The organism is Oxalobacteraceae bacterium OTU3CINTB1 (assembly GCA_024123955.1).
Lineage (GTDB): Bacteria > Pseudomonadota > Gammaproteobacteria > Burkholderiales > Burkholderiaceae_D > Rugamonas.
The window spans coordinates 346,029-403,699 of sequence record CP099652.1; the positions used below are offsets into that span (position 1 = coordinate 346,029).

A 57,671-nucleotide genomic window follows, 5' to 3' on the forward strand; every position below is an offset into this window, starting at 1 on the left:
GATGCATGCTGCAGTTGGCGCAACTTGCCTTCAGGATGTCGATGGTGGCGCCGGGCAGCACCAGTGCGGGGAGGTCTCTTATCATGCCCCCAGTGTAGACCATTAGTCGCCGCTTTTGGCCGATGCCGCACTGTGCCGATCAGGTATTCGCCTTGCTGACAGCCTTGCTTGCTGCAAGCGTTTTCGCACCGGCGGCCATGGGAACGGCAAAATATTTTCGACATTCGGTCAAATTTATCTTGCACGCTATTAGATTGTTCGCTATAGTTCAACTCAAGCAAGTAGTACACTACTTAATCGTAAACGACCAACCTCGAAAGGAATCACCATGAAACGCTCGATCATCGCCTCCGCCCTGCTGGCCTCCACCGTCCTGACCGCCCAAGCCGCCGCGCCGGCCGCCGACACCACCGTGGTACTGGTGCACGGCGCCTTCGCCGACGGTTCCAGCTGGGAGAAAATCATCCCGCTGCTGCAAGCGAAGGGCTTGAAGGTGGTGGCCGTGCAAAACCCGCTGACCTCGCTGGCCGACGACGTCGCCGCCGCGCAGCGCGTGATCGACGCGCAAACCGGTAAGGTGGTGCTGGTCGGCCACTCGTGGGGCGGCACCGTGATCACCGAGGCGGGCACCAGCGACAAGGTCAAGGCGCTGGTCTACGTGGCCGCGTTCGCGCCGTCGGCTGGCCAGGCCACCGCCGACCTGGGCAAGGATTACGCCGTGCCGCCAGGTATCGCCACCCTGCAGGCCGACGCCGGCGGTTTCCTGTGGCTGCCGACCGCGTCGGTCTCCGCCAACTTCGCCCAGGATGTCGCGCCGGCCACCGCCGCGCTGATCGCCGCCACCCAGGGTCCGATTGCCGCCAAGGCCTTCGCCGACAAGACCACCGTAGAGGCCTGGAAAAACAAGGCGAACTATTACATCGCCGCGTCCGACGATCGCATGATCGATCCGGCCCTGCAGCAAGCGTTCGCCAAGAAAATCAACGCCACCACTATCACGCTGAAATCGAGCCACGTGCCGATGGTGTCGCAGCCGCAAAAAGTCGCCGACGTGATCATCGCCGCTGCCCAGCGTTAATACTGTTGCCAAGGTCGGGCATTGATAGGAGAATTCCTGAGCACTTCCGTAGTTCTCCGATTTCATGTCCGACCCGCCCGACAAGGATGAAATGAAGCCACTTGGCATCAAGGCTAAAGTTGCGCTGGCGACCAGCATCACATCGATCCTGATGATCGCGCTGGTGACCGTGGTTCAGATGCAACGCATGAAGGCGGACTTCACCAAGGTGCTTTTGACCCAGCAAACGGCGCTGATCGGCCGCACCGCCGAGGAACTCGACGACAAGCTGACCATGCTGCTCGACATCATCGCGCTGTCGGCGCGCCATCAGCCGGTCGAGCTCGCCAACTCCACCGAGCGGCTGCGCGCCTACTACCAGGACCGCGCCGTGCTGGCGCTGTTCGACGATCTGCTCGTGCTCAGCCCGCAAGGCGTGGTGATCGCCGACGTCCCGGTCCGGCCCGGCCGGGTCGGCATCGACGCCTCCGACCGCGCCTACTTCCAGACCGTGATGCGCACCCGCAAACCGCTGGTCGCCGAGCCGGTGATCGGCAAGTCCCACAAGCAGCCGATCGTGCAGATGGTGGCGCCGGTGCTCAACGCCAAGGGCGAGGTGGTGTGCGTGCTCAACGGCGTGCTGCGCCTGTACAAGGACAATGTGCTGGGCCACCTGCGCACCGCCAAGGTCGGCAAGAGCGGCTACTTTTTCGCCCTCACGCGCGGCGAGCATTCGGTCTACGTGCTGCATCCGGACGCCAGCCGCCTGCTGCAGCCGCGCCAGGCCGGCGCCAACGCCGCCACCACGCGCGCGCTGCGCGACGGCTTCGAGGGCACGGTCGAGAGCATCAACGGCAACGGCGAGCGCGCCCTCAACAGCTACAAGGCGCTCAAGTCGGTCGACTGGATCCTGGCCGCCTCGTTGCCGGCCGAAGAGGCGTTCGAGCCGTTCGACGGCGTGCTCTCGCGCGTGCTGCTGTGGAGCGTGGTGGCCTCGATCCTGGCGGCGGCGCTGATCGGCTGGCTCACCCTGCGGCTGCTGGCGCCGCTCATCCGGCTGCGCGACGCCATCGTCGCGCTGCGCGGCGACGCCACCCATTTCGCGCCGCTGCCGGTGCGCACCGACGACGAGGTCGGCCAGCTGACGGCCGCCTTCAACAATCTGATGCGCGACCGGCTGGCGGCCGACGCGCGCCTGCAAAGCCTGGTCGAGTTCGCGCCCAACGCGATCGTCGTGGTCGGCGTCGACGGCCGCATCGAAACCTTCAACCGCGAGGCCGAGCGCCGCTTCGGCTACGGCCGCGACGAAATCCTCGGCCAGCCGCTCGAGACGCTGGTGCCGGTGGCGCTGCGCGAACAACACGCCGCGCACCGCGTCAAGTTCTTCGCCGACCGCCTCAGCGCCGAGCCGGTGCGCATGGGCGGCGGCGCCACCTTGCTGGGCCTGCGCCGCGACGGCAGCGAGTTCCCGATCGAAATCAACCTGAGCGCGGTGCGCACCGACCAGGGCACCAAGGTGCTGGCGGTGATCTCCGACATCACCGAACGACGCCGCCTGCAGCTGGAGGTCGAGGCCCGCGCCCAGGAGCTGGAGCAGGAGCGCGACCGCGCCGAGGCCGCCAACCGCGCCAAGAGCGAGTTCGTGGCCAACATGAGCCACGAGATCCGCACGCCGATGAACGCGGTGCTGGGCATGGCCTACCTGCTGGGCAACACCACGCTGACCACCCAGCAGCGCAAGTACCTGAACATGGTCAAGGTGTCCGGGCAATCGCTGCTGGGCATCCTCAACGACGTGCTCGATTTCTCCAAGATCGAGGCGCGCCACATGGAGTTGTCGCCGGTCGAGTTCAGCCTGGACGACACCATGAACTCGCTGGCGACGATGATGACGATGAACGCCGGCGACAAGGAACTGGAGCTGGCCATCAGCGTCGAGCCGTCGGTGCCCAAGCGGCTGCGCGGCGATTCGATGCGGCTGCAGCAAATCCTGGTCAACCTGGCCGGCAACGCCATCAAGTTCACCGAGCAGGGCGAGGTGGTCGTCAGCGTCGAGCTCGACGCGCGCACAGCGCCCAACCCGCAAAGCGCGCTGCTGCGCTTCGAGGTGCGCGACACGGGCATGGGCATGACCGAGCAGCAGCTGGCGCAGTTGTTCCACGCCTTCTCGCAGGGCGACCAGAGCATCACGCGGCGCTTCGGCGGCACCGGCCTGGGCCTGGCCATCACCAAGCGCCTGATCGAACTGATGGGCGGCCAGATCGCCGTCCACAGCACGCCTGGGCAGGGCTCGACCTTCTTCTTCAGCCTGCCCTTCGAGGTGTTGCCGGAGCGGCCCGAGGAACGCCGCAAGCCGGTGCTGGGCGACCTGCGCCTGCTGGTGGCCGACGACAGCCGCACCAGCCGCGAACTGATCGCCAAGCTGATCCGGGCCTGGGGCTGGCAGGCCGACGAGGTCGATTCCGGCGCGGCCGCGCTCGCGCAGTTCCGGCTCGGGCTGGAAACGGAGCGCGCCTACGACGTGGTGCTGGCCGACTGGCACATGCCAGGCATGGACGGGCTGGCCACGGCCAAGGGCATCCGCGCGGCCGCGCCCGACAAGAAGCAGCCGATCGTGGTGATGGTCAACGCCTTTGCGCGCGACCGCATGGAGGAGATCTCCAACGCGCCCGAGGCCGACGTGGTGCTGGTCAAGCCGATCACCAGCTCCAACCTGTTCGACGCGCTGCACCAGGCGCTGGTGACCAAGGCCGACGCCAGCGTGCAGGCGGCGGCCGACCAGGGCATCGCCGGTTGCCTGGCCGGCATGCATTGCCTGCTGGTGGAAGACAATCTGCTCAACCAGGCGGTGGCGCGCGGGATCCTCGAGCTGGCCGGCGCCACGCTCGATGTCGTCGACAACGGCCAGCAGGCGGTCGACCGCATGAGCGCCAGCCCCGGCGTCTACGACCTGGTGCTGATGGACATGCAGATGCCGGTGATGGACGGCTTCACCGCCACCCGCCTGTTGCGCCAGGAGTTGAAGCTGGACTTGCCGATCATCGCCATGACGGCCGGCGTGCTCGAATCGGAGCGCGAGCGCAGCCTCGAAGCCGGCATCACCGATTTCATTCCGAAGCCGATCGAGGTCGAGGAAATGCTGGCCGTGCTGCACAAGCATTTGCCCAAAAAAGCGGCCAAGCCGGTGCCGGCGCAGGCCGACGCCGCCCCGCCGCCGGCGCCCGCCAATGCGCCGGTCAAGCTGGTCAGCTCGCCGGTGCCGGCCGGCGAGGCCGGCGCCTTCAACATCGATAGCCTGGTGCGCGTGATGGGCCGCGACGCCAAGGGCCGCGCAGTGATGGTCAAGATGGTGCGCGGCGCCATCGACAGCGGCATGGAACCGGTCGAGCAGGCCGCCGCGGCGCTGCGCGAAGGGCGCCCGCGCGACGCCGCCCGCCTGTTCCACGGCCTGCGCGGCGCCGTCGGCGTGCTCGGCGCGCGGCGCCTGATCCAGGCCACCATCGACGCCGAGACGGCCATCAGCGAAGGACGCGGCGAGGAGCTGGCGCAGCGTGTCGACGCCGTGCGCGCCGAGCTCGAAGAAACGCTGGCCGAGGCCCGCGCCTGGCTCGAGCGTCAAGCGTCGTAACCGGCACTTCAACAGCCCGCCCGGATTCCCGCCCCCGCCAAATCCGTTGCCTTTTGCCACCACGTGAATAGTATTGATAACAATTCGCATTTACGTTTAGGTGTTTTATTGTTACACTCTCACTAATCAGTAAAGATTTCCCGGCTGTCAGACCCAGGTTGGCAACACTTCAGCAACACTTCCCGCCGCCGGCCTCCCTTCGATTAGATGAAAGAATGGCAATGATCAAGAGTCGCAAACACACGCAAGCGCGCTTCAACCAACACATGAGTGCGGCGCTTGCCGTGATGCTGCTGCCGGTCGCGGCAGCCGCCCAGCAGCAGCAAACCATGCCCGAAGTAACGGTGCAGGGCACCGCCGAGGGCATCAAGGCCGACAAGGCCTCGTCCGTCAAGTACACCGAGAAGCTGGTCGACACCGCCCAGACCATCACCGTCATCAAAAAAGAATTGATCGAACAGCAAGGCGCCGTCACCCTGACCGAAGCGCTGCGCAACACCCCGGGCGTGGGCGCCTTCTTCCTGGGCGAGAACGGCAACACCAACACCGGCGACGCCATCTTCATGCGCGGCTTCGACGCCTCCGGCAGCATCTACGTCGACGGCGTGCGCGACGTCGGCTCGATCTCGCGCGATACCTTCAACATCGAACAGATCGACGTGCTCAAGGGTCCGGCCGGCACCGACAACGGCCGCAGCTCGCCAACCGGTTCGATCAACCTGGTCAGCAAGCAGCCGCAGCAGGAAAACGCCTACCTCGGTTCCGTCACCTTCGGCAGCGGCAAGCAAAAACGCGCCACCGCCGACCTCAACCAGGTGCTCGACGCCGACAGCGGCACCGCCTTCCGTGTCAACGTGCTGGGCCAGGACTCCGGCAACGCCGCGCGCGACGTCGTCGAGAACAAGCGCTGGGCCGTGGCGCCGTCGGTCGCGTTCGGCCTGAACGGTCCGACCCGCGTCTACCTGAACTACCTGCACGTCAAACAGAACAACATCCCCGACGGCGGCGTGCTGACCATCGGCCTGCCCGGCTACAGCGCGCCGGTGCCGACCACCGGCGGCACGCCAGCGTCCCGGGCGGCCGAGGCCGTGCGCCTGGCGCCGCTCAACAGCGCGCCGCGCGTCGATCCGCGCAACTTCTACGGCTCCTCGTACGACCACGACGACGTCACCGCCGACATGGCCACGGTGCGCATCGAGCACGACTTCGCCGGCGGCGTCAAACTGCAGAACACCACCCGCTTCGGCAAGACCGAGCAGGATTACCTGCTGACGTCGTTCATGGCCACCGCCGCCAACCTGGTGCTGCCAAGCGCCGATCCGCGCAGCTGGCAGATGCTGCGCACCAACACGACCTTCCGCGACGCCACCAACAAGGTGTTCACCAACCAGACCACCGCCACCGCCGAATTCGCCACGGGCGCGCTCAAGCACACCATGGTCGGCGGCATCGAGCTCACCAGCGAGAAGCAAACCCTGTACACATGGGCGCCGACCGGCGGCACCGGCCTGCCGATCACCAGCATCTACTATCCGGATCCGGCCACGTCGTTCAAGCTGACCTACGCCCGCAACGGCGCGCAAAGCCGCGGCACCACCGACACCCAGAGCGCCTACGTGTTCGACACCATCAAGATCGGCGACAAGTGGATCCTGAACGGCGGCGTGCGCCTCGACCACTACACCACCGAGTACGACGCCGTAGCGCTGCAGGCGGCGGTGACCCCGCCGGCAGTGCAGCCGCTGCCGGTCGGCACCCGCATCCCGACCTCGCTCAAGAAGAGCGACAACCTGGTCAACGGTAAATTGTCGGCGCTCTACAAGCTCACGCCTGAAAGCAGCGTCTACGGTCTGGTGGCGACGTCGAAAGCGCCGCCGGGCGGCACCAACTTCACCCTGAGCACGGCGGCCAACAATTCGGCCAACGTCAACTACGATCCGCAGGAAACCACCAACTACGAGCTGGGCGGCAAGTGGGACCTGCTCAAGCAGAAGCTGTCGCTGTCGGCCGCGCTGTACCGCACCGACGTCAAGAACGAGATCGAAGTCGATCCGACCAACGCGGCCGTGTTCTTCCAGAACGGCAAGAAGCGCGTCCAGGGCGTCGAGCTCGGCGTGACGGGCGAGATCACCCGCGGCTGGATCGTCAGCGCCGGCTACACCCGCATGTCGACCAAAGTGGAAAAGGGCCGCTCGGTGCTGGCCAACGGCGAAGAGCAACTGGCCTATACGCCCAAGCAGGCGTTCACGTCGTGGACTTCGTACACCTTGCCGATGGGCCTGACGGTCGGCGGCGGCGTGCGCTTCTCCGACAAGCTGCTGCGCGGCACCGACGGCGCCGTCGGCACCCCGGCCTACATCGATTCGTACTGGGTCGCCGACGCCATGGCGTCGTATCCGATCAACAAGAACATCGATGTGCGCCTGAACGTGTACAACCTGACCGACAAGGAATACGCCGCGGCGATCAACAAGTCGGGCTACCGTTACACGCCGGGCACGCCGCGTTCGGCCAGCCTGACGGCCAACATCAAGTTCTAAGGTAAGCTTGTAAGGTTTAAGCAAAAGGGCCCTTCAGCCGTGTTGCTTGCCCCGCCCTCACCGGCGGGGCTTTTGTTTTTCCGGACCCACTGTTTCGAGGAGTTTCACCATGATGCTGCACATCCCGGGCGTGTTGCGCCGCGAACAGGTCGCCGCCATGCGCGCCCGCCTGGACGCATCGGACTGGATCGACGGCCGCGCCACCGTCGGCGCCCAGGGCGCCCAGGTCAAGCAGAACCGGCAACTGCCGGAGACGTCGCCGCTTTCGCTCGAGCTGGGCCGCATCGTGCTGGCGGCGCTGGCCGACTGTCCGCTGTTCTTCTCGGCCGCGCTGCCGCTGCGCACCATCCCGCCGCTGTTCAACAGCTACGCCGGCGGCGAGCACTACGGCGCGCACGTGGACGGCTCGATGCGCCGCATCCCCAACAGTGGCGAGTGGGTGCGCACCGACGTTTCGTCGACCCTGTTCCTGAGCGATCCGGACGACTACGACGGCGGCGAGCTGATCGTCACCGACGCCTACGGCGAGCACGAGGTCAAGCTGCCGGCGGGCGACCTGATCCTGTATCCGTCGACCAGCATCCACCGGGTCGAGCCGGTCACCCGCGGCGCCCGCGTGTGCGCGTTTTTCTGGACCCAGAGCATGGTGCGCGACGACATGCGGCGCGGCATGCTCCTCGAGCTGGACCAGAACATCCAAAGCCTGCGCGCGCGCCTGGGCGACTGCGCCGAACTGGTCGGCCTGACCGGGCATTACCACAATTTGTTGCGCCAATGGAGCGAGGTGTAGGCCCGGCCGGCACATAGCTGGTGCCGGGTGGCTACGCTTTCGCAACTCCGCAACAGTTCCCGTTAAAAGAATATAAAAAAGTCTAGCAATTTTGAGCACGCTGGCTAAACTGCCAATTCACGGGTGGCTGGGGTCGCGCGACCGCGCGCCAACGCGGCTTTCCGTCCATTCACGGAGGACTCCATGGTCAGCGTACAAGGCACCCGCCCCCAGCCCCAACCCCAACCCCGTTCCCATTTCCGTTCCCGTTCCAGTCGCCTGCGCACCGCGCTGCGCCTGATACCGCTGCTGTGCGCGGCGTGGGCCGGCAACGCGGCGGCCATCGACGTGATCTACCAGGGGCCGCCGGGCGGCAGCGGCCTGACCGGCGCCGCGCCGGGCGCGGCCGGCGGCAACGGCATGACGGCGCCCTCGGCCGTTCGGGCGGAGTTCAGCCTCGACCTGGCCAACACGATGGCTGTCACCGGCGGCAAGGGCGGCGACGGCGGCAACGGCGCGACCGGCAACGCCAGCGTGCTGGGCGGCAACGCCGGCACCGGCGGCGATGGCGCCTTCACCATCGGCTCGCTGACCGCGACCCTGATCACGGGCCCGGCCTCGGTGGCGGTCTCCAGCACCGGCGGACTGGGCGGCAACGCCGGCCAGCCCGGCGCCCGCAACGGCGGACCGGGGCCGGGCCAGGGTGCCATCGGCGGCAAGGGCGGCAACGCCAACGCCAGCGCGGCCCTGATCACCTCCGCCAACACGCCAGGCCAGGTGGCGGCCAGCGCCACCGGCGGCCAGGGCGGCGTGGGCAGCGCCGGCTTTGCCAGCGGCAACGGCGGCGCTGCCACCAGCAACGCCCGCGCCATCAGCATCGGCAGCGCGCCGTTGCAACTGACGTCGAGCGCCACGGGCGGGGTCGGCGGCGCGGCCCTCTTTGAAAGCGCCCAGGCGGGCGCCGGCGGCGCGGCCAGCGCCACCAACGGACTCGGTCTTCCGGGTTCCGGCGTGCTTGACCTGACCATGCTGACCACCGCCACCGGCGGGCGCGGCGGCGAGGCCAACTTCGACTTCGAGCTGGCGCCGCACGCCAACGGCGGCAACGGCGGCACGGCAACGGTCAGCAATACCGCCGCCTACGCCGGCAACACATTGACCCTGGCGCAGACGGCCACCGGCGGCGCCGGCGGCGCCGCCCTGTTCGGCCAGGCCGGCCACGGCGGCAACGCCACGTCGACGATCGCGCTGTCGTCGGGCGCCGCATCGACGGTCAACGTGGCCGGCACGGCCGTCGGCGGCCAGGGCGGCGCCGCCGTGGGCGGCCCGTTCGGACCCGGGCCCGACTATGGCGCGCCCGGCGGCGGCGGCTCGGCCAACAGCCAGCTGTCGCTGACCTCGTCGGCGACCGGCTGGAACGCCCAGATCACCGGCACCAGCACGGCCATCGCGGGCCTGAAGGGCGAGGGCTCGTTCCTCGCCCGCGACGGCGGCGCGGCCGACGCCGTGTCGGTCGTCAATGGCGGCGGGCGCGTGACCAGCCTGGCCGACGCCACCGGCGAATATGGCTCCGGCGCCGGCGGCCAGGGCAATGCCCAGGCCACGGCCAACGCCAACTACATCGCCATCGCCCGCGCCAACGCGACCGGCGGGGGCGCCTACTTCAACGGCGGCGCCGGCGCCTACGCCACCGCGACGGCCCGCGCCGGCTACTTCGCCAGCGCCGAAGCCACCGCCAACCCCGGCTCCGGACACTTCGGATGGACCGACGGCGGCTCGGCCTCGGCCCAGGCGGTCGTGACCCGCGCCGCCGGCGATACCGCGCCGGTGTCGCCGACCCAGCCTTCCGAGGCGCGCGCTCGGGCAGTGGCCACCCGCATGGGCAGCATCGTCGAGGCACGCAGCACTTACAACGACCTCGGCCGGGGCGCGGCGGTCACCACGCGCGCCGTCGGCGATCAGCCGGCGCTGTACACCCCCGAGGCGGCCAGCGCCGCCAATGTCGGCGGCGCGGCCTACGGCCCATGGACGCCCGAGCAGGGTCCCGGGCCGACGATCGCTTCTTACGCCAGCGCGCTGCCCACCGCCGCCTCGGTGGCGCCCATGATCGCGTCGTCGGCCGAGGTGGCCACGGCGTTCGCCGACGCCACCACGCTGGCCGCCGGCACCATGGCCGGCGTGTTCGCGCCCCGGCCCATTACGGCCAGCGCGCAATTGAACCTGCCGTTCGGCGCGGGCAACCACTTGCTGCTGGCGCTGGTGCAGCCGTTCCTCTCGCCCTTCACCGACAGCAGCTTCAGCTTCTCCGTCGCCAACGGCGGCGTCTCGCTGTATTCGGGCAGCTTCACCACCCTGGCCCAGGCCGACGCGGTGTTCAACGGCCATGTGCTGGACCTGGGCGCCGTCAACGCCAACAGCCTCGACCTGCTGATCACCTTCACCCTTGAGAGCGGCCTCTACGGCTTCAGCTATCTGGTCGGCCAGGGCCCCGCGCTGGCGCCGGTGCCGGAGCCGGGCACCTGGCTGTTGCTGATGCTGGGCCTGGCCCTGCTGGCCTGGCGCGCCGGCGCGTTCAAGACCGCGCGCACTAGCCCGATGTCCAGGACAGCCTAAACCGACCGCGGCTTACCAAACGCAAGCCACACACCGCGGCGCTCCTCCTCGCAGACGCCCTTATGCCACAAGGGCGTCTGCGAACACCCCCGGCCGCCGACTGAAAGCAACGCTCGGACTAATCCTGCCTGAAAATACTTGCCACACGTAACGCTAACGTGACATGATCAAGATCAGACTTTGGTTTCTTGGTAGCGCATTTCGAAAGGGAATGTGGTCGCGATGGTGGTGGATTTCTCCTCATGCCCGCAATGGGCACGGCACGTAGCAGCTTGCACAGCCTCATCGCACCACGACCCGAAACGCCGCTTGTATATCGCTAGCCTCCGCGCCGCTTGTCCGGCATCCGTTTTTGCTTTTCCACGAACTATCGCCAGCGCTAAGCGCGCATCGGCGATGCATCCGCTTTAGGGAGAAATTATGTTTTCAAACATGAAGGTGGCCGTCCGGCTGTCGCTGGGCTTCGGCGCGGTGGTGCTGTTGTTGCTCGTGTTATCGACGGTCAGCATCATCCGCATGGCCGGCATGGACCAGGATATGGACCTGATTATGGAGGACCGCTATCCCAAGGTGGTGCTGGCCAACGAGGCGGCCAAGCGCACGCTGGACAACGCCCGCCAGGTGCGCAGCATGCTGCTGGCCACCAGCGACGAGGAACGCGACAAATACAAGGCGGCGGCGGAGGCCAACCGCGCCAAGGTGAGCGAAACGCTATCCAAGCTCGACAAGCTGCTCACGCTGCCCAAGGCGCGCGAAATCTTCAAGGACATCACCGACAAGAACGCGGCGCTCAACCTGGCCTACAACGAATTGTACGACCTGATCAAGAGCGATCCCAAGAAGGCGGTGACCTTCCTCAAGGAGCAGTTCGTCACCGTCAACAGCGGCTACTTGGGGTCGCTCGAGTCGCTGGTCAAATTCCAGAATGAACTGATGGACCAGGAGCGCATCACCGCCAACGCCAACTACGAAAGCACGCGCACGGTGATCATCACCTTGTCGGTGGCGGCGGTGCTGATCGCGGTCGCGCTGGCGTGGTTGATCACCGCCAGCCTGGTCAAGAGCCTCGGCGGCGAGCCGAACTACGCGGCCGATGTGATGCGGCGCATTTCCGAAGGCGACCTCAGCGGAGAGGTGCGGGTCAAGCCCGGCGACCGCGGCAGCCTGCTGCTCACCATCAAGGAGATGGTGGCGAAATTGACGCAGGTGATCGATGGCCAGCGCACGGTGGTGGAGGCGGCCAACCGCGGCAACTTCGGCGCGCGCGTCGACCTCAAGGGCCTGCAGGGCTTCCAGCGCGAGATGGGCGAGGGCTTGAACCAGCTTGCCACCACCACCGGCGCCAGCATCGACGATGTGGTGCGCGTGATGGGCGCGATGTCGGAGGGCGACCTGACGCAGACCATCGACAAGCCGTACGAGGGCGCTTACGGCGAGCTGAAGAAATACGCCAACAATACCGTCGCCAAGCTGGCGCAGGTGGTGTCGGAAGTGAACGCCAACGCCGAAGGCCTGGCGGCCGCCTCCGAAGAGGTCAGCGCGACGGCCAATTCGCTGGCGCAGGCGGCCAGCGAGCAGGCCGCCGGGGTCGAGGAAACCTCGGCCTCGGTCGAACAGATGACGGCGTCGGTGGCGCAAAACACCGACAACGCCAAGGTCACCGACGCCATGGCCAGCCGCGCCGCGTCCGAGGCCACCGAGGGCGGCGAGGCGGTGCGCTCGACGGTGTCGGCGATGAAACAGATCGCCGCCAAGGTGCTGATCATCGACGACATCGCCTACCAGACCAACCTGCTGGCGCTGAACGCGGCCATCGAGGCGGCCCGCGCGGGCGAGCACGGCAAGGGCTTCGCGGTGGTCGCGGCCGAGGTGCGCAAGCTGGCCGAGCGCAGCCAGATCGCCGCGCAGGAAATCGGCGAGGTCGCCACCAGCAGCGTCAGCCTGGCCGAGCAGGCCGGGCAAATGCTGGGGGCGATGGTGCCGAACATCAAAAAGACGTCCGAGCTGGTGCAGGAGATCACGGCCGCGTCGGAAGAGCAGTCGTCGGGGCTGGCGCAGATCAACGGCGCCATCGCGCAGCTGAGTCAGACCACGCAGCAGAACGCCGCCGGCTCGGAGCAGCTGGCGTCGACGGCCGAGCAGATGAGCAGCCAGGCCGAAGAGCTTCAGCAGGCGATGAGCTTCTTCAAGATCGGCCACACGTCCGGCGCCGCCAGGAGTGGCGCGCCGCGTGCGCAGCCGCGCGGCGGCGCGCGTCCGGTGCCGATCCGCCAGGTCGAGCTGGCGGGCATCGGACCGGACGAGTCGAAGTTCGTGAAGTATTGAGCCCGGACCGGGTATCCGCACAATCCGGAGATACGTAGGGCGGATTAGCGCAGCGTAATCCGCCATGAGCCGTCGGCGGCGCATGCATGGCGGATTACGGCTTCGCCTAATCCGCCCTACGTGTCTCCATGGAATTCCACCGCCGGTTGCCTAGCTCCGCTTCGGTATTTCCAGGCCCTTGGCCACGGCGGGCCTGGCGACAAACGCCTCCAGCACCCGCGTCACATGCGGGAAGTCGGCGATGCCCACCAGATCGCCGGCACCATAGAAACCGACCAGGTTGCGCACCCACGGGAAGGTGGCGATGTCGGCGATCGTGTACTGATCGCCGGCCAGCCACCGGTGCGTCGCCAGATGCCCGTTCAACACGCCCAGCAAGCGCTTGGACTCGGCCACGTAACGGTCGCGCGGGCGCTTGTCCTCGTAGTCCTTGCCGGCGAACTTGTGGAAAAAGCCCAGCTGGCCGAACATCGGCCCGATGCCGCCCATCTGGAACATCAGCCACTGCAGGGTTGCATAGCGTCCGGCGGCGTCGGCCGGCAGGAATTGCCCGCTCTTTTCCGCCAGGTAAATCAGGATAGCGCCCGATTCGAACAGCGCCAGCGGCTTGCCGTCCGGACCGTTCGGATCGAGGATGGCCGGGATCTTGTTGTTCGGATTGAGCGACAGGAATGCCGGCGACGTCTGGTCGCTGGTTTCGAAGTTCACCAGGTGCGGCTCGTACGCCAGCCCGGTTTCCTCCAGCATGATCGAGACCTTGACGCCGTTGGGCGTGGGCAGCGAATACAGCTGGATGCGGTCGGCGTGTTCGGCCGGCCATTTTTGCGTGATGGGGAAATGGGAGAGATCGGTCATGGGCTGCCTTTCAAATGTACGTCCCACAAAATAGCAGAAATCGCGATTCCGGGTCCGGCCCCGCCCGAAATGGCGCCGGCAAGCCCGACACCGCATGCAAATGAGATTGATTATCATTTATAATGTGAAACTTATTTCATTTCCAACGGGTTTCCATGTCTTTTCGTCCCACCGCGCGCTTCCTTGCGCTGAGCCTGCTCGCCTCCGCGCCTTTTGCCCCTTTCGCCTCCGTGGCCCACGCCCAGGCCACCACCGATGACGCCGCCGCCGACACTGCGCTGCCGCAAGTCAACGTCGTCGCCGAGCGCGCCACCGGCCAGTACAACCCGCAGCACAGCAGCGGCGCCACGCGCACCGACACGCCGCTGCGCGAAGTGCCGCAATCGGTCCGGGTGATGGGCCCGCAGCAGATCGAGGACCTCGGCGCGCTGCGCCTGGCCGACACCGTCGACTTCGTCAGCGGCATCTCCCGCCTCAACGATTTCGGCGGCACCTGGGACAACTTCGCCGTTCGCGGCTTCAGCAGCACCGACATGGGCTTCCTGGTCAACGGCTTTCCCGGCTCGCGCGGCTACAACCAGCCGCGCGACACCGCCAACGTCGAGCGCTTCGAATTCCTCAAGGGACCGGCGTCGGCCCTCTACGGCAGCAGCGAGCCGGGCGGCACCATCAACATCGTCACCAAGAAGCCGAAGTTTACGCCACACAACGCCGCCGAGGTCAGCCTGGGCAGCCGGGGCTTGCGCCGCGCCACCGTCGACAGCACCGGCGCGCTCGGCGCCAGCGTGGCCTACCGCCTCAACCTGATGACCGAGGAGGGCGACAGCCGCTCCACCCTGCTGCACAATAAGCGCACCCTGGTGGCGCCGGCGCTGACCTGGGTCATCGATCCGCAAACGATGCTGAACTACGAAGCGGAGTTCCTGCGCGCCGACACCCCGCTCGACCGTGGCGTGATCAATGTGCGCGGCGCGCTCGGCGCCGTGCCGCGCGACCGCATCCTGAACGAACCGTCCGACGGCAATATGACCTTGACCAGCGACACCCACCAGCTGACCCTGGACCGGGCGCTGTCGGACCACTGGCGCGCGCGCTTCGGCGCCAGCTACAAGGAAAGCACGTTCGACGGCAACTACACCGAGGCGACCTCGCTGGCGGCCGACAACCGCACGCTCAACCGCCAGGCGACGTGGCGCCAGCTGCCGTCGCGCGACGTCGCGGTGCAGGCCGAGGTGGAAGGCAAGTTCGACACCGCCGGCATCGGCCACACGGTGCTGGTGGGCGCCGAGGCGTCGCGCCTGTGGATGAACACCGAGATCCTGCGCTCGGCCAACACGCCGATTGACATCTACAATCCGGTGTACGGGACGCCGGCGACGGCGCCGACCAACCGCACCTCCAGCTCGGACGAACGCCAGCGCGTCAAGGCGGTGTTCGCACAAGACCAGCTCAGCCTGTCGGCGCAATGGAAATTGCTCGGCGGCCTGCGCTGGGACGAAGTCAGCCAGGACATCGACAACCGCGTCGCCCGGACGGCCACCTCGAAACAGCAAAGCGCCGTGTCGCCGCGCGCCGGACTGACCTTCCTGCCGAACGAGTGGAGCTCGCTGTACGTGTCGGCCGGCAAATCGTTCCGTGGCAACAGCGGCACCGACGTCAACGGCAGCCCGTTCGACCCGCAGCGCTCGACGTCGTACGAGGCCGGCTGGAAACTGCAAACGCTGGACCAGCGCCTGGGCGCCAACTTCGCCGTCTACGACATCGCCAAAACCAATGTGCTGACCGCCAGCGACGTGCCCGGCTATTCGGTCGCGGCCGGCAAGATCAAGAGCAGCGGCGTCGAGGCCGACGTCTACGGCCAGATCGACGCCAACTGGCGCGTCAGCGGCAATTTCGCGTGGGATGACGCCCGCGTGGACAAAGACCGTACCCTGGCGCCGGGCACGCGCATCATGAACGTGCCGAAAGTGGCCGCCGGCCTGCTGGCCATCCGCGAAGCGGTTCTCGACAACGGCGGCCGCTACGGCATCGGCGGCGGCGTCAACTACGTCGGCGACCGCTCCGGCAATACCGCCGACAGCTACACCTTGCCGGCCTACACCACGGCCAAGCTGGTGGGCTACTGGCAGATCAGCAAGAAGGTGCGGCTGTCGCTGGACGTGCACAACCTGTTCAACCGCAACTACTACACGGCCTCGTGGGCCAATCTGTATGTCATCCCCGGCGCCGAGCGCAGCGTCGTCACGCGCCTGAAGGTTGACCTGTAAAGCGTGGGCCTGTAACGGTGCGTCGCCGCCGCGCCGCTTCTGCTAAGGTTTCGGTCTGGGCGCGGCGTCGATTCCACATCGCCGCCGCGCGCTTTCCCATCAGTGCGGAGGTGGCAACATGGAACGATTCCTGATCGTCTATCGAGGCGCGCCCGGCGGTACGTCGGAGGCTTCGGAACATCATCCAGACCGCTGGGCGGCCTGGTTCACTGCGCTGGGTCCGGCGCTGATCGACCGTGGCAGCCTGACCCATAACAGCGTCGAAGTGGTCAACCGGCTGCTCGGCCCCAAACTGTCCGGCAGTACGTTGGCCGGCTATTCCGTGGTGGCGGCGGCCGACTTCAACGAGGCTGTCCGGCTGGCCGAGGAATGCCCCATCTTCGACGAGCACGGGTGGGTGGAAATCGCTCGCCTGACGAGCGCGCCTGCTTGAACGAGGGCTTGCACACGACCAAGCCCGTCGTCATGCGCTACGTCACCGGCGTGCTGCTCGCGCTCACTGTCGTGTTGATCGTCTGGCATCACTACGGCATGGAACGGGTGATCGAATTGTCCGCCGCCCGCAAATCCGGCGTCGAGGTGCTGGGCGACCAGACCAACGGCGGCACCAGCGTCGCCACCCTGGAACGCAAGGACGGCGCCTTGCGCATGCGCTGCCGACTGACCCACCAGATCGATTGGCCCGCCTGCCGCTACTTGTTCCTGACCACGCGCGACGCCGCCGGCATCGACCTGTCGGAATTCGAATCGGTCAGCATCGACATCGGCTACAACGGTCCCGGCCCCCACGAACTGCGGCTGATGCTGACCAACTTCGAGCCGGGCATCTCGACCGTGGGCGACTGGATGTCGCAAAAAATCAACGAGGTCGATTTCAAGGTCCCGCAACGCGCCACCATCCGCGTGCCGCTGAACGTGTTCCACGTCGCCGGCTGGTGGATCGACTTCAAGCAAATACCGCTGGAAAAATCGGGGGTGCGCCTCGACAAGGTCACGCGCGTGGAACTGATGACCGGCGCCGCCAACGCGGTCGGCGAACACGTCATCGATCTGCATGCGATCCGCTTCCACGGAAAATGGATCGGCCAAGACCGGCTTTACCTGATGCTGATGGGCGCATGGATACTGTGCGCGGTCGGCTGGCCGCTGATGGCGTGGCTGCAACTGCGGCGCCAGCTGCGCCACAGCAGCAAGCGCCTGAGCCTGCTTAGCGAGGTCAACCGCGCGCTGCAGCTCGAGGCGCGCGAGCTCGTCGAACAAGCCAACACCGACCCGCTGACCGGCGCCCTGAACCGCCAGGGACTGCGCGCAGCGCTCATGTCCACGCCCGCGATCCTGGCCGCGCCGATGTCGGTGGTGTTCGCCGACATCGACCACTTCAAGCAGATCAACGACCAGCACGGCCATGACGCCGGCGACGCCGTATTGCGTCAGTTTGCCGATGAGATCACGGCCGGCATCCGCTCCAGCGACAAGCTGGTGCGATGGGGCGGCGAGGAATTCCTGATCATCTGCCCGGGCACCGGCGCCGAGCAGGCGCGCCTGCTGGCCGAGAAATTGCGCGCGGGCCTCAAGACCGCGTCCTGGGCGCACGGGATCGCCATCACCGCCTCGTTCGGCGTCGCCGAGCTCACGCCGCACGACGACATCGGCGACGCCATCAAGCGCGCCGACGAAGCCCTGTACGCGGCCAAGAACACGGGCCGCGACCGGGTGGTGGTCGACAAGACTTTCAACGATGTCGCGTCCGCAGAGCAAGCCCGCCGGTTGACCAGCCAGCGTTAGGCGCGGCGTCAGGCGACGCCCCCGCCCCTTATTGCAACACAGTTGCGTTTACAGCCGTAAGTCCCTAGAATGCCTGCAACACATTCGTGCACACCTTGCAATGGAGGACTATGGAAGCCGCCCTGCTGCCGATTCCAGGCTTATCGCTCATGTTCATGCTGGGGTTGCGGCATGGTTTCGATCCCGACCATATCGCCATCATCGACAGCATGGCCTACCGGGCGCTGGGCGAGCGGCCGCGCCTTGCGCCGTGGACCGGCACCTTGTTCGCGCTGGGGCACGGCCTGGCGGTCACCGCCATCGCCGTGGCGCTGGGCGCCTTCTCCAGCGGCATCGCGTTGCCGGCCTTGCTGCGCATCATCCTGGACTGGCTGCCGACCGTGCTGCTGATCCTGGTCGGCACGCTCAACCTGCGCGACTTGCTGCGACAGCAGGCGTACCGGCCCCGGGGCTGGAAAACCTTCTTCCTGCCGCGCCGGCTGCAAAATAGCGCGCATCCCCTGACCATCTTCGGCACCGGCGTGGTTTTCGCGCTGGTGTTCGACACCGCCACGCAGGCGGCCGCGTGGGGTTACGCCGCGACCGCCGACGCCGGGAGTGCCGCCGCCCTGGTTGCCGGCCTGGCCTTCACGGCCGGCATGGTCGTCACCGACAGCGCCGATGGCCGCCTGATGGTGCGATTGCTGCGCAGCAGCTCGGGCCAGGCCGCCGCCACCGCCGCCGCGTACCGGCGCCGGATAGGCTGGACCGTGGTGCTGATGTCGTACGGTATGGCGCTGTACCAGATCGCCACCGCGCTGCGTCCCGATATCGAACTCGACGAGCTCGCCTTCACCATCGTGGGAGGCGCCCTGTTCGCGTCCCTGCTGATCGCTTGCGGCGTCCTTGTCCGCAAGCGCGCGGCGGCCGCCTGCGTACCGGCCCGGAAATAGCCCTTCGGCCCGCCGCCCCTCCCTGATGTACACTTCGGCCGCGCGGCCATCCATCGCCGACCGGATTCGAACAATAATTAACCACCAAAGTACAACGCATGAAATCAAATGAAGTATGGCTGGCGCGGCTGGCACTGACCTCGATCGCGGCGCTGTCGGCGACCATCTCGGCGGCCTTGCCGGCGCAGGCCGCCGATGACGGCGCCAACGCGCAGGCCGATTCCCAGGCCGGCGCCGGCCGTGAAATCACCCGCGTGGTGGTCGGCGGCGCCACCGCCTCCGATACGCTCGACAAGGCCGCGCCCACCGCCAGCCGGCTCGGCCTGACCGCGCGCGAAACGCCGGCCACCATCGACACCGTCGGCGCCGAGACCATGGAGCTGCGCGGCTACCAAAATGTCGAGCAAGCCGTCGACAGCATGCCCGGCGTCAGCTCGGGCGGCGCCCCCGGCAGCCCGTCGCAGTTTTCCATGCGTGGCTTCACCGGCGGCCAGGTGACGATCCTGCGCGATGGCATCTATCTGGGGCCGTCGGACATGACGTACCGCTCGCAGAACGCCTTCAACCTGTCCAGTGTCGACGTGCTCAAGGGGCCTGGCTCGGTGCTGTACGGGCAGGGCGCCATCGCCGGCACCGTCAACGTCGTCTCCAAAAAGCCCACCCTGCGCGGCGACACGCTCGACGTCGCCGCCTCGTACGGCCGCTTCGACCGCAACCAGGCCGGCGTCGGCGGAAACCTGGTGCTGGGCGACGGCCTGGCCCTGCGCGCGGACCTGAGCCGCACCGCCTCCAGCGGCTACGTCCACGGCGACGGCTCGGACTCGGTCAACGGCACCGTCGCGCTGCTGTGGAAGCCGAACCCGCGCTTCGACCTTACGCTGAGCCTGGACTACCTGACCGACCATCCCTCCAGCTACTACGGCACGCCGCTGGTGCCGGCCGCCTTCGCCACAGCGCCGCTGAATGGCGTGGTCGGCACGCCCACTGGCGCGACACTCGATAGCCGCATGCGCTACGTGAACTACAACGTCGGCGACGCCCGCATCACATCGACCCAATACCTGCCGCGCGCCAGCCTGCACTGGAAGGCCGGCGGCGATGTCACCCTGAGCAACGACACCTATTATTTTTACGCCGACCGCAAATGGGAAAACGCCGAGGCCTACGCCTTCAATCCGGCGACCGCGCGCGTCGACCGCGACCGCTTTTTCGTCTTCCATGATCAACACCTGTTCGGCAACCAGTTCAGCGCCAGCGTGACCACGCCGCTGGCGGGGCTGGCCAACCGCTTCGTCGTCGGCGTCGATTACAGCAAGCTCGATTTCGTGCGCGTGCGGGGCTTTCCCGACGGCGACAGCGTCGATCCGTTCGCACCGGCCGCCGGCACGTTCGGACCGCTGGTGGGCCGCCGCAGTCCGACCCGCTGGACCAACGTCGCGCTGTTCGTCGAGGACGCGCTCGACCTCACGCCCAAGCTGAAGCTGGTGGGCGGCGCGCGCCTCGAGCGCTTCGATCTGGAGCGTGAAAACTACGGTCCGGACGGCGCCTTCCAGGCGTCCAGCAGCTTCGCGCGCAAGTTCAAGCCGAAGAACTGGCGCCTCGGCATGGTGTACCAAGGCTCGAATGGCCTGACGCCTTACCTCCAGTACAGCACCGGCCAGGATCCGGTCGGCGCCAATATCCTGCTGGTGAACGCGGCACAGAATTTCGACCTGAGCACATCGCGCCAGGTGGAAGTGGGCGTGAAAAGCGATCTGGGCCGCAATGGCGAGTTGACCCTGGCGTACTACGACATCCAGCGCAAGAACCTGCTGACGCAAACCTCGGCCGACGTGGTCGACGCGGCCGGCATGCAAAAGTCGCGCGGGCTGGAGGCAGCGCTCGATATCCGGCCGCTGCCGACGTGGAAGGTGAACGCCAACCTGGCCTACACCGACGCCGGCTACCGCAATTTCATCGACACCAGCAATGGCGTCGACGCCAGCGGCAACCGTCCGGCCAACGTGCCGAAGTGGACCGCCAACCTGTGGAACAGCTACAGCGGCTTCGGCGGCGTGCCGCTGGAAGTGGGCGCCGGCATGCGTTATGTGGGCGACCGCTTCGGCAACACGGCCAATACCCTGCTGCTGAAAAGCTATACCCTGGTGGACCTGTTCGCGACCTACAAGATCAACCGCCATGTCAGCCTGACCGGGCGCCTCAACAACGTCACCAAACAGGTGTACGCGCAGTGGGCCGACGTCAACTATCCAACGCAGGTTCAGCTCGGCGCGCCGCTCGGCTATGAGATCGGTCTTGTCGGCCACTTCTAGCAAGGCGCCGCTGCTGCGGCGGCCGGCGCGTCAGCTGTCGCGCCTGCACCGCTGGCTGGGCACCGGCTTTTGCCTGCTGTTCGCGCTGTGGTTCGGTACCGGCTTCGTCATGATGTATCTGCCGTTTCCCTCGCTCGGCGAAGGCGAGCGCGTGGCCGCGTCCGCGCCGGTGGCGCTGGCCGCCGTGGACATCGCGCCGGCAAAGGCGGCGCAGGGCCTGCCGGGTTTGTCGGTATTGCGCCTGCGCCTGGTGGACGTGCTGGGGCGGCCGCGCTATCTGGCCACCCTGGACGACGGCCGCGTGCTCGCTATCGCCGCCGACGATGGCGCCACACCGCGACCGCTGAGTGCCGCAGAGGCAAAACTGCTGGCCGAGCGCTTCGCCGGTCATCCCGCGCAGGCGGTCGGCGGCCCGTTCGCTTACGACCAGTGGGTCGTGCACCATCGCTTCGACGCCGCCCGGCCGTTCTACAAAATCGCACTGGGCGACACCGCCGGCACCGAGCTGTACGTTTCGGCGGGCCTGGGACAAGTGCTGCAACGGACCACGCGCTTCGAGCGCGGCTGGAACTGGGTCGGCGCCGTGGTGCACTGGATGTATCCGACGGTGCTGCGCAAGAACTCCTGGGCGTGGGATCAAACGGTGTGGTGGCTGGCGCTGGGCGGCATCGTCGTGGCCGCCGCCGGCTACGGCGTCGGCGTCGTGCGCCTGCTCAACCAGCGGCGCGCGGGCCGGCCCGGCATCTCGGCCTTTCGCGGCTGGCTGCGCTGGCATCATGTGCTCGGCCTGACCGGCGGCCTGTTCGCGCTGACGTGGGTGTTCAGCGGCTGGCTGTCGATGGATCACGGACGCCTGTTTTCGCTCGACCAGGCCAATGCCGGCCACGCGGCGCGGTTTCGCGGCGCCCCTCTGGCCCCGGCGATGGCGGATTTGACGCCGGAGACGCTGCGTACGATGGGCACGGCGCGCGAGATCGAGTTCCTGGCCGTCGGCGGGAAGCCCTTTGTCGTGCAACGCGGCGCGCCCGATGCCGCCTACCGCCTGATTCCGCTTGCAGGCGGCAAGCCACAGACGCCGTTGGCACAGCTGCCGGACGCGCTGCTGATGCAGGCGGTGGCGGCGGCATGGGCGCCGACGCCGGTGCGGGATATCGCCGCCATCGGCGCCGACGACGCCTACGGCCACACCCGCTCCGACGCGCTGCCCGCCAGCGCGCGGCGCGTGCGCCTGGACGACGCCGGGTCGACCTGGGTGCATGTCGACGCCCGCTCCGGCCAGATCATTTCGCAGATGGACGACAGCCGGCGGCTCTACCGCTGGCTGTTCAACGGCTTGCACAGCTTCGACTTTCCCTTCCTGCGCGGCAGCGGGCCGCTGCGGCAGGCGCTGATGCTGGCCGCGCTGGCGGCCGGTCTGGCACTGAGCGTGAGCGCGCTGGTACTGGCGGCGCGGCGGCTCGCCAGATCGCGTCGATGAGAATTTATTGGTGCTGACCATGGACGGCCCGCACGCCGCACTGCACGCGGCCGTCTAGGCCGGCAGGACCCTCGCCAGCGTCGGCAGGCGCCGGTCCTGGGTGGGCAGGCGCCGGTCCTGCGCCAGCAGTTGCTGGAACGCTTCGCTGCCGAGCGGACGGCTGTAGTGATAACCCTGCATCATGTCGCAGCCCTCGTCGCGCAGGAAATCGAGTTGCGCCGTGTTTTCGACGCCCTCGGCGATCACCTCCAGCCGCAGGCTGTGCGCCAGCGTGACGATGGCGCGCACGATGGCCTCGTCGTCGGCGTCGATGCTCAATTCGCGCACGAAGGACTGGTCGATCTTGAGCACGTCGATCGGGAAGCGCCGCAGATACGACAGGCTCGAATACCCGGTGCCGAAATCGTCGATCGAGATCTGCACGCCGAGCGCCTTCAAATTGCGCAGCACCTCGATCGCGTACTCGACGTCGTGCATGACCGTGCCCTCGGTCAGCTCCAGCTCCAGCAATGACGGGATCATGCCGGTCTCCTGCAGCAGGTCGGCGATCGATTGCACCATGGTCTTCTGCGTGAACTGGCGCGGCGACAGGTTGACCGCCACCCTCAGCCCGGTCCAGCCGGCCTTGTGCCACGCCATCGTCTGCAGGCAGGCGGTGCGCAGCACCCAGGCGCCGATCGGCACGATCAATCCCATGTCCTCGGCCAGGCCGATGAAGCGGGCCGGCGCGATCATGCCCTGGGTCGGATGGTTCCAGCGCAGCAGCGCCTCCATGCCGATGATCTTGCCGCTCTTTAAACAAAGCTGCGGCTGGTAGTGCAGCACGAACTCGTCGCGTTCGAGCGCGCGCCGCAGGTCGGTTTCGATCTTGAGCCGGTCCAGGGTACGCTCGTTCATCTCCGCCGTGTAGAACTGGAAGCCATTGCGCCCCAGTTCCTTGGCGCGGTACATCGCGATGTCGGCGAAGCGGGACAGGGCGTCGGCGCTGTCGGCGTCGGTCGGATAGGTGGCCACGCCGACGCTGCACGTGACGAAGAACTCGTGCCCCTCGATCATGATGGGCTGGCCGACCGCTTCCATGATGCGCGTGAGGACGGCGACGCCGGTGCCGTCCTCGGGATTTTCGGGCAGCACCAGCATGAATTCGTCGCCGCCGACGCGCGCCACCGTGTCGGTTTCGCGCACGCAGGCCGACAGCCGCTCGGCCACGATCTTCAGCAACGTGTCGCCGGCCTCGTGGCCCAAGGTGTCGTTGACGAACTTGAAGCGGTCCAGGTCGAGGAAGGCAACCCAGAACGCGCCGCTTCTGCGGCGGGCGCCGGCGATGGCGTCGTTCAGGCGGTCGCGCAGCAAATTGCGGTTGGCCAGTCCGGTCAGGCTGTCGTGGGTGGCCTGGTATTCGATCTCGGCCTCGTAACCCATCGCCGCCGAGATGTCGTACTGGGCGACGACGAAGTGGCTGACGGCGCCATGCTGGTCCTGCACCGGCGCGACGAACAAATCGCTCCAGTAGCCGCTGCCGTCCTTGCGATGGTTGCGCACCAGCGCGTGGCCCTCGGTTTGCTCGCGCAGCGCGGTCTGGATCTGCTCGATGTTGCCCTGGTATTGGCCGCCGCCGTGCAGGCAATCGAGCCGCTGGCCCAGCACCTCGTGCGCGCTGAAGCCGGTGAGGCGTTCGAACGCCGGATTGACGTATTCGATCGGATGCTCCGGCGCCTGCGCGCCGCACAGGATGATGGCGTTGGCCGACACCTCGATCACCCGCTCGCGCAGGCGCAAGCCTTGCTCGGTCTGCACGCGCTGGGCCAGGTCCTCGGCCAGCCGCAGGTTGGCGAACTCCAGTGTGGAGGTGCGCTCGCGCGTGGCCCGCTCGACCATGGCCAGGCGCGTCACCAGCGCGTAGATATACGCGGTCGCCAGCAGGCTCGACAGCAGCCCGCCCAGCAGCGCGTACAGCGAGCCGTTGTGGCCGTCGGCGAAGAAGGTGCCGGTCTGGCTCACCTCCACCCGCAAGGTCTGGCCGGCCAGCGCGAACGACGACACCACCGGCGCCGGGCGGTCGTAGAACAGCCATGACGACAGCCAGTGCGGGCCGTTGGGCGACGCCGCCAGCGCGCCGCCGACGTCGCCGTGGCTGGCGATCAGCCGCGACGGGATCCCAGGGGAGGCGGAGAACAGGCGGATGCCGATGCCGTCGAGCGCCGGGAAGCCGCGCGACTCCAGCACCGGGTCGAACAGGCGGTCGACGCGCAGCTCGGCGACCAGCTCGCCGACCACCGCGCGCTGGCGCTCGGCGGCGGTATCGAGCGGGGCGCCGCGCCAGAACACCGGCGCCAGCACGCGGAAGCCCTCGAAGCGGCCGTTGGCGAACAGCAGCGGCAGCACGGCGGTGCCGGCGCTGCCGCCGCGCTGGCGCGACACCTGACGGGCGTCGGCCAGCTCGGCCATCGGCGCGGTGTCCAGTCCCACGTGATCTTCGTTGCCGAACAGCGGCTCCAGGTAGTCGACCAGCAGGTAGCTGTCGCGGATGCCGGCGCGGCGCACGCGGCCGTCGACCAGTTCGGTCAGCGTGAAGCCGGGGAAGCGTTCGCGCATGGCGGCCTCGTAGGCGGCGCGCTCGCGGTGCTGGATCAGGCGCTGGAAGCCAAGCGCCTGGATTTGCGGCGAGTGCTCGCGCAGCGGCAGGCTCAATTGGTGGAATTGCTCGCGGGTGAGCAGGCCGAACGTGGCGTACAGTTGCCGCAGCGCGTCGATCTGGTCGACCGCGTCGCGCACGCCGCCGGACACGGCGTTGATGCGCAGCTTGGCGTTTTGCTCGAATTGCACGGTTTGCCGGGCGGCCTCGACCCGGCGCACGCTGACGAACAGCAGCGAGGTCAAGGTCAGGCCGACGGCCAGGGTGATCAGGGCGGACAGCGACACGGATATGCGGACGCGTGTGATGAGCTTTTGCATTGCAACTCCTCGAGACGGCTCACCGGGTTCAGCGGATCTGGCCGGCGGGGGGATTGCAGCGACCCCAAATGCAGTGTTGTTTATTACCGTGCGGAAATCCGTGCGGTAGCGTACATAGGCTGCGGCGACCGATGGCGCAGGCTGTGGCCGGGCGGCCTGAGCGGTGATCTATACTCTTGGTTTTCCGGGGGAGGACCGCCCTCGCCGAGACAGTTAGCGACAACCGTAAAGCGCCTTCCGCAATGATCAACATCTCCGGTAACGACACCCCCGCCCGCATCCGCCGCAGCCAAACCTTGTCGCTGGTGCTGTTGGTGGTGTGCGGCGTCATCAACTACCTCGACCGCGCCACCCTGGCCGTGGCCAACGAATACATTCGCGCCGACCTCGGCCTCTCGCTCGGCCAGATGGGCTTGCTGCTGTCGGCGTTCTCGTGGAGCTACGCGCTGTGCCAGCTGCCGGTGGGCGCGCTGGTCGACAAGATCGGGCCGCGCTGGCTGCTCGGCATCGGCCTGGTGGTGTGGTCGCTGGCGCAGGCCGCCGGCGGGCTGGCCTCGACCTTCGGCTGGTTCGTGATTGCCCGCATCGCGCTGGGCATCGGCGAGGCGCCGCAGTTCCCGGCGGCGGCGCGGGTGGTGAGCAACTGGTTCCCGGCACGCTCGCGCGGCACGCCGACCGGCGTCTACAACTCAGCCTCGCCGCTGGGCGTCGCGCTCGCGCCGCTGTTGCTCGCGCCGCTGATCGCGGCCACCAGCTGGCACTGGGCTTTCTTTGTCACCGGCGCCATGGGCCTGGCGGCGGCGGTGGTCTGGGTAGCGCTGTACCGCGATCCGGTGCCGGCGCAGCTGAACGCCGACGAGCGCACCTATCTGGAGGACGGCGTCACAGGAGAAGCGGTCACCAAGACCAGCTTCGCCGCCTGGTGCGCACTGTTCCGCCACCGGACGACGTGGGGCATGATGTTCGGCTTCTTCGGCTCGGTGTACCTGAACTGGGTGTACCTGACCTGGCTGCCGGGCTACCTGCGCACCGAGCGGCATATGGACCTGGCGGGCGCCGGGCTGGCGTCGTCGATTCCGTTCATCTGCGGCTTCGCCGGCGCGTTGATCGCCGGCTGGGCCTCCGACAAGGTCGCCAGCAGGGCCAAGTCCCAGATGTCCGGGCGCCGCAACGCGGTGGTGGTCGCCACCTTGGGCATGGTGGTGTTCACCGTGCCGGCCGCGCTGGTCGACAGCAACGCCTTAGCCGTCGCCTGCATCTCGATGGTCATCTTCCTGGCCAACGCCTCGTCGGCGTCCGCCTGGTCGCTTGCCACCGTGGCGGCGCCGCCCAGCCGCATCGCCTCGCTCGGCGCGCTGCAGAACTTCGGCGGCTTCCTCGGCGGCGCGCTGGCGCCCATCCTGACCGGCTACATTGCGCAGACCTGGTCCTTCGTTCCGGCGCTGCTGACCGGCGCCGGCATCGCCTTTGTCGGGGCCATGTCGTATCTCTTTTTGGTGGTGCGGCCGATCCCCGAGGACGACAAAGGCTAAAAACGCCGCTTGCGCAGAACAATACGATACATTTACAATCCATATACACTTCGTATATAGGACTACTTATGGGCATCGTAAACATCGACGACAATCTGCACGACCAGATCCGCAAGGCCAGCGGCGTGGGCTGCCGCTCGATCAACGCGCAGGCGGCGTTCTGGATCAAGATCGGCATGTTGTGCGAAATGAATCCTACGCTCAGTTTCAACGAGATCGTCGCCGGGGAGTTGCGGGCGGCGGGCGTCGGGGTCGATGTCGATACCCAGTTCCGGAGCGCGCTCGGATGACCAAGCGACCGGAAGAAATCGCGCTGATGGCGGAATCGGGCAAGCTGCTGGCCAGCGTGTTCGGCCACCTGGACCAGTTCAGCCTGATCGGCATGTCCACCATGCAGGTCAACGACATGGTCGACAGCTTCATCGTCAATGAACTGCGCGCCCGTCCGGCCAGCAAGGGGCAGTACGGGTTCGCCTACTCGCTCAACTCGTCGCGCAACAATGTGGTGTGCCACGGCGTGCCGTCCACCACCGATATCCTGCGCGACGGCGATATCGTCAATTTCGACATCACGTTGGAAAAGAACGGCTTCATCGCCGATTCGAGCAAAACCTATCTCGTCGGCGAAGTCTCGCCGCTGGCCAAGCGGCTGGTGGAAGTGACCTATGAGGCGATGTGGAAGGGTATCAAGGCGGTGCGACCGGGCGCCAGGCTGGGCGACGTCGGCCATGCCATTGAACGCCACGCGCGGCGCAACGGCTACACGGTCGTCCGGGAATATTGCGGGCACGGCATCGGCCGCGAGATGCACGAAGCGCCGCAGGTGCTGCACTGGGGGAAGCCGAAGACGGGACGGGTGCTACAGGAAGGCATGGTCTTCACCATCGAGCCGATGCTCAACGAGGGCCGCCGCACCGTGCACACCGAGGAGGACGGCTGGACCGTCGTGACCACGGACGGCAAGCTGTCCGCGCAGTTCGAGCATACGGTGGCGGTGACGCGCAACGGCGTGCAGGTGCTCACACTGCGCTCCGAGGAAAGAGTGCTGAACTGAATACAGACATCGACATCGTGCGCGCAGACGAACTGGCGGAGCGCTTGTGTCGTCTCGCGCAGTCCTCAGCATGGTTCATGACGGCGCTGAAGGCAGTGCGGGATTTGGAGCTGTCGTCATGGTGCATCGGCGCCGGCGCTGTCCGCAATCTGGTGTGGGACGCCTTGCACGACTATGCGACGCCGTCCCGGCTGGCCGACATCGACGTCGCTTATTTTGACGCATCCGATCTGGCGCCTGAAAGCGAAGCGGACCTGCAGCGACGCCTTCACGCAGCGATGCAGGGAGTTCCCTGGGAAGTCACCAACCAGGCGGCGGTGCATCGATGGTTCGAAGAATATTTCGGCCATGCCGTCGCGCCGCTTGCCTCGCTCCAGGACGCGATTGCGTCGTGGCCCGAGTACGCTACCTGCGTCGGCCTGTTCCTGAACCGCGATGACTCCATCGTAGTGATTGCGCCGCATGGTTTGGACGACCTATTCGATTGCGTGGTGCGGCGCAATCCGGCGCGGGTGAGCATGGAAACCTATCGTCTACGCGTCGAGCAGAAAAACTATGCGTCGCGCTGGCCGCGTGTGACAGTGGTCCACGGTTAGCGTTATTTCTTATTGTCCGGCGAGCGCTTTATCGCGTGATGGCGGCAGCACCTGCCGAATCGCCGCCGTGACGATATCCGGCGATGTCAGCGCCATCTGGTGCGGATCTGCTGCAAGCAGAGGTAGTTGCGCGCCATGTCGAGTTCGGCCGCAAGGGTGCTGTCGGTCTGGCGCAGCTGCGACAGGCTGCCGCGCAGATAGCTGGAGAAGGTTTCGATCATCCGTTTCGCGCGCGGCGTGTCGTAGTCCATCAGGCTTTGGATGTTGGCCAGCGTGTTGAACAGCAAGTGCGGCTCGATCTGCCCTTGCAACAGGCGCAGGCGGGCCTCCGTGACCTCGCTTTGCAGCTGCTGCTGGCGCAGGCGCGAGCGCCACCATACCCAGTTGATACCCAGGACGAACAGAATGAACACGGCGAATTTGGTCAGCGCGGCAGGCAGGGAAATGAACATGCCCCAGACGGCCGAAGATGGAGACAAACGACATCAGCGCGAGGGCCAGGGCGACGGCGATCAGCGACGCGATCAGCAGGCGGGTGACGGTGGGGACCTCATGCCGGGGGCGTAGTTCCCACAATGAACGCCAGCTTTGGATCAACGTCGTTTTAATCTTCATAAACGTAGTGTACCCAAAGCCCCGGTTTACGACGGCAGCAGGCCGGCGCCCTGGTAACTGTCGATCAGCGCGTCGAACAAGGTGATATCGGCGCGGCCGCGCGCCATCAGCTGGGCGCCGGCGATCGCCGCGAAGATGGCCTGCGCCCGGCGGGGCGCCTCGTCGGCGCCGGCCACCCGCGCCGCCACCAAGGTTTTCGCCAGCCACGCGACATTGACGTCGGCGAAGGCTTGCACCTCCTTCTGCACCACGGCCGGCAAATCGTCGTATTCGGCGGCCATGAAGCTGCCCAGGCACATGCGATTGTCGTTTTCCAGCGAGCGGCGGAACGTCTCGGGATAGCGGCGCAAGGCGGCAAGCGGGTCTTGCGTCTCCGCCGACAGGGCCTCCAGCGTCACGGTGGAATCTTCCCAGTAGCGCTTGGCGACAGCCGCGGCGAGGTCGGCCTTGCTGGGAAAGTGATGGTAGAGGCTGGCCGCCTTGATGCCGACCTGTTCCGCCAGCCCGCGCACGTTCAAACCGCCGTAGCCGCGCGCTTGCGCGATCCTGGTCGCCGCCGCCAGGATCCTGTCGCTGGAATTGGATGTGGGCTCGGTTTTCAAGAATTTTTCCTCGAACAGTGTTGACGGAGTCGATTATAGCGTATATCTTTCAGCCTAACGAACGTTAGGTAGGCTAACCCAGCGTTTTTCCTGTGACCACCCTCATCGAAAGGCGACTATGAACACCGAACTTTTCTATCAAGACGCGACCAAATTGGCTGAACTCATCCGTACCAAGGAAATCTCGCCGGTTGAGGTCATGCAAGCGCACCTCGAACGCATTGAGGCCGTGAATCCCCAGGTGAACGCCATCGTCACGATCGCCGGCGACGCGCTCCAGGCGGCCAAGGCGGCGGAGACGGCGGTGCTGTCGGGAGCCGAGCTGGGTCCGCTGCACGGCGTGCCGTTCACGGTGAAGGATTCGATCGACACCGCCAGCGTGGCCACCCAGCGCGGTTCGCCGATCTTCAAGGGCCGCGTGCCCGACGCCGACGCCACCAGCGTGGCGCGCATGAAATCGGCCGGCGGCATCCTGCTGGCGAAGACCAACCTGCCGGAATTCTCCTATTGGATTGAAAGCGACAACCTGCTCTCCGGCGCCTCCAACAACCCGTGGGACTTGAGCCGCACGCCGGGCGGCTCCAGCGGCGGCGAATCGGCGGCGATAGCGGCCGGCATGTCGCCGCTCGGCCTGGGCACCGACCTGGCCATCTCGGTGCGCGGACCGGCCGCGCAGACCGGCATCACCTCGATGAAGGCGACCCACGGCCGCGTGCCGATGACCGGCATCTGGCCGCGCGCGCCGCGCCGCTTCTGGCATGTGGGGCCGATGGCGCGCTCGGTACGCGACATCGCGCTGGCGTTCGCGCAGCTGGCCGGGCCGGACGGCAAGGACGCCTTCGCCAGCAGCACGGTGCCGTTCGACGCGGGCCTCGGCAACGCGCCGTCACGTCCGCTGCGCGTCGGCTGGATGGTCGGCCCCGGCTTCGGGCCGGTCGATCCCGAAGTGGCGGCGACGGTCAAGGCGGCGGCCAGGGCGCTGCAGGACATCGGCATCTTTGTCGAGCACGTCGGCATTCCGGCGCTGGAGCGCGATTTCGCCCTCGACGTGTTCAACAAGCTGCACGTGATGGAGATGAAGCCGGCGTTCGCGGCGGCGACGGCGGGCCGCAGCCAGGATGAGCTGTACAAGATGGCCAAGACCATGCTGTCGCTGCCCGATACGTCGATGAAGGACTACATCGAGGCCGAGCAGGCGGCCGAGCGGCTGCGCGACGGCTATGCCGATTACTTCTCGCGGTACGACGCGCTGATCACGCATGTGCTGCCGATCCCGGCGCACAAGCACGGCGTGGAAAGCTTCGTCATCGACGGCCGGACGGTGGACGCGACCTACCTGCAAGGCGCAACGGTGCCGCTCAACGTGACCGGCTTGCCGGGCCTGGCGATGCGCTTCGGCACCAGCAGCGAAGGGCTGCCGATCAACATCCAGATCGTCGGCACATGGCAGGCGGAGTCGACGATCCTGCACGTCGCGTCGTTGCTCGAAGCGGTCAGCCCGGTGCGTGGACTGCATCCGGCGCTGTGATCCGGTGGCGTCGGGGCGGCAAAAGTGGTTTCTGTGTGCTAACGAGCATAGGCAACGCGATGTCAAGGTTACAATGACTTGCCGCGCCGCGCCGGTGATGATCGACCAACCGACCTTGCCCCATGCCAGCTACCGCTACCTCGCCCGACGCCCGTTTTTTCATCGCCCTCAATGCCGGCTCCGGCCATTCCGAGACGGAAGAGCGCCGCACGACCATCGAAACGGTGCTGCGCGCGGCCGGCCGGCAGTTTGAGTTGACCATCGTCGATCAGCCCGACACCATCGACGAGATCGCCGGCCAGCTTGCCAGGCAAGCGGCCGACGCCGGCGGCGTGCTGGTGGCGGCCGGCGGCGACGGCACCATCAACGCGGTGGCGCGTCAGGCGATCACGCACGGCTGCGCGTTCGGCGTGCTGCCGCAAGGCACCTTTAATTATTTCGGCCGCACCCACGGCATCCCGGAAGACCTGAGCGAGGCGGTGCACGCGTTGCTTGCCGCGCGGCTGCACCCGGTGCAGGTGGGCGTGGTCAACGACCGCGTGTTCCTGGTCAACGCCAGCATCGGCTTGTATCCGAAGATGCTGGAAGAGCGCGAGCAGGACAAGAAGCAGTTCGGCCGCAGCCGGCTGGTGGCGGCGCTGTCGGCGCTGAAAACCGTCCTGAGTCCGCATCGCCGGCTGCGCCTGGTGCTGCACATCGACGGCCAGCTGCAGCGCCTGCGCACCGCCACATTCTTTGTCGGCAACAATCGCCTGCAAATGGAACAGATCGGTATTCCGCCGATGAGCGCGGCGCTCGAGGATGGCCGGCTGGCGGCGGTGGCGCCGCGCACCAAAGGCAAACTGGGCATATTGTGGTTGATGCTGCACGGCGCGCTGGGCCGCATGGGACGCCTGGACCAGGGCGACGAGCTCACCACGTTCAGCTTCAAGCAGATGCAGGTGACGGTGAAGGGACGCAGGCTGGCGCGGCGCCGCCAGGTCAAGGTGGCGCTCGATGGAGAAGTGGGCCGTATGGACAACCCGCTGGAGTTTCGCGTGATGGAGGAGCAGTTGCTGCTCTTGAAGCCCGATGCGACATGGCCGAAGGATGTCGAAGCAGCGCCGGATGAACCGCCTGCGCTGGTGAATATCCGCTAGCGTAAACGGCAGCTCTTACGGAGCAAAAATTACTTGTAAGGTTTGCAGGGTGACAGCTAGCGTTTTGGGATTGGTAACGACGGGCGCGACTTTTGAATTTCGCTACCGACGGTCGGATCGAGATTCACCAGCCATATTTCGCCCCGCTTCACCACGTGATCGCCTCGTCATCGGCGTTGCCGAACTGCGGCATGATCAAGGCATCGTCACAAGCAGCGGCAAGCGCTTTACTGGCCTCCGCCCACCCGCTACGAACCGACTGAGCGGGAACACGAACCACAATCGCACCGTCCTCGACCGATACATCTGCCTCATCTTGCAAGCCAATCTGCGCCAAAAACGCTGTCGGGAGAATCATCCCTTTTGAATTTCCAATACGACGAATAGCGATGCGCATATATCCTCCCATGTCTCGCAACGCTATACCCGCTTGGGTTGTCAGTCAACATTGTTATAAGATGGATCGCACTGATCGATTTCATCGATGACGCGGGATCACGCTGAGAGGAGGCGAGGCTCACTCGATCACAAAGGCCACCTGCCCTTCCGCCTGGCACAGCTGGGCGCTCTGCCCGGCCTGCTCAAAGGCGGAACACAGTCGATTACCCTGCGGGTCTTCCAGTCGTGGATGGATGCGCAAGAGGTAACTCCCCGAACGCCAGCGCCGCGTTGGCGTGAAGCGCCATTCCCGCTCGCCGGCCGCGAGCGTCGCCACGCCCGGCAGGCGCCGCCCGTTCGGGCCCTGCACGGCGATCTGCGCAGCCGCAGTCCCATCCAGCGCGGCGGGAACATGAACGCGCAGCGGCTGCCGGCCGCCACGGCGCCCGGCCTGCACCGTCCACTGTGCCGGATCGATGCGCTGGCGCAGCGGCGCCGTCACCAGCCAGCGCCGTTCCAGCGGCGGACCAACTTGCGGATCGTCAATGCGCAGTGTGACGAACTGGCCGCTGCGCAAGGCCGGCCCCAGCGCGACATTAGGGCCGACGCCGCTTTTGATACGGCCCGGATGCAGCAACAGGGCGACGGTCCTTCCGCTGCGGTCCGGCAGCGGCAAATCCAGGAAAGCGTCGCGAATCGGTGCGCCGGCGCTATCGAACAACACGACACGCCCCATATCGAGCGGCGCCGCCAACGGCCGATCGAGGTGCAATTCGATCCGCAACAGGTTTTCCGCCACCGTCGGTCCGGAAGGCGTCACCGTGGCGTCGGCCAGCACCGGCCCGGGCGCCAGGGCCAGCGCCAGCAGCAACGCGCTAGCGGGCCAGTTCAGGATAGCCTTCGATGGTGCGCGCATATTTGTGGAAGTCGCGGAATGTGTCGCCGTCCGGATAACGGTAATCGGGAAAATCGTACTCGTTGACGAAGTCGCTCAGGCGCAGGTAGCCGCCCTTGGGAATCGACACCAGCTGCATTTCGCCGCCCGCTTCCGAGCGGCGCAGCGCCAGCAGCAATTGCGGATTGAGGTTGTCCAGCCGCATCACCGCCGACATCGGCGCCATGGTCGCCTTGACGCCGAGATAAGGTTTTCCCGGCCACTCGATCGGCGCGTCCAGGCCCGGCGCCGCGGCGGCGGCGGCCAGGTCGACGGCGCTCAACAGGTCGGCCGACCGGCTGGAATTGACCAGCAAGGCGTAGTCCTGGCCGCCGGTGCTGAAACTCACCAGGCCGTTCGGCGCGCTGCCCCAGCCCAGTTCTCCCACGGTGCGGGCGGCGATGTGCGCGCCATCCTTCAGATCCTTGAGCGGGATGGTCACCAGCGGCGTGCACGTATAGGCCGCGACCAGCGTGGGCTCGCCGCCGATCGTCATCACCGTCATGCTGCGGATCGGCGCGCGGGTTTCGATCTGATTGTGGACCGGATGGTACATCTCGACCGTGGTGGCGCTGGCCTTGCCGCTGAACGGATAGTCGTACACCCGCAAGGTGGAGGCGAAACTGCGGTTCGACAATCCGGCCACATACAGCCGGTTCTGGTAGTAGCGCATGTCCGTGACGGTCAAGGTCTGTGCCGGCAGGTCGCGCCAGAAGGCGACATCGGCCGTCGGCGCATCGGTGATGGCGGCCGAGGACGAAACCCTGGCCAGATCGAGCCGCCGGACTTGCCCCGTGGCGTCGATACTGACGATGGCGGGCTTGGCCTGGCCTTTCACGCCCCGCACGGTCAGCGCGACGTACGCCACTTCGCCGCCGGGCTGCACGGCCATGTCCTCGAAGCGCAGCGCGCCCGGCGCCACCCGCAGCGCTTTGGCGATCGGCGCCTGCACATCCATCAAATTGAACGGCTTGCCGGCAGGACGGACGGGCGCCGGCAGCGCCAGCGCGAAAATGCGCGCGCCCTTCCAGTCGGCGACGAACAAGGTTTGCGCGTCGCCAAAGGTAAGCTTGCTGGCCGACTGCATGGCCGGCGGCGCGGCATGGGCAGCGCCCGCCGCCAAGAGTAAACTCAACAACAATTTCAACCGGGTGTTCATGGCGATACCGTCCTTTCGCTCGATGGCAAAAAAACAGTATAAGGACGGGGCGGGGCCGCGGTCACTGCCGCCTAGGGCCGGTTGTTTTTCACCCTATCGTGTCTTGCAACCGCTCAGTTCTCCCAATAGCCGCGCCGCACGGCGATCATCACCGCATGGGTGCGGTCGCGCGCGTCGAGCTTTTGCAAAATGGCTTTCATGTGGGTCTTGATGGTGTCTTCGCGCAAGCCCAGCTGGTCGGCCACGCGCTGGTTCGAGTTGCCGCCACTGACCAGGCGCAGCACCTCGACCTCGCGCTTGCTCAAGGCGTCGAGCTGGAAGCTGTTGACCAGGCTGGCCGCGACCGGCGGCGGCAACAGCCGCCGGCCGGCGTGCACCGAAACGATGTAGTCGCTCAAGGCGGTGCGGGCCGTGTTCTTCAGCACATAGCCGGTCGCGCCGGCCTTGAGCGCGCGCGTCACCTGCACGTCGCCGTCGAACGTCGTCAGGATGATGACGCGGGCCTCGGGGTCGATCCGGCGTATCGCGCCGGTCGCCTCGATGCCGTTCAATCCCGGCATCTGCAAATCCATCAGGATGACGTCGGGGCGCCAGCGCCGGTACAGCTCGACGGCCGTGTCGCCGTCTTCGGCTTCCGCCACCACGGCAAATCGCGGGTTGGCCGACAGCACCGCGATGATGCCGCTGCGCAGCAAGGGGTGATCGTCGGCGATCATGATGCTGATCTGGTCGTTCTGCATGACTTTGCTCCTGTCGTTATCGCCCGGCCGGGTCAGCGGTCCTGATGCAAGCGGTCCAGATGCAAGCGCGCATAGGCGAGCTTGGCCGGAAGGTCCAGCCGCCAGGCGGTGCCGCCGCCTTCACCGCTGCGCAGCGCCAGCCTGGCGTTGATCCCGGCGGCGCGCTCGTACATCCCGCGCATGCCCCAATGGTTCGGGCGGCCACCGTCATTGAACACCGTGGCGGGCATGCCGATGCCGTTGTCGCTAAGGATACAGCGGAATTCCCGCCCGCCATAGTGGACTTCCACCTCTATCCTGGTCGCCCTGGCGTGGGTGCAGGCATTGGCCATCGCCTCCGTGAGGATCGCCAGGGCTTCCACATGGACAGTGGCGTCCAGCTGGCGGACGGCGCCGGTAACCGTCACGCCGACCGGGGCCGCATCGCCCTGCCGCAGGCGCGCCGCCGCAGCCCGTAGCGCGTCCTCGAAACCCGGCTTGCCGATTTCGTCGCCCCGCAGTGCGCAAATCCGCTCGCGCCCCTCGTTGAGCACCTCATCCGCCTGCAGCAACGCGCTTTCGATCCGCAGCCGCGCCGCAGCGGCCGCCGGCAACTCCAGCATCGCCGCGTGCACGTGCAGGACCAGCGCCTGCACCGATTGCAGCAGCGTGTCGTGCAGCTCGCGGGCGATGCGTTCACGCTCGTTGACGCGCTCCTGCAGCCGGGCCGCCATCTGCCGGCCCAGCCGGCCGATGCGCCAGCGGTAAGCCAGGTAGACCGCCGACAGCGACACCAGCACGCACAGCGCCTTGAACCACCAGGTCTGCGTCGCCCTGGGTGCGATCTCGAAACCGACCGTGGTGACGGCGTCGCTCCACTGGCCGTTGTAGTCCGTCGCGGTCACGCTGAAATCATACCGGCCCGGCGCCAGATTGCCGTAGTAAGCGCTGCGGCGTGCGCCGGCCTCCTGCCATTGGGCATCGACGCCGCCCAGACGGTAGCGGAAGCGCAGGCGTTCCGGCATCGACAGCGCCACACTGGTGTAATCGATTTGCAATGCGGAGTTGCCCGGGGCGAAGCGGATCGGCAGCAGCGGCGCCCTGGCGTCGCCGGGCGGACCCAGCGTCTTGATGGTGACCGGCAGCCGGGGCGCGGCCGGCAATGGCGCGGCGGGGTCCAGGCGAAAAAGACCGGTGGTTCGGGCGACCCACAGGCGCCCGTCGGCGGCCAGCACCAGCGATGGCGTCGGCGTGAAGTAGGGCGCGCTGCCTTCCAGTCCGTCGAGCCGGTCCAGCCGCTCATACTGCACGCGGTACGCGCGCGCGCGCTCGAATCTGGCGATCTCGGCGGCGGGAATGCGGAACAGGCCGGCAAATGCATTCAGCCACAGATCGCCGTTTTGCAGCTGCACCATGCCGGAAATGCCGTGGAAGGTCTCGCCATCGGCGCCGCTGAGCTGGTTAAACCGGTTTTCCCCGAGCAAAGCCAAGCCTCTCTCGCCACCCGCCCATACGTGCCCTGCACGCAGGTGCAGCGCCATCACCGGGCCCAGCGTCAATCCCTCGGCCGGCCCGTAGCTGCGCCACGCCGCGCCTTGCGCTTGGGCCACCAGGCCGGGATGATAGCCGAGCCAGAGGCCGGCGGCGTCCGAGCGGGCCATCACATTGACTTCGGCCTGCCTGCCGGTTTGTTCCCATTGTCCCCGGGGACTGCGGCGATACAAGCCATTTGGAAACAGCGCCACCAGCAGGCCGTCATCCTGGTCCGCCAGCAGCGCCCGCACGCGCGCGCCGCCGACCGCGGCGGGCAGGCCCACCGTCCGGCTGTCGTCGCCCTGAAAACGCCACAACGTACCGTACGAGGCGCCCCACAGCGCGCCATCGCCGGTGAGGGCCAAGCTGGACAGCAAGCCGTCCCAGCCGGCGCCGTCCACCGTCCGGCGGGGCGTCGCCGTCACCTGGCCGCGCTCGTTCGCCATGGCGTGATACCTGCCGATCCAGACGCCGCCACGCTCATCGGCAAGCAGCGCGCCGCCGATGGCCGCTTCCGGAACATCGAGCCGGCTCACGCGTTTGGCACGAAACCGGTCGATGCCAGTGGACGTGGACGTCCATATATTTCCTTCGCGATCTTCAAAAATGGCGTGGACGGCGCGCCCGCTCAAGCCCTGGGGCGACGCCGCCCGGGCCGTTACCCGCGCCGTGCGATATTCCAATGCTTCCAGCAGCCCCACCCACAGATCGCCGTGGCGGTCGACCAAAAGACTGCCGGGGTCGCCCAGGGATCCCCACTGCCGATACACGGTATTGCGCTGGGGACCTGTCAGCAGATGGAGCTTGGCATGCAGCGCATCCCAGCTGACCACATTGCCATCGGGGAGTTCGAACAGCACGCCGGTGCCGCTGTCGACCGCCGCCCTGGCAAACCGCGTCGCGCCCGGCTGGAGCGAATACACGCCGGCATCGCCCTGCGCCCACAGCACGCCATGCCGATCACGCATCAGGGTTTTATAGCCGCCGCCGGCCACTTGCCAGGCGCCGTCCGCCTTATGCCAGCGGCCGCCCTCCAGGTAGAACAGGCCCAACGCGGTGGCCGCCCACATCCGGCCGCCGCCGTCTTGCTCCAGCCCCCAGACGGCGCGCTCGGGCAGGCCGTCCGGTTCGCCGTAACTGCGTATCACCCCTTGCCGCAGGTAGCTGACGCCGCCGGCGCGATAGCCGATCCACAGTCCGCCGTCCGGCGCCGCATTGACAATGCTGACGTATTTGGGCGGCAAGGCGTCATTGACCGGGACAAATTGCTCGAACTGCATACCGTCGAATCGATACAGTCCGCCCGCCCCGCCCAACCACAGCCAGCCGTCACTGGTCTGCGTCATCGAAATGATCGATTCCGGCGCCCCGTCGCGCGCGCTCCAGCTGGTGTGATGCAAATCGATGGTGGGGGACGACACGGCTTGCGCCCGGCCTGCCGCAGGCAGGGCGCCGCACAAAAATACGGCGCAGCAGGCCAGCACGCCGCGCAGACCGCCGGGCAATGGGCGTATTCTCATGTCACATAGAAATTAGTTATAACTTGGCAACGTTCATCCGCGATTGTATAGAAGATTTCCACCCGATAGTGTGTTTAGGGCAGTTGCTCTTTGGGATATCCTGTGTTTTCAACCACAGGAGCCAACCAAGGAGAACCGACATGGACTTGCAACTCAATGGCAAACTGGCACTCGTCAGCGGAAGCACGGCGGGCATCGGCTACGCGATCGCGGCGACGCTGGCGCGGGAGGGCGCCAGCGTCATCGTCAGCGGCAGGACGCAGGCCGGGGTCGACGACGCGGTGAACCGCCTACGGGAAGAAACGCAGGGCACGGTTTACGGCTATGCCGGCGACCTGAGCCTGGCGGAGGAGGCAAAGGAAGTGGTGCGGCGTTATCCGGGCATCAGCATCCTGGTCAACAATCTCGGCATCTTCGAGCCCAAGGCGTTCGAAGATATTCCCGACGAGGATTGGCTGCGGTTTTTCGACGTCAACGTGCTCAGCGGCGTACGGCTCGCGCGCCTGGTGCTGCCCGAAATGAAACGGGCGAACTGGGGCCGCATCATCTTCATCTCGAGCGAAAGCGCGGTGCAGATTCCCACCGAAATGATCCATTACGGCATGACGAAGACTGCGCAACTTGCCGTCTCGCGCGGCTTGGCGGAATCGGTCGCTGGCACCGGCATCACGGTCAACAGCGTCCTGCCCGGCCCGACGAAGTCGCGTGGCGTGGGCGACTTCGTCGAAGACATGGCGCGCGCGAGCGACAAGAGCTTCGAGCAGATCGAAGCGGAGTTCTTCGACCACGTGCGTCCGACTTCGCTGATCAAGCGCTTCGGCACGCCGCAGGAAGTGGCGTCGCTCGTGGCCTACGTGGCCAGCCCGCTGGCGTCGGCGACCACCGGCGCGGCGCTACGTGTCGATGGCGGCGTCGTCAAGAGCGCGTTCTAGCGATCGCGTACGCGCGCCGGTGAGGCGTTGCCGAACAGCTCGGTAGTCCACTCGGTGAACGCCCGCATCGCCGGCGAGAAAAAGCGATGATGGGGATAGAGCAGTGATACCGGCACCGGCGCCGGCCGCTTGTCGGCCAGCACCTCGACCAATGCTCCGGTCCGCAAATGGTCGGTCACCAGGATCTCGGCCAGCTGCATCAAGCCGTGGCCGTCGAGGCACAGCTTGATGTAAAGCCCGGTCTCGTTGACCGCCACCTTGCCCGGGACCGGGACGGAGATGCCCACGCCCCCTTCGACGAAACGCAGGTCGCTGCCGCGCCGCGTCGTGCTGGAAAAGTAATGGACCGCCCGGTGTCGTTGCAAATCCTCCAGGGTTTCGGGGACGCCTTGTTCGGCCAGATAGGACGGCGCCGCGCAGGTGATCCAGCGCAGCTCGCCCAAGCGGCGCGCGACCAAGGCCGAGTCATCGAGGCTGCCGGTGCGGATGACGCAATCGACGCTCTCCTGGATCAAGTCCACCTGGCGATCATTGACGCCGATCATCAGGTAGATGTCCGGGTACCGCTGCTGGAATTGCCACAACTGCGGCAGGATCACGGCATGGGCGATGCCGCCGGGCATATCCACCCGCAGGCGGCCTTGCGGACGCTCGACGGAACCATGCAGGCTCGATTCGGTGTCATCGATCAGGTCGAGGATTTCGCGGCAACGGTGGAAGTACCGCTCGCCTTCCGGCGTCAGGCTGAGGTTTCTGGTGGAACGATTGAGCAGGCGCGTCTGCAAATGTTGTTCCAGCCGTTTGATGATGCCGGTGACCGACGACGCCGGCATGCCCAGCGTCTGCGCCGCGCGCACAAAACTCCCGCTCTCGACCACGCGAAGGAATACCTGCATTGCTTGTACGCGATCCATGTGGTGTCCGTGTGGCGGTAAATGTGGCGGTGAAAGTGGCGGTGAAGGAAACGGCACTATAACCCAGCATTGTTCGAGTTTTCTGCATGGTGAAAACGCCCGGCACTACTTTTTCCATGGGGTGGCCGTCGCTAGACTGCGTGCATACCATTCAGCAGGAACCTACAATGTCAGATCAAGACCGTCAACTGCTCGCGCCGCTGGCGCCGGCCACACATAAGACGCTCATTCGAGGCGCGACGATCATCAGCATGGATCCCAATGTCGGCAATTTGCCCAAGGGCGACATCCTGATCGCCGATGGCGCCATTGCCGCCATCGGCTTACAGCTGGAGGCCGACGGCGCCGAAGTGATCGATGCGAAAGATATGATCGCCATTCCGGGCATGGTCGATACCCATCGCCATTCCTGGGAAGGCCAGCTGCGCCGCATCAACCCCAATGCGGCGTCGCTCGAGGACTATTGCAACGCCACGCATTTCTCGTTTGCCAAATACTACCGGCCGCGCGACATCTACGTGGGTAACCTGCTCACGGCATTGGGCTGCATCGATGCCGGCATCACGACCGTGATCGACAACTCCCACAACAGCCGGACAGCGGCGCATTCCGACGCGGCGGTCGAAGCATTGCTCGATACGGGCATACGCGCGTTGCACGCCGCCGGGGCGCCGGTATCGGGGGTGTGGGACGAGGCACACTGGGCCGGCAACCTGGCCCGCCTGCAGGCCAAGTATTTCACCGATCCCGCCAGCCTGGTGACCCTGGCTATGATGGCGCAGCTTGAACCAGCCCAGTGGGCCGTCGCGCGAGAACTGGGCATTCCCATCGTGACCGAGTTTTTTGGCGGCGCCATGGCAGCCGAGCTCGAAGTCCTGCACCAGCGGGGGCTGCTCGGCGGCGACAACATCTTCAACCACTGCACCTGCCTGCCGGATTCGGGCTGGGAAATCTTGCGCGAGGCGGGTGTGCGCGTCAATGTCTGCCCGCGCTCGGATGCCCACTACGGTATCGAGAACGGCATGCACGCCTGGCAGGCGGCGCTCCATCACGGCATCCGCCCCGGTTTCAGTGTGGACAACGAGACTTCTTATAGCGGCGACATGTTCATGGAGATGCGCGTGGCGTTCTACGTGCAGCGTGTCATTGGGCATGGCCAGCGCCTCCATGGCCATCACCATGCGCCGGCGCCGACCAATGCGTTCCGGTTGCTGGAGGCCGCCACGATCGATGGCGCCGCCTGCGCGGGACTGGCACAGCGCATCGGCAGCATGACGCCGGGCAAGCAGGCCGACCTGGTACTGATACGCACCGGAGACCTCAACCTTTATCCTGTCAACAACGCCGTCGCCACCGTGGTGCACGCGGCCGAGCGCAGCAATATCGATACCGTCATCATAGGCGGACGGGTGCGCAAGCGCGGTGGCGTCGTGCAGGGCGTGGATCAGGCGACGCTGCGCGCCGCGATCGACGAGTCCTGCGCCCATCTGTTCAGTGCCGCCGGTTACCAGCCAGATCTGTTTGCCGAATCGTTCGCGCCGATTCACCTGGCGTAAGCGGGGAGCGATGGACGCGGCGCTCCTTCCGCGCTACACCGTACCGGTGGTGTGGATCATTCCCGCCCTGGTGTGGTTAGCAATGTCGCGTTGGCTCAAACGCAGGCGATAGCATGGTGTCGGCGATATCCAGCAGCGCCCGCAGGCGATCCATATGCCGCAGGTCATGGTGGTAACCTACCCAGATCTCCCTGGCTGGCGGCGGCTCGGGCGTCTCGATGCGCTGTAACACGGGTGTTGCATCGCCAAGCGGCCTCGGCAGCACTGCCACACCCATACCTTGCGCACACATGCGCGCCTGCACTGCGCGGCTGGTGCTGGTGAAGACACGCCGGGACAGCGGAAACCGGTCCAGCAGCCAGGCGACATCGGGAAAGTGCGACTGTGCCGAATTCATGAGTATGAGTCCGACCGAAGCCGGATCCCTTTGCATCGCGCGCGCGGATTCGGCCGAGCCGTAGAGGCCGTACGGAATGCTCATCAGGCGGCGCTGGACGATGTCCGGTTCGGTGAAGGGCACGATACGGAAGGCCACATCGGCCTCGCGACGCGACAGATCGAGCAGCCGGTAGCTGGCGATCACCTCGGGCACAATGGCCGGGTGGCGGCGCGTCAATTCCGCCAGCACGGGCGCGAGAACATAGCCGGCAAACCACTCCGCAGAAGATATCCGTAACACGCCTTCGAGGCGTTCGTGGTTGCCCGCCAACCGCCGTTCCATGGCCAGGCCGGAATTTTCCATGGATTCCGCCAGCGCCAGCACCGCGTCCCCGGTGTCCGTCAGTACCAGCCCATCCTTGGTCCGGCGGAAGAGCGCCTGCTCCGCCTCGTCTTCGAGCGCCTTGATCCGCCGACCCACGGTCGGATGACTTACCCCGAGTCTGCGCGCCGCCTCGCCCAGAGAACCGGAACGGACCACCGCTAGAAAAATTCGGACGTCGCTCCATTCCATGTGTCAAAACCCGTTCAAAAATGTACGCCGAATATACAGGAATGGCAGTTCACCGACAAATCAGTTTGCAGCATCATGGCGCCTATTCGAGCTGGCCCATGCAGGGTCGGCATTTTCAAATGCTCATTCCTCAGGGAGATTTCCGATGTCAAAAGAATTTGAAGCACGCCTGGACGCCATCGAAAGCCGTTTCGCCATCGATGCACTCATCGCCAATTACGCGGAAGCGTTCGACACAATGAACATGGCCCTGCTTGCCACCCTCTGGCATCCCGACTCGCGTCTGTTGCTTGGACAGAACGGCAACTCCGAGGGCCTGGAAGCCATCCTGGCGCAGGCCGAAGTCAACATGAAACGCATGCCCCACATGCACCACTGGATGGCCAACGCGCTAATCACCGTGGAAGGCGATAGCGCTCATGGGCTGGTAGCGGCGGACTGCATTTTCTACGACGTCGACCAAGGCCCGTTGCAGGTAAGCGGTCAGTACAAGGATATCTATGATCGACGAGACGGCCGGTGGGCATTCGTCGAGCGCAAGTTCACGATGCACTATGCAACGCCGCTAAAAAATTGGGCACCGGTCGCAGGCACGGAGCGCTTCGGCCTTCCGGCGTGACCTAGACCTTTTCCACTGAAATCATGCAAACGACGACATCCGCCACGCGCCGCTGGTCGGCATTTGCGGTGTTACTGGTGGGGGCATTTTTGCCCCCGCTGGACTTTTTCATCGTGAATGTCGCCTTGCCGTCCATCCAGAGCTCGCTTCATGCCAGCGCTGCGGAACTACAACTTGTTATTTCCGGATATGCCGCGGCGTATGCGGTCTTCCTCATTACCGGTGGCCGGCTCGGTGACCTGTACGGTCGACGCAAAATCTTCCTGATTGGCATCAGCGGCTTCGGACTGACCTCGGTATTGTGCGGTCTGGCCGCTTCACCGGCCTTGTTGATCGTCGGTCGAATTCTTCAAGGCTTGAGTGCGGCCGCCATGGCGCCACAAGGCCTGGCGTCCATCCACGCGCTGTTTCCGGAGCATGAGCGCGCACGCGCGCTGGGCCTGTACGGTGCCGCTGTCGGACTGGCGGCTGTCGCCGCGCAAGCGCTCGGTGGGGCGTTGATTTCCGCAGACTTCTTTCACCTAAAATGGCGCATCATTTTTCTGATTAACCTGCCGGTGGTCGCGGCCGTCCTCATTTTCGGCTTCCCACTGCTGCCCGACGTACGCGGCGATCATCCCGCGCCGCTCGACAAAACCGGAATGTTGCTGTGTGCTCTCACGCTCGCCTTATTGATTGTTCCGCTGGTCGAGGGACGGGAGTTGGGTTGGCCTTGGTGGGCCTGCGCGATGCTCACCGCTTTTCCTTTCGCTGGCGTTTGCTTCTGGAAGTACGAAAAGGCCTATGCCGCTCGAGGCGGGGTTCCGCTCATCAGCGTTGAGCTGGTCAAATTGCCTGGGCTGATGAGTGGCCTCACAGGTGTGCTCTTCTTCTATGTCGTCTCGGCCTTTTTCCTGGTCTTCTCCGTTTATCTGCAATCGGCGATCGGACTGGGTCCCCTGGAAACGGGCTTGGTCTTCCTGCCTTTCGGCATAGGCGCCTTCATCGGCCCGCTGACGACGCCGCTGGCCATACGCGTTTTCGGAAGGTTCGTTCCCGCCATCGGCATGATGCTCGAAGTCGCCGGTTGCGTGATCCTGGCCGTCATCGTGGCATCCGCGCCTGGCCGGATGCCTGCTCACATTCCGCTGGTCATTGCAGTGGGGCTATTGGGCTTCGGTCAGGGATGGGCGCTGCCGACACTCGTGCGCGCCATCATCAATCGGGCACCGGTAACCGGCTCCGGGATGATCGCCGGCATCACCAACTCAGCCTTGCAGATCAGCGCGGCGCTTGGCGTTGCGGTCATGGGGGGCATATTCTTCACCGTGGCAGGGGCATCGCCCGACGCGGTCTCGATGGCCAAGGCGTTAGCCGCCGCAATGCTGTGCGTCGCGGCCAGCCTGTCGATCTCTGCGATCTTTTCTATCGTGGCGTCGAGGCCGCGGCAGCCGCTGGCAGGCCGCGACTAGCGGAGCGTCTGCAATGGGAGTTTTGCTCTACACTCCCAACCAAACCGGCGCGAATCGGCATACTTTTCGGCCTAACAACCCGCGAATGGAGATTTGGAAAACATGAATATGAGCATGCTCGGCCTTGCCACTACTTTCTCGCTCACCCTGCTCGCGCTCGCCGCCCCGGCAGCCGCGAACGCGCGGGCCGGTGCATCCGCGACCGGCGGCCTGCCTTTCGAAGTCAAGCCGGTCGGCACATTCAAGAGCCCATGGGCCTTGGCATTCCTGCCCGATGGCAACATGCTGGTGACGGAAAAGGAGGGGACGATGATCCTGTTCGATCCCGCAACCGGAACCAAGCGGACAGTGTCCGGCACACCCGCCGTCAGCAGCAGGGACCAGGGCGCGCTCATGGACGTCGTGCCCGCTCCCGATTTTGCGGCCAGCAAGCTGCTCTACTTCAGCTACTCCGAGGCGACCCCCGGTGCCGGCAGCCGGGTCGTGCTGGCAACCGCGACACTGGATCAGGCAGGTGGCACGCTCAAGGATACAAAGGCCATTTTCCGCAGCCAGGATGCCTCGACTGGCGGGCACTATTCGGGCCGTATCGGCTTTTCGCCGGATGGCAAGTATCTCTTCTTCACCAGTGGCGACCGCCAGCTTTTCGATCCGGCGCAGGATCCCAAGTCGACGCTGGGCAAGGTGCTGCGCCTGAACCTCGACGGCACGCCGGCCGCCGGCAACCCGCTCGCGGCCAAGGGCTTCCATGCCGCCGTCTGGTCGTACGGCCATCGCAACCTGCTGGGCATCGCCTTCGACCGCCAGGGACGCCTGTGGGAGATGGAGATGGGGCCGCGCCATGGCGACGAGATCAACCTGATCAAGCCAGGGCTCAACTATGGCTGGCCGAAGGCATCCAATGGCAACCACTATGACGGCCGGGACATCCCCGACCACGCGCCTGGCGACGGCTTCGAGGCCCCGAAGGTGTCCTGGAATCCGGCCATTTCACCGGGCGGCCTCGCCTACTACGATGCCGACCTGTTCCCGAAGTGGAAAAATTCCCTCTTCATCACCGGTCTGTCGGGCAAATCGCTGGACCGCATCGCCCTCGACGGCGAGAACGCGACCAAGCAGGAACATTGGGACATGGGTGAACGAATCCGCGCCGTGCGCACTGGGCCGGATGGCGCGCTGTGGGTGCTGGAAGACGGTCCGCGCGGCCGGTTGCTGATGCTCACACCGAAGAGATAGGCCACTTTGTTCATCACCAAGTACCTGGTTTCTTGGAAAGACCCAACTTCCATTGCCAGCATGGCCGTCGTTCGGGCACTCCGCGTTAACGCAGGACTGCCAACTTGGCTTTCTTGCCGTTGCGGAAGGTATAGATCGTCATCGCCGCGTCGCGCAAATCGCCCTTCTGATCGAAGGCGATGCTGCCGGTAACGCCATCGTGCCTGACCGCAGCCAAGGCAGGCAGGAATCTGGCTGGATCGCTTGAATTGGATGTCTGCATCGCTTTAGCGAACACCATCACCGCATCGTAGGCGTAGGGCGCATACGTCTGCACCGGGATCTTGTAGCGCTGCTGGTACCGCTGCGCGAACGCATTCAGGCCCGCTTCCTGCTCAGCGCCGACGCCGCCGGCCACCACGCAGTACACCTTGTCGTCGACCAGCGCGTCGCCGGCCAGCTGCGGCATTCTTTCCGAGCAGACGCCGTCGCCCGAAATGAGTTTGGCGCGCAGCCCGAGCGCCTTCATTTGTTTGAGCATCGGGCCAGCCACCGCATCCATGCCACCATAAAAAATCACGTCCGGATCGCGCGCGCGGATCTGGGTCAGGATGGCGCTGAAATCGGTTGCCTTGTCGTTGGTGAACTGGCGGCTGACGACACTCCCGCCCGCCCCCGCGTTTTTGAGGCCCTTGACGAATTCGTCCGCCAGCCCCTGGCCGAAGGCGGTGCGGTCATCGATCACGGCAATCTTCTTTGCTTTAAGCGTGCCGGTCGAATAAGTGGCCAGCGTGCGTCCGATCAGGTTGTCGTTGGCGACCACGCGAAAGGCCGTGCTGAAACCTTGTTTGGTGTAGGCGGGCGTCGTGGCCGCTGGCGAAATCTGCGGAATGCCAGCGCTGGCGTAGATTTTCGACGCCGGCACTGTCGTGCCCGAATTCAGGTGCCCCACCACGGCCACCACTTTCGCATCGACCAGTTTTTGCGCGACCGCTGCGCCGGTTTTTGGATCGGCGCCGTCGTCCTCGGGTTGCAAGACCCATTGCACCCTTCTGCCGCCGAGCATGATGCCTTTCGTGTTGAGTTCATCTGTCGCCATGCGGGCGCCGTTTTCGATGTCCTTGCCCGCATGGGCGCTGGGGCCGGAGAGCGGAGATGCAGTGCCGATTCTGACTTGCAAAACCTTTCCTGCCGGCTGGGCCTGGGCAAGCGGCACCGCGACGAGGGAGGACGCAGCGGCGATGACAAGAAAATGCATGGCGGGCCTTTAAGAGACGGGCGTTTGATTGTACTGCCAGGCCGCGTCATGACGGAAAAGCAATCGTGCACACGTCTTTAGGCAGCCCTGAGCGACTGGTATGAACGCCTCTACTCCACCGTTACCGACTTGGCCAAGTTCCTAGGCTTATCCACATCCGTCCCCCGCGCCAGCGCCGAGTGGTACGCCAGCAGCTGCAACGACACCACATGCAGGATCGGCGACAGCAAACCATAGTGCTCGGGCAAGCGGATCACGTGGATGCCTTCGCCCGAGGTGATGCGCGAATCGACGTCGGCGAACACGTACAGCTGGCCGCCCCGCGCGCGCACTTCCTGCATGTTCGATTTCAACTTCTCGATCAGCGCGTCGTTCGGGGCGATGGTGACGACCGGCATTTCCTCGGTGACCAGCGCCAGCGGGCCGTGCTTCAACTCACCGGCCGGATACGCCTCGGCGTGAATATACGAAATCTCCTTGAGCTTGAGCGCGCCTTCGAGCGCGATGGGGTAGTGCATGCCGCGCCCCAGGAACAGGGCGTTTTCCTTGCGCGCAAAATCGTCGGCCCAGGCGATGATCAACGGTTCCAGCGCCAGCACGGCGGAAATGGCGACCGGCAGGTGGCGCATCGCTTTCAGGTGATGCGTTTCCTCTTCGTCCGTAAGGCGGCCGTTGATTTGCGCCAGCGACAACGTCAGCAGGAACAAGGCGGCCAGCTGCGTGGTGAAGGCCTTGGTGGAGGCTACGCCCACTTCCACGCCGGCACGCGTGATGTATGCCAGCTTGCATTCGCGCACCATGGCGCTGGTGGCGACGTTGCAGATGGTCAGCGTGTGCTCCATGCCGAGGCTGCGCGCGTGCTTGAGCGCGGCCAGGGTGTCGGCCGTTTCGCCGCTTTGCGAGATGGTGACGACCAAGGTGTTGGGATGCGGCACGCTGTCGCGGTAGCGGTATTCGCTGGCGATTTCCACGTTGACCGGGATCTTGGCGACCGATTCGATCCAGTATTTGGCCGTCAAGCCGGAGTAGTAACTGGTGCCGCAGGCGAGGATGAGCACGCGGTCGATCTGCTTGAAGACGTTGTAGGCGCCGTCGCCGAACAGTTCCGGCATGATGCCGGTGACGCCTTCGAGCGTGTCGCCGATGACGCGCGGTTGCTCGAAGATTTCCTTCTGCATGTAGTGGCGGTACGGGCCCAGCTCGGCCGCGCCGGTGTGCGCCAGCACGGTTTTGACTTCACGCTGCACCGGCTTGCCATTGACGTCGACGATCCAGGTGCGGCCCAGTTGCAGGTCGACCACGTCGCCTTCTTCCAGGTAGATGATCTGGTCGGTGGTGCCGGCCAGCGCCATGGCGTCGGAGGCGACAAAGTTTTCGCCCTGGCCGATGCCAACGATCAGCGGCGATCCCTGGCGGGCGGCGACCACGCGGTGCGGCTCTTCGCGGCTGAACACGGCAATGGCGTAGGCGCCCTGCAGGCGTTTGACGGCGTGCTGGACGGTGTCGAACAGGTCGCCGTTGTACATGTGGTCGACCAGGTGGGCGATCACTTCGGTGTCGGTCTGGCTTTGGAAGACGTAGCCGAGCGCGGTTAGTTCGGCGCGCAGTTCGTCGTGGTTTTCAATGATGCCGTTGTGGACCAGGGCGATGCGCGCCTGGTCGGCCGATGGCGAGAAGTGCGGGTGGGCGTTGTGCGAGGCCGGGGCGCCGTGCGTGGCCCAGCGCGTGTGGGCGATGCCGGTGAAGCCTTTCATGTGCGCTTCGTCGATTTGCTTTTCCAGGTCGGCCACGCGCGAGGTGCTGCGCGAGCGTTGCAGTTGCCCGTCGACGTGCAGGGCGACGCCGCAGGAGTCGTAGCCGCGGTATTCCAGGCGCTTGAGGCCTTCGATCAGGATCGGGGTGATGTTGCGTTGCGCTACCGCGCCGACGATGCCGCACATAGAAAACCTCTTCTGTTAAGTTAGGAGGCCATCGTAGAGCAGCCTCTGTGAAATATGCTTTCTTATTAGCTCGTCTTCTGAAATAATATTTCGTCACTTCGATATCGTGAAATATTATTTCATTTGGACGGGAAAATTTTATGGATGAGATAGATCGTCGCATTCTCAATGTGCTGCAGGTTGATGCGTCACAAACCAATAGCGAGCTGGCGCTGGCTGTCCATGTGTCGCCGCCGACTTGTCTGCGCAGGGTCAAGCAATTGACGGAAACCGGCGTTATTCAACGGCAGGTGGCGATTGTCGCGCCCGAAAAGGTGGGGCCGAGCCTGACGGCGATCGTGGAGATTTCGCTGGACGTGCAGGCGGCCGAGCGGATGGCGGAGTTCGAGGCCCATGTGGCCGGGGAAGATGCCGTGCTGCAGTGTTATCGGGTTGCGCCGGGGCCGGATTTCGTGCTGATCGTGCAGGTGGCGGATATGCCTGCATATCATGCGCTGGCGCATCGGTTGTTCGCGACCCAGACCAATGTCAGGAACGTGAAGGCTTACTTTTCTACGTTCCGGAGTAAGTTTGAGACGCGGATTGCGGTTTGAACGGTTATGCGTCCGCAGCCGATAGCGAACGGCTCAGCGAACGGCTCTGTAGCTTCCGGAAAATTATCGATTAATGTTCAACTTCCTGAATATTCCCGGCATGGTGGCTGCGTCCAAGGATTGCATATCAACTAACTTCAGCGATTTGACCATGTGGAGCGTCCCGGATTTGTATTTTTGAAAATGAGGAGTCTTGAGGTGCGCCTCATATGCCTCGCGACTCGCGTACATCTCAAGGATCCTGAACTCGGTATCCTTATCTCGTTGATACATCGGGAAAATCGCAATCACGCCAGGCTCCAGTCTCACCGAGGCTTCCGCTTCGTCTTTGAGGATTGCCTTGTATTGTTCCAGGTACTTTTCGTCCACTTCGATTTCCGAGATGCGCACCATCATTTCCTGAGCTTGCGCGTTCGCTACGTTGCCGCCAATGAGAAGAAAAGCGGCGCCTACTGCCGCGAAGAATTTTCGGATCGGGTTCGACAATGGGCGGCCACGAGTTTTTTGTACCGCCATCGGTTTGTCTTTCCAGCTAGTCATTTCATGACTCCTTTATGGTCTCCATTTCCGATGCAAGGATAGACGGAGATGTGATCGATGCAAATGGAATTTTGGCCCATCGAGAGGATCAGGCAATGAATCGGCAGGATGAGGATACCGTTCCAATCGTGCTGGCCGCAAGCTTGTCGAAGCTACTGAATCGCACTCAATCTTGTTAAAGGAAAGCACATGAATATCAAACCCGGCATGCGGCGTTGGCTTTCGGCAATCATGATCGGCATGTTCGCCATGGCTGGCCTCCACGCACAGGAGGCGCCCGCAGCCAAGACCGGCAATGCGAATGCCAATCCAGCCCAAATGCTGATCGCCCGCGCGGGCAGCCAGGCGTCGACCAAAGGACCCGCGCCGAACTTCACGGGAAGTGTGCGTGTTGATCCACTGTTTGGCGCGCGCGCGCCATCGACCGTGTCCGGCGGTGCAGTGACGTTTGAGCCGGGTGCACGCTCGGCCTGGCATAGCCACCCGATGGGACAGGCACTGATCGTCACTGCAGGTGCGGGACTCATACAGCAGTGGGGCGGTGCCGTAGAGCAAATCCGTCCGGGCGACGTCATCTGGACTCCGCCTGGCGTCAAGCACTGGCATGGTGCCGCGCCAACGACGGCAGTGACGCACATCGCCGTTCAGGAGAGCGCCAATGGCAAGAATGTCGAATGGATGGAGAAAGTCAGCGATGACCAATACAGGCAATAAGCGCGCCCCATCGAAATGGGCAGTGGCCGGCACCGTCGCGCTGTGTGGCATAGCGATGCTTGCCTTGCCAGGCGGTGCGGCCGCACAGGCGCCCAAGCCCGCCAACAGTCGTTCATCCCCATCAAAGGAGATTCAAATGCTTGCTCCCGCACTCGAAAGCTATACCAAAGGCCTGCTACTCGGCGAGGTCTGGGCGCGTCCTGACTTATCGCCACGAGACCGCAGCATTGTCACACTCACGGTGTTGATCGCCAGAAACCAACCCTTGGAGCTGCCGTTTTACCTGAACCGGGCGCTCGACAATGGTGTCACGCCTGGAGAGATATCGGAAATTATCACGCACCTGGCTTTCTATTCCGGCTGGCCGAACGCCATGGCGGCCGTCAGCGCAGCCAAGCCGGTCTTTGCGGAGCGCAAGATCACCAGCGAACAGTTGCCATCGGCGAAAGTGCAATTGTTGCCGCTCGATATGGAAGCGGACGACAAGCGCGCCAAATCGGTCGAGGAAAATTTCGGCAAGGTAGCGCCGGGCGTGGTTCAGTACACGACCAACGCCTTGTTCCGTGATCTCTGGTTGCGCCCTGGCCTGGCGCCTCGCGACCGCAGCATGGTCACTGTCAGCGCGCTTGTCGCTTCTGGCCAGGTGGCGCAAATCACTTACCACCTGAACCGGGCAATGGATAGCGGCCTCACCGAAAAGCAGGCCTCCGAGATGCTTACCCAGTTGGCCTTCTACGCGGGCTGGCCGAACGTGTTTTCTGCCATGCCGGTCTTCAAAGACATATTTGCGAAGCGCACTGTTGATGCGGCAGGTAAGTGAGGTTTCGGGTTCATCATGGGCTGGTTGTCCAACGGTTATACGAGGGTTTTGCACAAGGTTGTTCACATCTTATTTTTAGCTCCCGAGCTTTTCCCGTGGTTTGCACAGCTTGTTCAGAGGCTTTTCACCCGCTTATACCCAGTCTTATCCACATTTAAAAGTTATCCTGCGTTACCCACATGATTTCCCACAGGCTTATCCACAAGACGGCCAATATCACGGCTTAGTGCGGCTTTGCGGATCATCTGCGCTCACCCGGGTGAAGTTGTCCAGCAGATTTCCCCCGCTTATACCCGGCTTCTTCAGGGCTTATCAGCAGGCTTCTCCACATCCTTATCCACAAATAAAAAAGCCGGGATAGTTATCCCGGCTTGTTCTGGTGGATGTCCACACGTTTATCCACAACACCTCATTTTGGCTTTTTGACCGGGCGGCTCCAGTTGTCGATCGTGATCTGGCGCGGACGGGAAATCGTCAGCTTGCCGGCCGGCGCATCCTTGCTCAGGGTGGTGCCGGCGCCAAGGGTGGCGCCTTTGCCTACCGTCACCGGGGCGATCAGCTGGCTGTCGCTGCCGATGAAGGCGTCGTCCTCGATGACCGTGCGCGATTTGTTCACGCCGTCATAGTTACAGGTGATTGTGCCGGCGCCGATGTTGACGCGCGAGCCTATCGTGGCGTCGCCGATGTAGGCCAGGTGGTTGGCCTTGCTGTGCGCGGCGACCTGGCCGTTCTTGATTTCGACGAAGTTGCCAACGTGAACGTCCTCGGCCAGCACCGTGCCCGGGCGCAGGCGCGCATATGGGCCGATGATCGAGACTTCGCCCACCACCGCCTCTTCGATATGGCAGAACGGCTTGATCTGGGCGCCGGCCAGGATGCGGGCGTTGACGATGACATTGTGGGCGGCGACGCGCACGCCGTCACCCAGCTCGACCTTGCCTTCGAACACGCAGCCGACGTCGATGGTGACGTCGCGGCCACAGATCAATTCCCCACGGACATCGATGCGCGCCGGGTCCATCAACGTCACGCCCTGTTCCAGCAGCTTGAGGGCGATGTTGCGCTGATGAATGCGTTCAAGTTCGGCCAGCTGCACTTTGCTGTTGACGCCGGCCACTTCCCACTGCGCCGACGGTTGCGCCGAGACCACCCGCACGCCGTCGGCCACGGCTTGCGCGACGATGTCGGTGAGGTAGTACTCGCCCTGGGCGTTGTTGTTCTTGAGCGCGGCCAGCCAGCGCTTCAGGTGGACGGTCGGCGCGACCATGATGCCGCTGTTAATTTCCTTGATGGCGCGCTCGGCGTCGGTGGCGTCCTTCTGCTCGACGATGCGGACGATCTCGCCGCTCATTGTCCCCCCCTCGCGCACGATGCGGCCCAGCCCGAACGGATCGTCCTGCTCGACCGTCAGGATGCCCAGCTTGTCGTTGCCGGCCACGTCGATCAGCGCCTGCAGCGAGGCGGACGTGGTCAGCGGCACGTCGCCGTACAGGATCAGGGTTGGCACGCTGTCGTCCAGCTCCGGCAGCGCCTGCATGACGGCGTGGCCGGTGCCCAGCTGCGGTTCTTGCAGCGCTGTGGCGACCTTTTCCGGCTGCCTGGCCAGCAGTTCCTGCACGGCAGCGCCCCCATGTCCGTAAATAACGCATAATCGGCTGGCAGACAGGCTGCGCGCGGTATCGAGCACATGCAAAAGCATGGGCTTGCCGGCCAGTGGATGCAAAACCTTCGGCAGCGCGGATTGCATGCGTTTGCCCATACCCGCGGCGAGAATAACGACGTTCATAAGAAGCCAGATAGAGTGAGTGAGTAAATGCAAAAGTCTAACATGCCCCAAAACGGCAACCGAACGCTAAGCCGCCTTTTCCTGATTGCGCTCATGGCAGTGCTGGCCGCGTGCAGTTCGCTGCGCCTGGCCTATAACAATGGCGACACCTTGCTGTACTGGTGGCTGGACGGTTACGTCGATCTGACCTCCGATCAAAAAGGCGTGGTGCAGAAGGAGATCGACAAGCTGTTCAGCTGGCACCGCAAGACCCAGTTGAACGACTACGTGCAGATCCTGCAAACGGGACAAAAGCAGTTGGCCGGCAACCTGACGGCCGCCGACCTGCAAGCCGATTACGACGATATCAAGGGCCGCACGCAGAAACTGCTGCTGAAGGCGGCGCCGGAGCTGGCCGGCCTGGCGACATCGCTGGAGCCGGACCAGATCGACAACCTGGAGAAGAAGTTCGCCTCCAACCTCGACGACTTCCGCAAGAAGAACATGAAGGGCAGCAAGGAAGATCAGCAAAAATTCCGCTACAAGAAATCGATGGAACAGTTCGAACTGTGGTTCGGCAAGTTCTCGAAGACGCAGGAAGAAGAGATCCGCAAGGCTTCCGATGCCCGTCCGCTTGACAACGAAATCTGGCTCAACGAGCGCAAGCGCCGTCAAAACGCCATCCTGAGCCTGGTGCGCAAAGTGAAGCAGGAGAAGTTGAGCAAGGAAGCGACCATTCCGCTGATCAATACGCTGATCAAGGATTCCTTCAACCGTCTGGAGAACTCCGAGCACAAGCAGTTCTTCGAAGCGTCCGAGCAGGGCAGTTTGCAGTTGATTTTGACAGTGGTGAAGATCGCCACGCCGGAACAGAAGGCGCACGCGCAGAAGCGCATGCAGGGCTGGATCGACGACTTCCGCAGCCTGGCGGCGGAGGCCCGCTGACCAGCGCCAGCAAGCCCGTATGGTATAGTGGACCCTGTTGAATCAATGACTTAGAACACAGCCACATGCCAAAGAAGCCAGCAAGCAAAGCCGCAAAACCAGCAAAAGTACCGGTCCACGGTCCCCAGCACAGCAACCAGGTGCGCATCATCGGCGGGGCGTGGAAACGCACTCCGCTGCCGGTATTGAGCGCGCAGGGCTTGCGGCCGACGCCGGATCGCGTGCGCGAGACGGTGTTCAACTGGATCAACCACCAGCGCGACGCCAACTGGGCCGATGCGCAAGTACTGGATCTGTTCGCCGGCAGCGGCGCGCTTGGCTTCGAGGCCGCCAGCCGTGGCGCCAAGTCGGTCATGATGATCGACTCCAACGTGCCAGTCGTGCGACAGCTCGACGAAATCAAGACCAAGCTTAAAGCGGACAATGTGCAGATCATGCGCGGCGACGCGTTGGCGGTGGCACAGTCGGCCGCCGCGCGCGGTCAGAAATTCGACCTGATTTTCCTCGATCCACCCTATCAGCAAGAGTTTTTGGAGCGCTGCCTGCCGCAGTGCACAAGAATCCTGAAAGAGGGCGGCCTGGTGTACGCCGAGTCCGGCGCGGCGCTGGAATTCGACACGGACGCGACGCCCGATTGGATGGCGCAATGGGAAGTGATCCGCGCCGATAAGGCGGGAATGGTATTCTTCCACTTGCTCAAGTTGAAGGCATTAGTGGCTTAGTAACAACTAAGTTGCAACTAGTTCCATGCAAACTGCCCGATATTAAGGCAAACATCGTTTTTCAGGCATAATGCGCGTTCTATATTGGTGCACTGCAGGGAGCCGCAATGGTAGTAGCCGTTTATCCGGGAACGTTCGATCCGCTGACCCGTGGTCATGAGGATCTGGTGCGTCGCGCATCGGGTCTGTTCGACACGCTGGTGGTCGGCGTCGCCGACAGTAAGAACAAGAAACCTTTCTTTTCACTGGAAGAACGCCTGACCATCGCCAACGAAGTGCTGGGGCACTATCCGAACGTGAAAGTGGAAAGTTTCTCCGGTCTGTTGAAGGATTTCGTGCGCGCGCATGATGCCCGCGTCATCGTGCGCGGCCTGCGCGCCGTGTCCGACTTCGAGTATGAGTTCCAAATGGCGGGCATGAACCGCTACCTGCTGCCGGACGTCGAAACCTTGTTCCTGACGCCGTCCGATCAGTACCAGTTCATCTCCGGCACCATCGTGCGCGAAATCGCCGTGCTGGGCGGAGATGTCTCCAAGTTTGTTTTCCCATCGGTCGACCGCTGGCTGCAAAAGAAAATCGCAGCCACCCAGACCGAATAAGCGAGTTCCGTCATGGCCTTAATGATCACCGACGACTGTATCAATTGCGACGTGTGCGAGCCCGAGTGCCCGAACGACGCGATCTACATGGGCGCGGAAATTTACGAAATCAATCCGGACAAGTGCACCGAGTGCGTCGGCCATTTTAATGAGCCGCAATGCCAGCAAGTATGTCCGGTCAGCTGCATCCCCTTCAATCCCGCCTGGCGCGAGACCGAAGAACAACTGCGCGCCAAATACGAGCACCTGCAGGCCGCCAAGGCCTGACCGCCATGCGACGCCGACAACTCATCAAGAGTCTGATGGCGGTGGCCGTGCTGACCGCCGGCGTCCAATTGCCGGCGTTTGCCACTGTCGAGGTGGCAGGCGCCAAGTTCGACGACATCGCCACCGTCGCCGGCAAGGAGCTCAAGCTCAACGGCGCCGGCCTGCGCACCAAGGTTATCTTCAAGCTGTATGCGGCAGCTTTGTACCTGGCCGAAAAGAAAACCACCGTCTCCGACGTGCTCGGCGCCACCGGCCCGCGCCGCGTCAGCATCATCATGCTGCGCGACATCACCTCGGACGACTTCGGCAAATCCTTCATGGAAGGCCTGAGTTCCAACACCGACAAGGTCGAGCGCACCCGCATCCTGCCGCAGACGATGAAGTTCGGCGAAGTGTTCGCGCAAATCCAGACGCTGAAAAAAGGCGACCAGATGCTGCTCGACTGGATACCCGGCGAGGGCACCCAGTGCTATCTGAACGGTAAAAAGCTGGGGGAATTGATGCCGGATGTGGCGTTCTATAACGCCGTGCTGCGTATCTGGCTGGGCGACAAGCCGGTGGACAGCTCGCTCAAGCCCGCCCTGCTGGGCGAGCGCTAACTTCGCTTCTAACTTCTCTTATTAGGCGCGCGAGGCCATCGCGCGCAGCTCGGCGGCATGGCTGGCACCGCATTCGCTGGTGTTGAGCATGCGCTTGAGCATCATCGCATCGCGCATCTGGCGGCGTTGCAGACGTTCTTCCTTGGTCAACTTCGGCTTAACGATCAGCACGGCGGCGCGCGCGCAGCCGCGCAGCAGCGGTTTGAACAAAACCAGCAGGCCCACGGCGACAACGGCGGCCAGCGCCAGCTGTATCGTGGTGAGGAACGAAAGATCTTGGAGTACTGAGCTGATGGTAGACATGATAGACCGGTGCATTTAGAATCAAGTTAACTATAGTGCAGCGCAACATAAGTATCCAATTTACTTCCACGATAACAATTATTCGTTTGGTGAATGGAGAAGCTTATCCTTGACGAGAAATCCATATTTCTCGATACTGTCTT

Annotated in this window: 48 protein-coding genes (1 of these 48 only partly in view); 31 read left to right on the forward strand and 17 right to left on the reverse strand. The window is 64.9% G+C overall.

Annotation, left to right across the window (positions count from 1 at the left end; genetic code table 11):
* A protein-coding gene (gene fnr, locus NHH73_01425) for a fumarate/nitrate reduction transcriptional regulator Fnr (protein USX26988.1) crosses the window boundary here: on the reverse strand, positions 1-85 show its 5' end (the start). Its footprint begins 674 nt before the window's first position; 85 of the gene's 759 nt are visible here — the first part of the coding sequence; its start codon is at positions 83-85; the stop codon falls past the left edge of the window.
* 243 nt (positions 86-328) lie between these two features.
* On the opposite strand from fnr, the gene NHH73_01430 reads away from it, so the two are divergent.
* From NHH73_01430 to NHH73_01455, 6 genes are all read left to right on the forward strand, one after another.
* A complete protein-coding gene (locus NHH73_01430) occupies positions 329-1,078 on the forward strand; it encodes an alpha/beta hydrolase (protein USX26989.1) in 750 nt (249 codons plus the stop codon).
* A gap of 91 nt (positions 1,079-1,169) precedes the next feature.
* The gene (locus tag NHH73_01435) at positions 1,170-4,685 is read left to right on the forward strand and encodes a response regulator (GenBank protein ID USX26990.1); all 3,516 of its coding nucleotides are present in this window, start codon (positions 1,170-1,172) and stop codon (positions 4,683-4,685) included.
* Positions 4,686-4,900: 215 nt separating this feature from the next.
* A complete protein-coding gene (locus NHH73_01440) occupies positions 4,901-7,225 on the forward strand; it encodes a catecholate siderophore receptor Fiu (GenBank protein USX26991.1) in 2,325 nt (774 codons plus the stop codon).
* A gap of 109 nt (positions 7,226-7,334) precedes the next feature.
* Positions 7,335-8,015, forward strand: a complete 681-nt coding sequence (locus NHH73_01445) for a Fe2+-dependent dioxygenase (GenBank protein ID USX26992.1) — start codon at positions 7,335-7,337, stop codon at positions 8,013-8,015.
* 183 nt (positions 8,016-8,198) lie between these two features.
* Positions 8,199-10,607, forward strand: a complete 2,409-nt coding sequence (locus NHH73_01450) for a PEP-CTERM sorting domain-containing protein (GenBank protein USX26993.1) — start codon at positions 8,199-8,201, stop codon at positions 10,605-10,607.
* A gap of 420 nt (positions 10,608-11,027) precedes the next feature.
* Positions 11,028-12,932, forward strand: coding sequence for a methyl-accepting chemotaxis protein (locus NHH73_01455; protein ID USX26994.1), 1,905 nt, complete (start codon positions 11,028-11,030; stop codon positions 12,930-12,932).
* A gap of 150 nt (positions 12,933-13,082) precedes the next feature.
* Here NHH73_01455 and NHH73_01460 read toward each other — a convergent pair whose 3' ends face one another.
* Positions 13,083-13,787: a glutathione binding-like protein gene (locus NHH73_01460; protein ID USX26995.1), complete on the reverse strand. Its 705-nt coding sequence runs from the start codon at positions 13,785-13,787 to the stop codon at positions 13,083-13,085.
* 155 nt (positions 13,788-13,942) lie between these two features.
* On the opposite strand from NHH73_01460, the gene NHH73_01465 reads away from it, so the two are divergent.
* The 6 genes from NHH73_01465 to NHH73_01490 all read left to right on the forward strand — a co-directional run bounded on the left by NHH73_01465 (position 13,943) and on the right by NHH73_01490 (position 22,560).
* Positions 13,943-16,054 (forward strand): TonB-dependent siderophore receptor, encoded by a 2,112-nt coding sequence (locus NHH73_01465; protein USX26996.1) that lies wholly within the window; start codon positions 13,943-13,945, stop codon positions 16,052-16,054.
* A gap of 118 nt (positions 16,055-16,172) precedes the next feature.
* Entirely contained in the window at positions 16,173-16,487 is a 315-nt protein-coding gene (locus tag NHH73_01470) for a hypothetical protein (GenBank protein USX26997.1), read from the forward strand.
* Positions 16,484-17,839 (forward strand): GGDEF domain-containing protein, encoded by a 1,356-nt coding sequence (locus NHH73_01475; protein ID USX26998.1) that lies wholly within the window; start codon positions 16,484-16,486, stop codon positions 17,837-17,839. The genes NHH73_01470 and NHH73_01475 overlap by 4 nt, the downstream gene beginning before the upstream one ends.
* A gap of 110 nt (positions 17,840-17,949) precedes the next feature.
* Positions 17,950-18,771, forward strand: coding sequence for a hypothetical protein (locus NHH73_01480; protein USX26999.1), 822 nt, complete (start codon positions 17,950-17,952; stop codon positions 18,769-18,771).
* Between the two features lie 98 nt (positions 18,772-18,869).
* Entirely contained in the window at positions 18,870-21,083 is a 2,214-nt protein-coding gene (locus tag NHH73_01485; protein ID USX27000.1) for a TonB-dependent receptor, read from the forward strand.
* Complete coding sequence (locus NHH73_01490; GenBank protein USX27001.1) at positions 21,067-22,560, forward strand: hypothetical protein; 1,494 nt, start codon at positions 21,067-21,069, stop codon at positions 22,558-22,560. Before NHH73_01485 ends, NHH73_01490 begins: the two co-directional genes overlap by 17 nt.
* Positions 22,561-22,614: 54 nt before the next feature.
* On the opposite strand, the gene NHH73_01495 is transcribed toward NHH73_01490, so the two are convergent.
* Positions 22,615-25,515: an EAL domain-containing protein gene (locus NHH73_01495; protein ID USX27002.1), complete on the reverse strand. Its 2,901-nt coding sequence runs from the start codon at positions 25,513-25,515 to the stop codon at positions 22,615-22,617.
* Between the two features lie 242 nt (positions 25,516-25,757).
* On the opposite strand from NHH73_01495, the gene NHH73_01500 reads away from it, so the two are divergent.
* The 4 genes from NHH73_01500 (at position 25,758) to NHH73_01515 (ending at position 28,697) form a co-directional block, all read left to right on the forward strand.
* A complete protein-coding gene (locus NHH73_01500) occupies positions 25,758-27,047 on the forward strand; it encodes an MFS transporter (GenBank protein ID USX27003.1) in 1,290 nt (429 codons plus the stop codon).
* Between the two features lie 68 nt (positions 27,048-27,115).
* Positions 27,116-27,337 (forward strand): ParD-like family protein, encoded by a 222-nt coding sequence (locus NHH73_01505; protein USX27004.1) that lies wholly within the window; start codon positions 27,116-27,118, stop codon positions 27,335-27,337.
* Positions 27,334-28,101, forward strand: a complete 768-nt coding sequence (map, locus tag NHH73_01510) for a type I methionyl aminopeptidase (protein USX27005.1) — start codon at positions 27,334-27,336, stop codon at positions 28,099-28,101. The genes NHH73_01505 and map overlap by 4 nt, the downstream gene beginning before the upstream one ends.
* 77 nt (positions 28,102-28,178) lie before the next feature.
* Positions 28,179-28,697, forward strand: a complete 519-nt coding sequence (locus NHH73_01515) for a nucleotidyltransferase family protein (protein USX27006.1) — start codon at positions 28,179-28,181, stop codon at positions 28,695-28,697.
* Between the two features lie 86 nt (positions 28,698-28,783).
* On the opposite strand, the gene NHH73_01520 is transcribed toward NHH73_01515, so the two are convergent.
* Both NHH73_01520 and NHH73_01525 read right to left on the reverse strand, forming a co-directional pair.
* Positions 28,784-29,176 (reverse strand): histidine kinase, encoded by a 393-nt coding sequence (locus NHH73_01520; GenBank protein USX27007.1) that lies wholly within the window; start codon positions 29,174-29,176, stop codon positions 28,784-28,786.
* A gap of 162 nt (positions 29,177-29,338) precedes the next feature.
* Positions 29,339-29,914: a TetR/AcrR family transcriptional regulator gene (locus tag NHH73_01525; protein ID USX27008.1), complete on the reverse strand. Its 576-nt coding sequence runs from the start codon at positions 29,912-29,914 to the stop codon at positions 29,339-29,341.
* 118 nt (positions 29,915-30,032) lie between these two features.
* Between NHH73_01525 and NHH73_01530 the strand changes: the two genes are divergently transcribed.
* Both NHH73_01530 and NHH73_01535 read left to right on the forward strand, forming a co-directional pair.
* On the forward strand, positions 30,033-31,442 hold the full coding sequence (locus tag NHH73_01530) for an amidase (GenBank protein ID USX27009.1): 1,410 nt from the start codon (positions 30,033-30,035) through the stop codon (positions 31,440-31,442).
* Positions 31,443-31,564: 122 nt separating this feature from the next.
* On the forward strand, positions 31,565-32,581 hold the full coding sequence (locus NHH73_01535) for a diacylglycerol kinase (GenBank protein USX27010.1): 1,017 nt from the start codon (positions 31,565-31,567) through the stop codon (positions 32,579-32,581).
* Positions 32,582-32,729: 148 nt separating this feature from the next.
* Here NHH73_01535 and NHH73_01540 read toward each other — a convergent pair whose 3' ends face one another.
* From NHH73_01540 to NHH73_01560, 5 genes are all read right to left on the reverse strand, one after another.
* A complete protein-coding gene (locus NHH73_01540) occupies positions 32,730-32,978 on the reverse strand; it encodes an AbrB/MazE/SpoVT family DNA-binding domain-containing protein (protein USX27011.1) in 249 nt (82 codons plus the stop codon).
* 120 nt (positions 32,979-33,098) lie between these two features.
* Positions 33,099-33,875, reverse strand: coding sequence for a hypothetical protein (locus tag NHH73_01545; protein ID USX27012.1), 777 nt, complete (start codon positions 33,873-33,875; stop codon positions 33,099-33,101).
* A complete protein-coding gene (locus tag NHH73_01550; protein ID USX27013.1) occupies positions 33,835-35,028 on the reverse strand; it encodes a hypothetical protein in 1,194 nt (397 codons plus the stop codon). The genes NHH73_01545 and NHH73_01550 overlap by 41 nt, the downstream gene beginning before the upstream one ends.
* 137 nt (positions 35,029-35,165) lie before the next feature.
* The gene (locus tag NHH73_01555; GenBank protein ID USX27014.1) at positions 35,166-35,792 is read right to left on the reverse strand and encodes a response regulator transcription factor; all 627 of its coding nucleotides are present in this window, start codon (positions 35,790-35,792) and stop codon (positions 35,166-35,168) included.
* 32 nt (positions 35,793-35,824) lie between these two features.
* The gene (locus tag NHH73_01560) at positions 35,825-38,824 is read right to left on the reverse strand and encodes a histidine kinase (protein USX27015.1); all 3,000 of its coding nucleotides are present in this window, start codon (positions 38,822-38,824) and stop codon (positions 35,825-35,827) included.
* 140 nt (positions 38,825-38,964) lie between these two features.
* Here NHH73_01560 and NHH73_01565 point away from each other — a divergent pair, with 140 nt between their 5' ends.
* Entirely contained in the window at positions 38,965-39,756 is a 792-nt protein-coding gene (locus tag NHH73_01565) for an SDR family oxidoreductase (GenBank protein USX27016.1), read from the forward strand.
* Here NHH73_01565 and NHH73_01570 read toward each other — a convergent pair.
* Positions 39,753-40,670: a LysR family transcriptional regulator gene (locus tag NHH73_01570; GenBank protein USX27017.1), complete on the reverse strand. Its 918-nt coding sequence runs from the start codon at positions 40,668-40,670 to the stop codon at positions 39,753-39,755. The genes NHH73_01565 and NHH73_01570 overlap by 4 nt on opposite strands.
* A gap of 167 nt (positions 40,671-40,837) precedes the next feature.
* Here NHH73_01570 and NHH73_01575 point away from each other — a divergent pair, with 167 nt between their 5' ends.
* Entirely contained in the window at positions 40,838-42,226 is a 1,389-nt protein-coding gene (locus NHH73_01575) for an amidohydrolase family protein (GenBank protein ID USX27018.1), read from the forward strand.
* Positions 42,227-42,302: 76 nt separating this feature from the next.
* Here the strand turns inward: NHH73_01575 and NHH73_01580 are convergent, their stop codons facing one another.
* Positions 42,303-43,178 (reverse strand): LysR family transcriptional regulator, encoded by an 876-nt coding sequence (locus NHH73_01580; GenBank protein USX27019.1) that lies wholly within the window; start codon positions 43,176-43,178, stop codon positions 42,303-42,305.
* A 145-nt stretch (positions 43,179-43,323) separates the two neighbouring features.
* On the opposite strand from NHH73_01580, the gene NHH73_01585 reads away from it, so the two are divergent.
* From NHH73_01585 to NHH73_01595, 3 genes are all read left to right on the forward strand, one after another.
* The gene (locus NHH73_01585; GenBank protein ID USX27020.1) at positions 43,324-43,797 is read left to right on the forward strand and encodes a nuclear transport factor 2 family protein; all 474 of its coding nucleotides are present in this window, start codon (positions 43,324-43,326) and stop codon (positions 43,795-43,797) included.
* Between the two features lie 23 nt (positions 43,798-43,820).
* Positions 43,821-45,248, forward strand: a complete 1,428-nt coding sequence (locus NHH73_01590; GenBank protein ID USX27021.1) for an MFS transporter — start codon at positions 43,821-43,823, stop codon at positions 45,246-45,248.
* 102 nt (positions 45,249-45,350) lie between these two features.
* Positions 45,351-46,484 carry a PQQ-dependent sugar dehydrogenase gene (locus NHH73_01595; GenBank protein USX27022.1) on the forward strand — a complete coding sequence of 378 codons (1,134 nt, stop codon included), beginning with the start codon at positions 45,351-45,353 and terminating at the stop codon, positions 46,482-46,484.
* An 85-nt stretch (positions 46,485-46,569) separates the two neighbouring features.
* Here NHH73_01595 and NHH73_01600 read toward each other — a convergent pair whose 3' ends face one another.
* Positions 46,570-47,721: a branched-chain amino acid ABC transporter substrate-binding protein gene (locus tag NHH73_01600; protein ID USX27023.1), complete on the reverse strand. Its 1,152-nt coding sequence runs from the start codon at positions 47,719-47,721 to the stop codon at positions 46,570-46,572.
* 110 nt (positions 47,722-47,831) lie between these two features.
* Positions 47,832-49,661 (reverse strand): glutamine--fructose-6-phosphate transaminase (isomerizing), encoded by a 1,830-nt coding sequence (gene glmS / locus NHH73_01605; GenBank protein ID USX27024.1) that lies wholly within the window; start codon positions 49,659-49,661, stop codon positions 47,832-47,834.
* Positions 49,662-49,801: 140 nt separating this feature from the next.
* Here glmS and NHH73_01610 point away from each other — a divergent pair, with 140 nt between their 5' ends.
* Complete coding sequence (locus NHH73_01610; protein ID USX27025.1) at positions 49,802-50,254, forward strand: Lrp/AsnC family transcriptional regulator; 453 nt, start codon at positions 49,802-49,804, stop codon at positions 50,252-50,254.
* A 63-nt stretch (positions 50,255-50,317) separates the two neighbouring features.
* On the opposite strand, the gene NHH73_01615 is transcribed toward NHH73_01610, so the two are convergent.
* A complete protein-coding gene (locus tag NHH73_01615; GenBank protein USX27026.1) occupies positions 50,318-50,794 on the reverse strand; it encodes an antibiotic biosynthesis monooxygenase in 477 nt (158 codons plus the stop codon).
* Positions 50,795-50,983: 189 nt separating this feature from the next.
* Between NHH73_01615 and NHH73_01620 the strand changes: the two genes are divergently transcribed.
* Positions 50,984-51,508, forward strand: a complete 525-nt coding sequence (locus NHH73_01620; GenBank protein ID USX27027.1) for a cupin domain-containing protein — start codon at positions 50,984-50,986, stop codon at positions 51,506-51,508.
* Positions 51,509-51,644: 136 nt separating this feature from the next.
* Positions 51,645-52,328, forward strand: a complete 684-nt coding sequence (locus NHH73_01625) for a carboxymuconolactone decarboxylase family protein (GenBank protein ID USX29761.1) — start codon at positions 51,645-51,647, stop codon at positions 52,326-52,328.
* Positions 52,329-52,737: 409 nt separating this feature from the next.
* Here NHH73_01625 and glmU read toward each other — a convergent pair whose 3' ends face one another.
* The gene (gene glmU, locus NHH73_01630; protein ID USX27028.1) at positions 52,738-54,114 is read right to left on the reverse strand and encodes a bifunctional UDP-N-acetylglucosamine diphosphorylase/glucosamine-1-phosphate N-acetyltransferase GlmU; all 1,377 of its coding nucleotides are present in this window, start codon (positions 54,112-54,114) and stop codon (positions 52,738-52,740) included.
* Between the two features lie 93 nt (positions 54,115-54,207).
* Here glmU and NHH73_01635 point away from each other — a divergent pair, with 93 nt between their 5' ends.
* The 5 genes from NHH73_01635 (at position 54,208) to NHH73_01655 (ending at position 57,225) form a co-directional block, all read left to right on the forward strand.
* Positions 54,208-55,038 carry a DUF6279 family lipoprotein gene (locus tag NHH73_01635; protein ID USX27029.1) on the forward strand — a complete coding sequence of 277 codons (831 nt, stop codon included), beginning with the start codon at positions 54,208-54,210 and terminating at the stop codon, positions 55,036-55,038.
* 65 nt (positions 55,039-55,103) lie between these two features.
* A complete protein-coding gene (gene rsmD / locus NHH73_01640; protein ID USX27030.1) occupies positions 55,104-55,760 on the forward strand; it encodes a 16S rRNA (guanine(966)-N(2))-methyltransferase RsmD in 657 nt (218 codons plus the stop codon).
* 107 nt (positions 55,761-55,867) lie between these two features.
* The gene (gene coaD / locus NHH73_01645; protein USX27031.1) at positions 55,868-56,359 is read left to right on the forward strand and encodes a pantetheine-phosphate adenylyltransferase; all 492 of its coding nucleotides are present in this window, start codon (positions 55,868-55,870) and stop codon (positions 56,357-56,359) included.
* 12 nt (positions 56,360-56,371) lie between these two features.
* Positions 56,372-56,626, forward strand: coding sequence for a YfhL family 4Fe-4S dicluster ferredoxin (locus NHH73_01650; GenBank protein USX27032.1), 255 nt, complete (start codon positions 56,372-56,374; stop codon positions 56,624-56,626).
* Between the two features lie 5 nt (positions 56,627-56,631).
* A complete protein-coding gene (locus NHH73_01655; GenBank protein USX27033.1) occupies positions 56,632-57,225 on the forward strand; it encodes a chalcone isomerase family protein in 594 nt (197 codons plus the stop codon).
* A gap of 21 nt (positions 57,226-57,246) precedes the next feature.
* Here the strand turns inward: NHH73_01655 and NHH73_01660 are convergent, their stop codons facing one another.
* On the reverse strand, positions 57,247-57,528 hold the full coding sequence (locus NHH73_01660; GenBank protein USX27034.1) for a hypothetical protein: 282 nt from the start codon (positions 57,526-57,528) through the stop codon (positions 57,247-57,249).
* Positions 57,529-57,671: the final 143 nt, after the last annotated feature.

Excerpts from the sequence above, each read along its gene's own strand:
- NHH73_01430 (USX26989.1), top strand. The coding sequence starts at position 329 with ATGAAACGCTCGATCATCGCCTCCGCCCTGCTGGCCTCCACCGTCCTG.
- NHH73_01435 (USX26990.1), top strand. The coding sequence starts at position 1,170 with ATGAAGCCACTTGGCATCAAGGCTAAAGTTGCGCTGGCGACCAGCATC.
- NHH73_01440 (USX26991.1), top strand. The coding sequence starts at position 4,901 with ATGGCAATGATCAAGAGTCGCAAACACACGCAAGCGCGCTTCAACCAA.
- NHH73_01445 (USX26992.1), top strand. The coding sequence starts at position 7,335 with ATGATGCTGCACATCCCGGGCGTGTTGCGCCGCGAACAGGTCGCCGCC.
- NHH73_01450 (USX26993.1), top strand. The coding sequence starts at position 8,199 with ATGGTCAGCGTACAAGGCACCCGCCCCCAGCCCCAACCCCAACCCCGT.
- NHH73_01455 (USX26994.1), top strand. The coding sequence starts at position 11,028 with ATGTTTTCAAACATGAAGGTGGCCGTCCGGCTGTCGCTGGGCTTCGGC.
- NHH73_01460 (USX26995.1), bottom strand. The coding sequence starts at position 13,787 with ATGACCGATCTCTCCCATTTCCCCATCACGCAAAAATGGCCGGCCGAA.
- NHH73_01465 (USX26996.1), top strand. The coding sequence starts at position 13,943 with ATGTCTTTTCGTCCCACCGCGCGCTTCCTTGCGCTGAGCCTGCTCGCC.
- NHH73_01470 (USX26997.1), top strand. The coding sequence starts at position 16,173 with ATGGAACGATTCCTGATCGTCTATCGAGGCGCGCCCGGCGGTACGTCG.
- NHH73_01480 (USX26999.1), top strand. The coding sequence starts at position 17,950 with ATGGAAGCCGCCCTGCTGCCGATTCCAGGCTTATCGCTCATGTTCATG.
- NHH73_01485 (USX27000.1), top strand. The coding sequence starts at position 18,870 with ATGAAATCAAATGAAGTATGGCTGGCGCGGCTGGCACTGACCTCGATC.
- NHH73_01495 (USX27002.1), bottom strand. The coding sequence starts at position 25,515 with ATGCAAAAGCTCATCACACGCGTCCGCATATCCGTGTCGCTGTCCGCC.
- NHH73_01500 (USX27003.1), top strand. The coding sequence starts at position 25,758 with ATGATCAACATCTCCGGTAACGACACCCCCGCCCGCATCCGCCGCAGC.
- NHH73_01505 (USX27004.1), top strand. The coding sequence starts at position 27,116 with ATGGGCATCGTAAACATCGACGACAATCTGCACGACCAGATCCGCAAG.
- map (USX27005.1), top strand. The coding sequence starts at position 27,334 with ATGACCAAGCGACCGGAAGAAATCGCGCTGATGGCGGAATCGGGCAAG.
- NHH73_01515 (USX27006.1), top strand. The coding sequence starts at position 28,179 with ATGACGGCGCTGAAGGCAGTGCGGGATTTGGAGCTGTCGTCATGGTGC.
- NHH73_01530 (USX27009.1), top strand. The coding sequence starts at position 30,033 with ATGAACACCGAACTTTTCTATCAAGACGCGACCAAATTGGCTGAACTC.
- NHH73_01535 (USX27010.1), top strand. The coding sequence starts at position 31,565 with ATGCCAGCTACCGCTACCTCGCCCGACGCCCGTTTTTTCATCGCCCTC.
- NHH73_01540 (USX27011.1), bottom strand. The coding sequence starts at position 32,978 with ATGCGCATCGCTATTCGTCGTATTGGAAATTCAAAAGGGATGATTCTC.
- NHH73_01545 (USX27012.1), bottom strand. The coding sequence starts at position 33,875 with ATGCGCGCACCATCGAAGGCTATCCTGAACTGGCCCGCTAGCGCGTTG.
- NHH73_01555 (USX27014.1), bottom strand. The coding sequence starts at position 35,792 with ATGCAGAACGACCAGATCAGCATCATGATCGCCGACGATCACCCCTTG.
- NHH73_01560 (USX27015.1), bottom strand. The coding sequence starts at position 38,824 with ATGAGAATACGCCCATTGCCCGGCGGTCTGCGCGGCGTGCTGGCCTGC.
- NHH73_01565 (USX27016.1), top strand. The coding sequence starts at position 38,965 with ATGGACTTGCAACTCAATGGCAAACTGGCACTCGTCAGCGGAAGCACG.
- NHH73_01570 (USX27017.1), bottom strand. The coding sequence starts at position 40,670 with ATGGATCGCGTACAAGCAATGCAGGTATTCCTTCGCGTGGTCGAGAGC.
- NHH73_01575 (USX27018.1), top strand. The coding sequence starts at position 40,838 with ATGTCAGATCAAGACCGTCAACTGCTCGCGCCGCTGGCGCCGGCCACA.
- NHH73_01580 (USX27019.1), bottom strand. The coding sequence starts at position 43,178 with ATGGAATGGAGCGACGTCCGAATTTTTCTAGCGGTGGTCCGTTCCGGT.
- NHH73_01585 (USX27020.1), top strand. The coding sequence starts at position 43,324 with ATGTCAAAAGAATTTGAAGCACGCCTGGACGCCATCGAAAGCCGTTTC.
- NHH73_01590 (USX27021.1), top strand. The coding sequence starts at position 43,821 with ATGCAAACGACGACATCCGCCACGCGCCGCTGGTCGGCATTTGCGGTG.
- NHH73_01595 (USX27022.1), top strand. The coding sequence starts at position 45,351 with ATGAATATGAGCATGCTCGGCCTTGCCACTACTTTCTCGCTCACCCTG.
- NHH73_01600 (USX27023.1), bottom strand. The coding sequence starts at position 47,721 with ATGCATTTTCTTGTCATCGCCGCTGCGTCCTCCCTCGTCGCGGTGCCG.
- glmS (USX27024.1), bottom strand. The coding sequence starts at position 49,661 with ATGTGCGGCATCGTCGGCGCGGTAGCGCAACGCAACATCACCCCGATC.
- NHH73_01610 (USX27025.1), top strand. The coding sequence starts at position 49,802 with ATGGATGAGATAGATCGTCGCATTCTCAATGTGCTGCAGGTTGATGCG.
- NHH73_01615 (USX27026.1), bottom strand. The coding sequence starts at position 50,794 with ATGACTAGCTGGAAAGACAAACCGATGGCGGTACAAAAAACTCGTGGC.
- NHH73_01620 (USX27027.1), top strand. The coding sequence starts at position 50,984 with ATGAATATCAAACCCGGCATGCGGCGTTGGCTTTCGGCAATCATGATC.
- NHH73_01625 (USX29761.1), top strand. The coding sequence starts at position 51,645 with ATGCTTGCTCCCGCACTCGAAAGCTATACCAAAGGCCTGCTACTCGGC.
- glmU (USX27028.1), bottom strand. The coding sequence starts at position 54,114 with ATGAACGTCGTTATTCTCGCCGCGGGTATGGGCAAACGCATGCAATCC.
- NHH73_01635 (USX27029.1), top strand. The coding sequence starts at position 54,208 with ATGGCAGTGCTGGCCGCGTGCAGTTCGCTGCGCCTGGCCTATAACAAT.
- rsmD (USX27030.1), top strand. The coding sequence starts at position 55,104 with ATGCCAAAGAAGCCAGCAAGCAAAGCCGCAAAACCAGCAAAAGTACCG.
- coaD (USX27031.1), top strand. The coding sequence starts at position 55,868 with ATGGTAGTAGCCGTTTATCCGGGAACGTTCGATCCGCTGACCCGTGGT.
- NHH73_01650 (USX27032.1), top strand. The coding sequence starts at position 56,372 with ATGGCCTTAATGATCACCGACGACTGTATCAATTGCGACGTGTGCGAG.
- NHH73_01655 (USX27033.1), top strand. The coding sequence starts at position 56,632 with ATGCGACGCCGACAACTCATCAAGAGTCTGATGGCGGTGGCCGTGCTG.
- NHH73_01660 (USX27034.1), bottom strand. The coding sequence starts at position 57,528 with ATGTCTACCATCAGCTCAGTACTCCAAGATCTTTCGTTCCTCACCACG.